We start from the raw sequence: 56,273 nt of genomic DNA on the forward strand, positions 1-56,273 counted from the left end.
TCCTGGTAGCGGCCTGCCTCTTCTCCAAGTATCCGAAAGATACCCGTCTGGACTACATCAAGCGCTTCTATGATGCGGTCTCGACCTTCAAGATCTCCCTGCCGACCCCGATCATGAGCGGCGTGCGCACCCCGACCCGCCAGTTCAGCTCCTGCGTGCTGATCGAGTGTGACGACAGCCTGGATTCCATCAATGCCACCGCCAGCGCCATCGTGCGCTACGTGTCCCAGCGCGCCGGCATCGGCATCAACGCCGGCCGCATCCGTGGTCTGGGCAGCCCCATCCGTGGCGGCGAAGCCTTCCACACCGGCTGCATCCCCTTCTACAAATACTTCCAGACGGCGGTGAAGTGCTGCTCCCAGGGCGGCGTGCGCGGCGGTGCGGCCACCCTGTTCTACCCCCTGTGGCACACCGAGGTGGAGAGCCTGCTGGTACTGAAGAACAACCGCGGCGTGGAAGAGAACCGGGTCCGTCACATGGACTACGGCGTGCAGATCAACAAGCTGATGTACCAGCGCCTCATCAAGGGCGGTGACATCACTCTGTTCTCCCCCTCCGATGCACCCGGCCTCTATGACGCCTTCTTCGCGGACCAGGACAAGTTCGAAGCGCTCTACGTCAAGTACGAGCAGGATCCGGCCATTCGCAAGAAGACCCTGAAGGCGGTGGATCTCTTCTCCCTGATGATGCAGGAGCGCGCAGGTACCGGCCGCATCTACATCCAGAACGTGGATCACTGCAACACCCACAGCCCGTTCGATCCGAGCGTGGCACCGGTGCGCCAGTCCAACCTCTGCCTCGAGATTGCGCTGCCCACCAAGCCGCTCAACAACGTGGATGACGAGGACGGCGAGATTGCCCTGTGCACCCTCTCCGCCTTCAACCTGGGCGCCATCGAGAAGCTGGAAGATCTGGAAGAGATGGCCGAACTGGCCGTGCGCGCTCTGGACGCCCTGCTCGACTATCAGGACTACCCGCTCAAGGCAGCCAAGAAGGGCAGCATGAACCGACGTACTCTGGGGATCGGCGTCATCAACTACGCCTACTACCTGGCGAAAAACGGTGCCCGCTACTCCGATGGTTCCGGTCTGGCCCTGACCCACCGCACCTTCGAGGCGATCCAGTACTACCTGCTGAAAGCCTCCGTGCAACTGGCCCGCGAGTTCGGCCCCTGCCCGGCCTTCAACGAGACCACCTATGCCCAGGGTATCCTGCCCATCGATACCTATAAAAAGGATCTGGACACCCTGTGCAATGAACCCCTGCACCTGGACTGGGAAACCTTGCGCGAAGAGATCAAGACCGTGGGTCTGCGCAACTCCACCCTGACCGCCCTGATGCCGAGCGAGACCTCCAGCCAGATCTCCAACGCCACCAACGGCATCGAGCCGCCCCGCGGCCTGGTGTCGGTGAAAGCTTCCAAGGACGGCATCCTCAAGCAGGTGGTGCCGGAGTACCATCGCCTGAAGGATCAGTACGAACTGCTGTGGAAACAGCCGAGCGTCGACGGTTACCTGCAGCTGGTCGGCATCATGCAGAAGTTCGTGGATCAGGCGATCTCCGCCAACACCAACTACGACCCGGCCCGCTTCGAAGGCAACAAGGTGCCGATGAAGCAGTTGCTCAAAGACTTGCTGACCGCCTACAAATACGGTCTCAAGACCCTCTACTATCACAACACCCGTGATGGTGCCGACGACACCCAGACCGATCTGCAAGATGACGGCTGCGCTGGCGGGGCTTGCAAGATCTAACCGCGAAACGCACTGATAAACCGGGCGGGAGCATCAAGCTCCCGCCCTCCTGTTTTCCCTATTTCACGGCATTCGAACCATGGCTTACTCTACTTTTTGCCAGACCCAAAACGATCAGCTCAAGGAGCCGATGTTCTTCGGCCAGTCGGTCAACGTGGCCCGTTATGATCAGCAAAAGCACGACATCTTCGAGCGGCTGATCGAGAAGCAGCTCTCCTTCTTCTGGCGCCCGGAAGAGGTAGACGTCTCCCACGACCGCATCGACTTCCAGGCTCTGCCGCCCCACGAGCAGCACATCTTCATCTCCAACCTGAAGTACCAGACCCTGCTGGATTCCATTCAGGGCCGCAGCCCCAACGTGGCCCTGCTGCCCCTGGTCTCCATCCCGGAGCTGGAGACCTGGATCGAGACCTGGGCCTTCTCCGAGACCATCCACTCTCGCTCCTACACCCACATCATCCGCAACATCGTCAACAACCCGGGCCAGGTGTTCGACGACATCGTGACCAACGAGCAAATCTTGAAGCGCGCCGGCTCCATCAGCCACTTCTATGACGATCTCATCGAGGCCACCTCCATCTATCACCTGCACGGCGAGGGGACCCACCGGATCGGGGATCGCGAAGTCACCATCAGCCTGCGGGAGCTCAAGAAGAAGCTCTACCTGTGCCTGATGAGCGTCAACGCCCTCGAAGCAATCCGCTTCTACGTGAGCTTCGCCTGCTCCTTCGCCTTCGCCGAGCGCGAGCTGATGGAGGGCAACGCCAAGATCATCAAGATGATCGCCCGCGATGAGGCACTGCATCTGACCGGTACCCAGCACATGCTGAACCTGATGCGCAGCGGCAACGACGACCCCGAGATGGCGGAGATCGCCGTCGAGTGCGAGCAGGCCTGCTTCGAGCTGTTCAAGGAAGCGGCCCTGCAGGAGAAGGAGTGGGCCGAGTACCTGTTCCAGGACGGCTCCATGATCGGCCTGAACAAGGACATCCTCTGCCAGTACGTGGAATACATCACCAACCTGCGCATGGCGGCGGTCGGCCTGCAACCGGCCTTTGCCGGCACCAAGCAGAACCCCATCCCCTGGATCAACACCTGGCTCTCCTCCGACAACGTGCAGGTGGCGCCCCAGGAAGTGGAAGTAAGCTCCTATCTGGTGGGTCAGATAGACAGTGAAGTGCACGCCGACGATCTGGGTGACTTCGAGCTGTGATGCAAGGCGACCTCTGCTGGCAGACCATGATGCGGGAGAGCGACGTCCGTGAGTGACGCCACCGCCACCCTGAACGCGCCCCTGCATACCGCCACCACGGCGCCGGAGGGGCAAGCCCCCCAGGTACAGACCCTGGACGGTGTGCTGCACCCCCATCCCGGCGAAAGCGTGCTGGAGACCCTGGAGCGCCACGGCCATCACGTGGAGTTCCAGTGCCGCAGCGGCTATTGCGGCGCCTGCCGCACCCCGCTGCTGGCGGGCAAGGTGCACTACGCCGCCGTCCCGCTCGCCTTTGTCTCCCAGGGGGAGTGCCTCCCCTGCTGCTGCCAGCCGGTGGGCGCCATCAAGCTCGATATCCGAAAGGGCTGACGGCCCTTATCGCCAGATCTGCCCCGCAAACAAAAAGCCGCCGGATTGCTCCGGCGGCTTTTTTCATGGGAATCTCCCGTCTCTTGAGGGAAATGAGGGGCCATGGCCCCTCTAACATTACAACCCGGGGGCGTTACAACCAGGGGGCGGCAGTCGGCCCGTGGTGCAGACCCAGCTTCCAGACCCGGCCAAAGTGCTTGTAATGACCGGCCGCGACACCGGCTTTCTCCCCCATGCCGTGGTAGAGATCGAGGTGCCCCTTCTTCACCGCGCCCCCCACATCCAGCGCAATCAGCAGGCGCAGCTGGTGCTTGCCGGTCCAGTTGCCTGCTTTGTCCAGCAGCGGCACTTCCGCGAGGATGGGGGTACCCATGGGCAGCAGGGTCTTGTCGGCAGCCACCGCCGCCATGGGCAAGAGCGGAATGCCGGCAGCCCCCACCACGTCATTGGTGGGACGGCGCTCGAAGAAGACATAGGAGGGGTTCTGCTCCACCAGCTCCTTCACGCTCTCTTCCGGCTGACGATTGGCCCACTCCTTGATGGCCTTCATGGACATCTGCTCCTTGGGCACTTCGCCACGGTCGATGAGCACCCGGCCAATGCTGACATAGCCGTGGCCGTTCTTGCCGCTGTAACCAAGGTACTGCAACCGGTCGTCATCGCCGTAGTGAACGAAGCCGGAACCCTGCACGTCCATCAGGAAGTTGTCGATGAGGGACTTGCTGTAGCCCAGCTCCAGTCCCCGGTTGGCCAGCGCCCCCCGGTGGATCTCGGCCCGGCTCGGGCAGCGACCGCCGCAGTTGGGCATGGCATAGATGGGATACTTGTACTGGGCGTCAGGGCGATGGCGCACCTCCAGCACCGGCGAGTAGTAGCCGGTGAAGAGCACGTTGCCCATGCGGTCGGCACCGCCAAGCTGCGCCAGGCTGATGCCGTACTGGGTGATATGGGCGGGATTGCCCCCATTGGCGACCCAGCGTGAGAGCTGACGGTAGAGCTCCCCATAGCGGCTCGCCATGCGGCCGGAGCGTTCCATCACCATCCGGCTCTGGGGACCGAACTTGCTGTAATCGGCGCGGGCGCGGCTGTTGACCCGCTCTACCCGCACCAGATCCCCCGGCAGGGCACCATCCAGATACTGCTTGCCCAGATTCACAGGGATCTCGCAGTTCAGAAAACATCCGGATTCCGCCTTCTTCTGGGGCACCTTGGCCGGTTCAGGGTTGCCCGCACAACCGGCCAGCCCCACCACGGCGGCGGCCAACCAGTACGCATGTCTATTCATATGTCCTCATATAACACCGAGTGTCTTGCACGGCGGGGAAGATGCCAAAATTGCCCGGGGAAAGCAAACGCCTTCACGCCCCTGACGACGGATTTCTCCTGCCGTGATCTTCTGGGTTATAACAAGGTGACAAGGTGTGAGAGGTCATGGATGGAACAGCTCGAAATCTTCCCGCTCCAGAGCCCCTGTGTCGGGGTCTGCGAACTGAACAACAAGGGGTATTGCAAGGGATGCCTGCGAAGCCGCGAGGAGCGTTTCAACTGGCTTGCCATGACCCCTGCCCAGCAGCAGGAGGTGATGCGCCTGTGCCGCAGCCGCAAGGCCAGGGTCGAGGCCGCCCGCCGCAAGGCGCAGGCCGCAGAGGCGGCCGATCCGCCGCCCCCGCCGGGCTGGGATTTTTAAATCCCACGTTGCCCCTCCCCTCAACAAGAAAGGCGGCCCCAGGGCCGCCTTGTCATTAAGAGTGTGTCACGCCGTGACGTCCTCAGGCGGTCGCCAGCTTGGCCTGCTCCTCGCCACGCTTGAGCATGGCGTAGGCCACCCCGGTCACCAGAGAACCGGCCGCGATCGCCAGGATGTACATCATCACATGGCTGATGGCGTTCGGGATGAAGAGTACGAACAGACCACCGTGGGGTGCCACCAGCTCGCAGCCGAACAGCATGGAGAGCGCACCGGTCAGGGCGCCGCCCGCCATGCAGGCCGGGATCACCCGCATGGGATCCTTGGCGGCAAACGGGATGGCCCCCTCGGAGATGAAGCACAGACCCAGCACGAAGGAGGCCTTGCCCGCTTCCTGCTCCGCCTTGATGAACTTTCTGCTGGCCAGGAAGGTCGCGATCCCCATCCCCAGTGCAGGCACCATACCTGCGGCCATGACCGCTGCCATGGGGGCATAGGTCTTGGAGGCGAGCAGGCCGACACCGAAGGCATAGGCCGCCTTGTTGACCGGGCCACCCATGTCGAAGCACATCATGGCGCCGATGATGACACCCAGCAGCACGGCGTTGGCAGAGCCCATGTTGTTGAGGAACTCGGTCATGGCGTTCATGATGCCTGCCACCGGGCCACCTACCACGTAGATCATCACCAGACCGGTGAACAGGCTGGCAAAGAGCGGAATGATGAGGATGGGCTTGAGGGCTTCCAGGGTGACCGGCAGGCGCACCTTGTCGCTCAGGAACTTGGCGCTGTAACCGGCGAGGAAGCCGCCGACGATGCCGCCAAGGAAACCGGCGCCGAGCGAGCTTGCCAGCATACCGGCGATCATGCCGGGCGCCAGACCCGGACGGTCGGCGATGGAGTAGGCGATGTAGCCTGCCAGCACCGGGATCATCAGGGCGAAGGCGGAGCCGCCACCGATCTTCATCAGGGCCGCGGCCAGCGTCCCCTCTTCCTTGAACGCTTCAATGCCGAAGATGAAGGAGAGCGCTATGATAAGGCCCCCCGCTACCACCATGGGCAGCATGAAGGAGACGCCGGTCAGCAGGTGCTTGTAGGGGCCCGCCTTTTCCTCTTTCTTGACCGCGGCCGCGCCGCTGTGGCGATAGACCTTCGCCTCGGTCCAGGCCTTGTCGAGCTCGGCCCGGGTTTTCTTGAGCGCCGCCCCCGTGCTGGTCCGATAGACCGGCTTGCCGTCAAAGCGCGCCATGTCCACTTCGATGTCAGTGGCGAGGAACACCAGATCGGCGGCGGCAATCTCGTCCGCCGCCAAGGCATTCTGGGCACCGACCGATCCCTGGGTTTCGACGCGGATCTGGTGACCCAGCTGCTTGGCCATGGTCTCCAGGGCCTCGGCCGACATGAAGGTGTGGGCCACCCCGGTCGGGCAGGCCGTCACCGCCACGATGCGCTTGGCACCGCTTGCCGGTTTGGCAACCACAGGTGCCGCCTCATGGCGATAGACGCTGGCACCGCTTCGCGCGGTTTCCAGCAGGGCAGCGGGATCCTGGAGCGCCAGATCCATGTCGCCCCGATAGAGCGACTTGCCGTCATAGGCGGCCAGATCCACCGGTGCGCTGGCAACGACCAGCACCAGGTCGGCGGCGGCAATCTGCTCTTTCGAGGGAACCTGACGGGGCTGCACGCTGGAGTCGACGTCGAGGGTGAGCTCCCAGCCAGCCAGTTTGGCCTGCTGTTCTATCCGTTTTGCAGCGAGAAAGCTGGTGGCAATGCCCGCCGGGCAAGCCGTAACCAGAATTGCTTTCATTGGGCATCTCCTGAATTAGCCATCAAATGGGGTTGGGGTTGAGTCGGTGCCAGATCATCCAGACGCTGTACGCGCACCTGCTCGAGTAACGGTTTGAGCACATTGATATCGTTGAAGCCGACCGCGACCTGGCTCACCGCCAGTGCCGAGACGGCGGTGGCCAGACGCAGGGTCTGCTCCGGCGTCCAGTCCAGGCTCATGCCATGGACCAGGCCCGCCACCAGGGAGTCGCCGGCACCCACGGTGCTGACCACCTCCATGCGCGGCGGAATCGCCTGCCAGGTGGCATCCGGTGCAAACCAGATGAGGCCGTCGGCACCATTGGAGATCACCACGTTGGGGATCCCGCTGGCCTGCAGCGCGCGGGCGCACTCGGCCTGCTCGCTCAGGGTCTTCACGGGGCGACCCGCCCACTGGCTCAGCTCTTCCAGGTTGGGTTTGACCAGGGTCGGCGCCGCCTTGATCCCTTCACTCAACGCCGCACCGCTGCAATCGAAGATCACCTGCTTGCCCTTGGCCTTGAGCAGGCGAATGAGGCGCGCGCAGTAATCGGGGGCCACCCCTTTGGGCAGGCTGCCCGCCAGCACGAACCAGTCGGAGTGGGGAGCCAGTCGCTCCAGCGCCGCCTCCAGGGCGCTGACATCACCTTCCTGCACGGCGAGTCCCGGCAGATTGAGATCGGTCACCCGGCCGGATTGTTCGGAGATCTTGACGTTGATCCGGGTGTCGCCCGCCACGCGCACGAAGTGATCGGCAAGAGCACGCTCCTCGAACAGGGAGACGAAGCTCTGCTGGTTGCCCTCGCCGAGCCAGCCGGTCAGGCCTACGTCACGGCCGAGATCTTTCAAGACCATGGCGACGTTGATCCCCTTGCCCGCGGCGCGCAAGTTGGCCTCGCTCACCAGATTGACCTCGCCAGGGTGCATGGCCTCCAGACGGGTGGTGAGATCGAGCGCGGGATTGAGGGTGATGGTGACGATGTCCATCAGTGCGCCCCCTCGCCAAGACCCGCGGCAATGGCTTCGCCAATGCCCTTGAGGGCTGCTTCGGCATCCGCTCCTTCGGCGCGAAACGCCAGACGATGACCGCACTTGACCCCAAGCCCGATCACCTTCATCAGGCTCTTGGCAGAGACGGCTTCACCGCTGCCATCGAGGTTGGCGACGCGGATGTCGGATTCATACTCCTTGGCCACCTTGACCAGCATGGCGCCCGGACGGGCGTGCAGACCGTGGGGGTTGATGATAGTGAAGGTCTCGGACAGCCCGCTCGCCGGACCCGCCTGCAACATGGCAAGACCATCGCTGCCAGAAAGGGTGGCCAGCTGGCTGGCTGCGGCCAGCTTGGCCAGATTCTCGAGTTGCGGTAAATGGCCGCTATCTGCAGCACACAGCAGCAGCAGGGCGCTGACCGGCAATTCACCGACGTTCAGCGGGGTGCTCGGGGTGGCCAGCACCCAACCGGTCTGGGCCGCTTTCGCACGGGCCAGCCAGATGCCCTCCCCCAGGTGAACAGGCTGGCTGGCCAGGAGGGCGCTCACCATGGCGGCGTCTCCCCAGCCTGCGGATTTGGCGCGGGCCGCAGCCCCCAGCAGCAACTGGTCCTGGTCGTCGGCCGGGAAGTCCGCCAGGGTCAGGTATTGCACCTCTTTGGCGGCAGTCGCGCCAGTCAGGATATTGATGATGGTCTCTTCGTCGGTCGCCCCCTTGAGCTGGGCTGCGGCCTGCTCGTCACCCAGCACGTGGGTGAGCTGGCGCAAGATCCCCAGGTGCTCGTCGGACTTGGCGGCGATGCCGATGGCGACGTAGGCAATCTGCCCCTCGTCCCACTCGATGCCGTGGGGGAACTGGGCCACCATGACACCGGTGCTCTTCACCAGATGACGGGTGTCCGTGGTGCCATGGGGAATGGCGATACCGCTGCCAAGATAGGTGGCGTGCTGCGCTTCCCGCGCCAGCATGCCGTCCACGTAACCTGCTTCAACCAGACCGGCGTCGGTCAGTTTGCTTGCCAGCAGGGCGATGGCGTCCGCCTTGGTCGTCACCGATTGTCCCAGCAGGATTTGCTGTCGCGCCAACTTCAACATAGAGATTCTCCATCAGGTCCGGCTTCACCTCGCGGCGTACCGGCTCAACTCAACTCGATTTTCGGGTAACTTGCCTGCTGACAATAGACGGTGATCTCTCGCTTTGGTGAGCCGGAACCCATTTCCAAGTGCAGATAATCATCCGTTACTGACAAGCTGAATCGTTTCACTTACACTCAGACTGAATCGTTTCAGCGTATTGTTCAAGATCCCGCAGAAAGTACGTTTCAATGATATGATCCCGCGCACACTTTTCGGTGCCCCAACCAGGAACCGGCGCGGGCCTTGCAACTCAAACAGAGCCAACATGATGAAACTGGATGAAATCGCCGCGCTGGCCGGTGTCTCTCGCACCACCGCCAGCTATGTGATCAATGGCAAGGCCGATCAATACCGCATCAGCCAGGCCACCCGCGACAAGGTGATGGCCGTGGTCCATGCCCACAACTATCAGCCGGACAGCCGCGCCGCCTCCCTGCGCGGCGGCCAGACCCGCACCCTCGGCTTCATCCTGCCCGACCTCGAAAACGCCAGTTACGCCAAGCTCGCCAAGCGCCTGGAGCAAGGGGCCCGCACCCAGGGATATCAGTTGCTCATCGTTTGCTCGGAGGACGATCCGGACACCGAAAAGGAGCTGGCCCGGATGCTGGTGAGCCGCCATGTGGACGCGCTCCTGGTGGCAAGCTGCCTCCCCCCGGCGGATCCCTTCTACCTGGAGCAGCAGTCCAGGGGCGTGCAGATCCTCGCCATCGACCGTGCCATGGCCACCGAGCATTTCGTCACCGTGGCGAGTGAAAACCAGAAGGCGAGCCTGGACCTCACCGCCTCCCTGCTCACCCCGGCCATCGGTCATATAGCCTTGATCACTGCGCTGCCGGAACTGACGATCAGCCAGGAGCGAAAAGCGGGCTTCGAGCAGGCCATTGCCAGTCACAGTGCGACCCGCCACCTGTGTGAAGGGGCCCACTTCTCGCGTACCGAAGGGTATCGCCTGATCAAGACACTCCATCAGCAACTCGGCCAACTGCCCGAGGCGCTGATCACCACCTCCTACATCCTGATGGAGGGGGTACTCGACTACCTGCTGGAGCAGGAGGCCGACATGAGCCAGCTCGCCATGGCCACCTTCGGGGATGACCGCCTGCTCGATTTCCTCCCCTTTGGCATCAACTCCCTGCCCCAGCAGCACGACGCCCTGGCAAGCCAGGCCCTGGCGCTGGCCCTCAAGGCGGTCAATGGTGACTACCAGAGCGGCTTGCACTATGTGAGCCGCACCCTCAAACGCCGCCGCTGACGCGAAACGGACGTGCCGAAGGCGACCACGGTCGCCTTTGCGTGTTTTTACGCCATCCACTCCAGACAACTGTCATCATTTATTTCCACACAAGCGCCTTTCACAGTAGAACCTTCGCTCACTCCCGCTTGTTTTCGATATTTTAATCGGCTAACGTGGCAACCCTGTTTTACAACCTGCGGCTGTTCGTAACGATGTCTCCACTCCGATATTGCTAGCCTCCGGCTTTTCCCCGGAGGCGTCTCCCGACACAGCCAACTGGCTCTCTCTTGTTTGCAACAGCGCCCTCACTTTCGGATGGATGACATGAATACCAAGACCCTGGGTTGTACCCTGTTGATTGCCGGCACCACCATAGGCGCCGGCATGCTGGCCCTGCCGCTGGCCTCCTCGTCCCTGGGCGGCCCCGCCACCCTGATGCTGATGATCGGCCTCTGGGCCCTGATGGCCTTCACCGCCATGCTGCAGGTGGAAGCCAGCCTCAGCACCGGCAAGTGGTACCTGCACCAGCTGGCGGATCACCTGCTCGGCCCCTGGGGCAAGGGCATCGCCTCCTTCTGCATCCTGATGCTGTTCTACGCCCTGGCCTCCGCCTACATCAGCGGCGGCAGCAGCCTGCTGGCCCAGGCATTGGCCGATGCCGGCCTTCCCCTCGGCCAGGAGCAGGCGGCCTGGGTCTTTACCCTGCTGTTTGGCGGCATGGTGTGCATCGGCACCAGGCAGGTGGATTACCTCAACCGCCTGATGTTCACCGTGAAGCTGGTGATCATGGTGGCGGTGCTGGCACTGCTGCTGCCCCGCGCCCAGGGGCAGCACCTGCTCTCCATGCCCCTCGGGGAAGGCTTGCTGCTGGCGGGCCTGCCGGTCATCTTCACCTCCTTCGGCTTCCACGGCTCCATCCCGAGCGTCATGCTCTACCTCGGGGACAACCCCAGGCAGTTACGCCGGGTCTTCGTGTGGGGCTCCGCCTTGCCACTCGTGCTCTACGTGCTGTGGCAGGTCGCCATTCTGGGGCTGCTGGGCCAGCAATCCCTGATCCAGACCGGCGGAGCCCTGGACAGCCTGCTGGCCAACGTCGGCGGCCTGGTGAGCTGGCCCGCCTTCAACCAGGCGATGCATCTGTTTGCGGATCTCGCACTCGCCACCTCCTTCCTCGGAGTGACCCTGGGACTGTTCGACTTCATGGCCAAGGTGACCCGTCGCAAGGACAACTGGCAGGGCCGCACCCAGACCGGCCTCATCACCTTCGTGCCGCCCCTGCTGTTCGCCCTCTACTTCCCGCAAGGCTTCATCATGGCGCTGGGTTACGCCGCCATTGCGCTGGCGGTGCTGGCGGTGCTGCTGCCGGTGGCCCTGGTGTGGCAGAGCCGCAAGCAGGCCGAGGCAGACCACTACCGCGTCCCGGGCGGCGTACTGGCCCTGGGTCTGGCCGGTGCCATGGGGGTACTGATCGTCGGGGTGCAGGTCAGCGTCAGCATGGGGCTGCTGCCCGCCCTCTGATCTCCCCGACCCGACCCGACAAGCAGAAACGCCGCAAAGAGACACGCCCCGCCAACCCAGTTGGCGGGGCATGTCTCTTTGGCACGGGCTCACTTGGCCGACCCACACCACTCAGCGCGAAATCCATCCAATAATGAACATTTGAGTGCAACCATGTATAGATATGTACATGACTGCGCCCCTGCCCTACACTGCTTAGCAGACAACCCATGATCCCGTGCCCGTCTGGCACGCCAACCCGGGAGGCAACATGGCCGCCACCGCATCTCTTCCCCGGCAACAGCCCGCCGTCGATCCCAGCAAGGCCCTGCCCGTGGTGTTTCGCATCCTGGACAAATGGCAGTGCAGCACGGATGAACAGCTCAGGCTGCTTGGCATTACCTCCCGCTCCACCCTGAACAAGTACAAGGAGGCCAGCGGCGGCATTCGGCTGAGCGCCGATCTCCAGGAGCGGATGAGCTATCTACTCAACATCCACAAGAGCCTGCGGCTGCTGTTCAGCCTGGATGAGAGCATCTATGGCTGGGTGCGCAAACCCAACAGCCACCCCTTCTTCGCCGGGCGCAGCGCCATGGAGGTCATGCAGGGTGGGCGGGTGGCCGATCTCTACGAAGTGGCAACCCGGCTGCACGCCTGGCGCGGGGAGATGGCCTGATGTCCTCCCCGCCCTTGCGCGCCTTCCACAATGCCTGCGCCTATCGCATCATTCCGAGCCGCTTTCCCCCCATCTGCCTCTATGAAGACGTCGCTACCGCCGACGAGCTGGAGGCGGTCTGGGCCGTCGAGGCCCTGACCAACGACAGGCTGAGGGAAGAGGCGGGCGAGCTGATGCGGGTGCCCAGGGAAGATTGGCTGGTGGGGCTGCCCGGCGGCAGCTATGTGATGGCCGCCTTCACCCACCTCAATCCCGAGGGCGGCCGTTTCACCACGGGGGACTTTGGCGGCTACTATTGTGCCCCCTCCCTCGACACCGGCATCAAGGAGACGGTCTACCACAGGGAGCGGATCTTCGGGTACACCCGGGAGCCGGCCCAGAAGGTGCAGATGCGGGTGATCCAGGCGCAGTTCAGCGCCAGCCTCATCGACATCACGGGCCTGGCGTTTCTGCCAGGCCCACTCTATCACGCCACCGATTACGGCCCCGCCCAGGCCTTTGCCCGGGAGCAGAAGGTCGCCGGGGCGGACGGCATCCACTACCGCTCGGTGCGCCACCCCGGTCACGACTGTCACGTGCTCTATCGCCCCCGTCTGGTCAGCCGGGTGGACCACGCCCGTCATCTGGAGTACCACTGGAGCGGCGAGGCCATCACCCATGTGCTGGAGATCCGCCTCTACGGTGAATAGCGTCTACCAGGACAAAAAAAGCCCCGCCAGATTGGCGGGGCTTTTTGTATCAACCGAACAGTGGGGGAGCCTGGCTCCCTGACCGCTTACTGGTTGTGGCTGGCGCGACGGGGACGACGGGCCTGGGCCGGCTTCGCGGCGCCATCAGCCGGACGCTGACCACCCTGGGGCTTGGGCTTGCCACCGTTGCCAGTGCGATTGCCACCGCCGTTACCACCGGCGCCATTGCCGGAGCGACCGGCACCCTGACGCTGGCCTTGACCTTGCGGACGCGGCGCACGGCGCTGCTCGCTCGGATCCCGCGGCTCTTTGCGAAGCGGCGCACCGATGCCACGGGCGATGTTGTCGAGGGTCTCGCGGGAGGCTTCAAAACCGGCCACCTGCTCGCAGGGGATGCTCTGCTTGGTCAGGCGCTCGATGGCCTTGATGAGCTTGCCCTCATCGGCGGCCACTAGGGAGATGGCGTGACCGGCGGCGCCGGCACGGCCGGTACGGCCGATACGGTGCACGTAATCTTCCGCCACGTTCGGCAGCTCGAAGTTGACCACCTGCGGCAGTTTGTCGATGTCCAGACCACGGGCGGCGATGTCGGTCGCCACCAGCACCTTGACGCTACCATCCTTGAAGCCGGCCAGCGCGCGAGTACGGGCACCCTGGCTCTTGTTGCCGTGGATGGCGGCGGCGCTGACGCCGTTCTTGTCGAGGGTCTCGGCAACGCGGTTGGCCATGTGCTTGGTACGGGTGAACACCAGCACCTGCTGCCAGTCGTTGCTGGTGACCAGGTGACTCAGCAGGGCAATCTTGTTGGCCTTGTCGCAGGGGTGCACCAGCTGCTCGATGCGCTCGGCGGTGCTGTTGCGCGGGGTCACTTCGATCACCGCCGGGTTGTCCAGCAGACCGGTGGCCAGCTCACGAATTTCGTCGGCAAAGGTGGCGGAGAAGAGCAGGTTCTGGCGCTTTTTCGGCAGCAGGGCCAAGATGCGGCGGATGTCGCGGATAAAGCCCATGTCGAGCATGCGATCCGCTTCGTCCAGTACCAGGATCTCCACTTCATCGAACTTGACGGCGTTCTGGTTGTAGAGATCCATCAGGCGACCCGGGCAAGCCACCAACACGTCCAGACCACGGCGGGTCGCCATCATCTGGGGGTTGATGCTCACGCCGCCAAATACCACGTGGCTGCGGATCGGCAGGTGTTTGCCGTAGTTGCGCACGCTCTCGCCCACCTGGGCGGCCAGCTCGCGGGTCGGGGTCAGCACCAGGGCACGGATGCGATTCGGGGAGACCTTGCGCTTGCTTTCAGTCAGACGCTGCAGCATCGGCAGGGTAAAACCTGCGGTCTTGCCGGTCCCGGTCTGGGCGGCGGCCATCAGATCACGGCCAGCCAGTACCGCCGGGATCGCTTGTTGCTGAATGGGAGACGGGGTGTCGTAGCCTTGCTCGGCAACGGCACGCAACAAGGGTTCGGCCAGACCGAGGGAAGTAAAACTCATAGTTACCTGCTAGGGATAGGGGCGCCAAAGATCGTGGTGGGGCTCCTCTGCTGAGCCGATGCCATCTCACAGGATCCGGGCCTATAGAGAAAACAACGATTTCCCCGGGGAGCAGAGCAAAGGGGAAAGAATAGAGGCGCAGTCTAACGGAGTTGGCGCACTTAGACGAGGAAAATGTGATGCACCTCCCAGCGCGGCTGGAAATAGCGACAAATGCAGGACAAAATGGCCCGAATCGCCGTATGTATCAAAGCCCCTGCACAGCCTGCCGGGGACGGCGCGATACACGGAACAGGAGGTTTTGATTGAAACGGAAGTTCACCCCCACCGCCCGGCGCATGCTGGGCCTCGTCTTGCCCCTGCTCTTCGCCCAGCCCCTCGTCGCCAGGGAGACCCTGTCGGTGGCCTGGAGCCACTGGCCCCCTTTCAGTCAAATCGCTGCCGACGGCACCCTCGGCGGACTGGACGTGACCCTGACCCGCCAGATCCTGGGCAAGGCAGGCGTTGAGCCCGCCTTTCGCAATCTCCCCTGGGCCCGGGCCCTCTACCTCATGGAGCGCCAGCAGCTGGACGTGGCCATGGGCGCCCTGAAAACCCCCGAGCGGGAGCGGTTCGCCCGCTTCTCCGCCCCCTATCGGCGCGCCAGCTTCGTGCTGCTGAGCCAGCGCCCGCAGGCCGGGGAGCCCGACGGCTGGCAAGGGTTCACCGAGCTGGCAACCCTGTGCCAGGCCAAGGGGCTGCGACTTGGCAAGCTGCGGGGCACCCGCCCCCTGCCGATGAGCGAGGAGTGCCCTGCCCTCGGGCAGGCGAGCGAATACAACAGCGATGACAGGCTGCTCACCCTCTTGCTGGCGCGTCGCCTCGACGGCGTCATCATGGAGTGGCAGTACGCCCGCTACCGGCTCGGCCAGCTCGGGGCGAGCGATGCCATCCAGTGTGAGGTGCTCTTGCACCAGCAGCCGGTGCGCCTGATGTTTGCCAAAGAGGCCGTGAACGATGAGGCGCTCGCCCGCATCGATGCCGCCATCGCCACCCTGCCCTCACCGGATCCCGCCTTTGCGCCGCCCCGCTGCCGCCTTGACGCAACCCGGCTGCCACCGGCACCCTGAGGCAGGCGCCGGCAAAAATCCATGAAAAAGGCGACCCTGGGGTCGCCTTGTGATTTCTGGTGATCACTCACCCTGCCCGCGGCGTGATCAGCGCAGCTGCGGGGTCTGGGTGTGCACGCCCTGGTTCTGGGCGCGGTGGCGCAGCAGGTGATCCATCAGCACCAGGGCCAGCATGGCCTCGGCGATGGGCACGGCACGGATGCCGACGCAGGGGTCGTGACGACCCTTGGTGATCATCTCGGTGGCCTCACCGCTGGTGGTGATGGTCTTGCCCGGCACCGTGATGCTGGAGGTAGGCTTGAGGGCCATGCTCACCACGATCTCCTGACCCGACGAGATGCCCCCCAGGATGCCCCCCGCATGATTGCTGGCAAAGCCGGTCGGAGTCATCTCGTCCCGGTGCTCCGAGCCTTTTTGCTCCACCACCGCGAAGCCGTCACCGATCTCCACCCCTTTCACCGCGTTGATGCCCATCATGGCGTGGGCGATGTCGGCGTCGAGGCGGTCGAACACCGGCTCCCCCAGGCCTACCGGCACGTTGCGCGCCACGACGCACACCTTGGCCCCCACGCTGTTGCCCTCTTTCTTGAGGGCACGCATGTATTCATCCAGCGCCTCCAGCTTGCCCGCATCGGGGAAGAAGAAGGGGTTCTGCTCGATCTGGCTCTCGTCGAACCCTTCCGCCTTGATGGGGCCGAGCTGGGAGAGAAAACCCACGATCTCGATGCCGTGCACCTGTTTCAGGTACTTCTTGGCGATGGCCCCCGCCGCGACCCGCATGGCGGTCTCGCGGGCCGAGGAGCGGCCGCCGCCACGGTAGTCACGCTGGCCGTACTTCTGGTGATAGGTGTAGTCGGCGTGGCCGGGTCGGAACAGATCCTTGATCTCGGAGTAGTCCTTGGAGCGCTGATCGGTGTTCTCGATGAGCAGCCCGATGGAGGTGCCCGTGGTCTTGCCCTCGAACACCCCGGAGAGGATCTTCACCTCGTCCGCCTCGCGGCGCTGGGTGGTGTAGCGGGAGGTGCCGGGCTTGCGCCTGTCCAGATCCCCCTGCAAATCGTCTTCGCTTATCTCCAGCCCCGGCGGGCAGCCGTCGACCACGGCGCCCAGCGCCAGACCGTGGCTCTCGCCGAAAGTGGTGACCCGAAAGAGTTGGCCGAAACTGTTCCCTGCCATGGATGCTCCTTGCTGCTTAGTTCTTGTAAATGGCGAAATGGGCCTGGTACTGCTCGAGCTCTGCGCGGGTCATCACAAAGACGCCGTGGCCGCCGTTTTCGAACTCGACCCAGGTGAAGGGCACCTCGGGGAACTGGGCTTCCAGGTGGATCATGCTGTTGCCCACCTCGACCACCAGCACCCCATCCTCTTTCAGGAAGTCGGCGGCATTGGCCAGCAGGCGCTTGGTGAGCTTGAGGCCGTCGGAGCCAGACGCCAGGGCCAGCTCCGGCTCGTGGCGAAACTCCTCCGGCAGATCCGACATGTCCTCGGAGTCCACGTAGGGCGGGTTGGATACGATGAGATCGTACTTGTCACCGGCCGGCAGATCCCGGAACAGATCGGAGCGGATGGGGATAACCTGCTGCTCCAGCCCGTGATCGTTGATGTTGCGCTCGGCCACGTTGAGGGCATCGACGCTGATGTCGATGGCATCCACTTCCGCATGGGGGAACTCGTGGGCCATGATGATGGCGATGCAGCCGGAGCCGGTGCACAAGTCCATGATCCGGGTCGGTTCGTCTTTCAGGAAGGGGGCGAAGCGGTTGGCCACCATCTCGGCGATGGGGGAGCGCGGAATGAGCACCCGCTCGTCCACGTAGAACTCCCAGCCCGCATACCAGGCCTTGTTGGTCAGGTAGGGCGCCGGAATGCGCTCCTGCACGCGGCGGATGATGAGCTCGGCGATGCGGTGGCGCTCGCTGGTGGTCAGGCGGGAGTGGCGCATGGCGGGATCCACGTCCGGCGGCAGATGTAACGCGGGCAGCACCAGTTGCACGGCCTCATCCCAGGCGTTGTCGGTACCATGTCCGTAGAAGATCCCGGCGTCGTTGAAACGACTCATGGCCCAGCGCAACATGTCCTGGATGGTGTGCATTTCGGCAACCACCTCATCGATAAATATCTTGTCCAAATCCACCTCCAAGTCGAGTAATATCCGGCCCGAGAATTTTATACAGCGAGCAAGACGAGTACCTGATGAAAAAAACGCCCTCACTCACAGACGAGGAAAGCCTGCTGTTTCGTGATGCTGTCAAAGGTACCCGGAAAATTAAGCAAGATACCATAAGGGCCTCCTCAAGCCCGGTCAAGCAGAAACGCGAAGTGCGCGAGAGCCGCGAAAAGCTTGGGGTTGACCACTTTTTCAGCGACGAGTACCAGCCCCATCTCGAGGCGGACGGGCCGACCCGTTACGTGCGCGAAGACGTGTCAAAATTCGAGCTGAAAAAGCTCAAGCGCGGCAGCTACCCGCCGGAGATTTATCTGGATCTGCACGGCATGAACCAGCACCAGGCCAAGCAGGAGCTGGCGGCCCTGCTCACCCTGTGCCGAAAAGAGAACATCCACGTCGCCTCGGTGATGCACGGCATCGGCAAGCACATCCTCAAGCAGCGCATTCCGAGCTGGCTGGCCCAGCACCCCGCTGTGCGCGCCTTTCACCAGGCGCCGCGGGAGTGGGGGGGCGAGAGCGCCATCCTGGTGCTGCTGGACATCGAGGAGTGACCCCCTTCCCCGCCCCGCCTTGCTCCGGGCGAACGCCATAAAAAAACCACCGCCAGCTTGCGGTGGTTTTTTTATGGCGCTCCACAGGGGTCAGCTGGCGGCTTCCATATGGCGCTTGAAGTTATCCAGGATGCTCTGCCACCCCGCCCGCTGCTGTTCGCCGCTGTGCAGGGACTCGGCATCGAACCGCTCCTCCACCCGGGTGCCCCCCTGCTCTGCCACGAACCGCACGCTCACCTCGCGGCCATCGTCCATGACGTAGCCGAGCCCCGTCGGCGCCGTGACCTCGGTGAAGGTCCCCTCGAAATCAAACCCCGTGCTGCCATCCCGCGCCGCCATGTGGTGGCAAAAACGCCCACCCACCCGCAAATCCACCCGGCTTTGGGGGCAGTGCCACTGCGGGGAGGCGGCGTTCCACGCCATGATGCTGGCGGGGGTGTTCCAGCCCTGCCACACATCGGCAATCGGCCTGGCAACCCAGACGCTGACGCTTATCTTCATCTCTCTGCTCCTCTGGCTGTCCTGCACGTTTTGCACTGTGGCACTGTCATGCCACGCCGGGCGCATCGGGCTGCGCCAAAAAGTGGGCCACCAGGGCATTGGCATGGCCGTGACCCATGGCGTGTTCGTCCTTGAGCCAGGCCACCAGGGCCATGTGTTTGCGCTCCTCCCGCCCCGCCAGCAGGGTCAGCCAGTGGACGATGGGCTGGCCGTATTTCTGCTCGATGGCGGGAAAATAGGAGGCAGGCCCCTTCACCTTCGGTTGTTCATCCATGATGGCTTCTCCTCAAGGTGGCCACAGGCTCAGGGTTTGGGGGCGAACTGCTCGAACACCTGCTGTCCGGTCAGGGTCGGGGTGTCGTTCTTGAGGGCATAGAAGTCGGGCTTCTCGTCGATGAAGATCTGCCCGGTGAGTTCGAACCCCTGATCCTGAAACAGGCCGGCGGAGAGGATGTACTCGTCCGTCGGCAACAGATGGTAGAAAAGATGGGTGCCGCAGGTGGGGCAGAATCCGCGCTCCGCCCACTCCGACGAGCGGTAGGCCACCGGGGTCATCCCGGTGAACCGCACGCCCTTGCCCCCGTGCACCGCGAACATGGGCCCCCCTGACCAGCGCCGGCACATGGCGCAGTGACACAGGTTGACCTCCTTGTGATCGCCGCTCGACACGGTGATCCCGCCACACAGACAATGCCCTTCCATGATGCCTCCTGAGAGTTGGGGCGACAGACCGGGCGAACGGGTGCTCGCCTCCTTGCCGCACCAGATGAAGTAGCACGGGATCCGGGGGGCGGCAACTGACCATTCCGGGGCCTCACCGCGGGGCTGAGGCTCCCGGAGCGGGAAAATCCCCCTCTTTATTCATTGTGTGAATGACTCAACAGATTCCATGCATCGGATAAATAATGGTCAGGTTCCCTCCTGCAAGGCGATGCGATTCCCCTCGCAATCCCGACACTCCGCCACCCGGAGGCCCTCCCCGACCCGGGTGACGGGATAGAGACAGGCCCCGCCCGATGCCAGTGCCCGGGCCATGGCCCCCTCGATGTCAGGCACCCGCAGATAGATCCGGGTACCATCCAGGCTCGGCACATAGCTCTCCCCCTTCGCCAGGGCGCCGGAGCAGCCCGCCGTGCCACCTTCTAGGGGAAAGAGCGCCATCTCGTTGCCATCGATCTGCACCCGCTCCAGCACCGTCTCGAAGACCCTCTCATAGAAGCGGATGGCTCTCTCCATATCCTGTACCGGAATTTCAAAATGAATGGCGATGTTCATGGTCATCCTCCCTCGGTGTGAATCCGCACTCTATCAGTGCCAAAAGAGGCGCAGCAAGCCAGCGCGGCGATCAACAAGGGAGGCGCGCGGCCTCCCCGGAGTGCTTGCGCTTGTACTGATTCTCAGGTCACCGGTGCCCAGGGATCCCCCTTGCCCGGCTCGTTGCCCTGGGTCCACCACTTGGCCTGATAGATGATCCCCTTGTGGCTCACCTTGTTGCCCGCGGTGTAGACCTTGCCTGCCTCCCAGGCCGGTACCCCGTCCACCGGCGGCGTGCCGGGGTCGACCGGGGCCGGATCCAGCGTGGCCACCACCCGTACCTTGGGCCAGCTGGCGTGGGAGCCGTAGAAGTTGGTCACGCACTTCTCGTAATCCCCCGGCACCAGGGCCGAATAGGCGGTCTGGTACCCCACCAGATCGCACTCGAAGGAGTAGCCGCCAGGTCTGTCCGGGTAGTATTTCCAGTTGCCGTCCCAGTTGGTGTAGAGCACGTCGGTGGCACCGTTGAGGTTGAGGCTGCCATAGGGGGTCTGCTGCCAGCAGGTGTTCTTCTCGTCCGCCAGCAGCGGGATCCCGTAGTGGGCCGCGAGCCCCTCCCAGTAGCGGATGCGGTTGACCGGCTGGCCCTTGTTCTTGTTCTGCTCGCCGCACTCGATGCCACCGTTGATGATGTTGATGGTGGTGCCAAAGCCGTAGCCGATGCCCGCCGCCAGCTCACGCTGGGAGGGCACCCAGGTCCGGTCGATGACGTGCAGCATGGCGGGTTTGGGGGCCTGGGGCGTCAGGAAGAACCAGATGGCGGAGGCGAGGTTGAGCCAGGAGTCCGCCACCAGTCCGGGGTTGTTGAGGAGCACGGTGGCGTCGCCGTCGAACATGGCCTCGGAGAAGGCGCCGTAGTTGAAGTGGTAGGAGAGCTGCTTGGCGCCGCGACCGAAATAGCCCTGACCGGTGCTGCAGGGCCAGCGCCGGTTCTGCCAGTCACTCTGGCCACACCCCGTGGTGTAGCCGGTCTGCCCCTCAGACCAGCCCATCTCCCGCACGTGCACCAGGGCCTGTTGCCACTCCTCCAGCCCCAGGGGGTTGTCGGAAACATTCTCCTTGGCGATGTGGCCGCCGGTCTCCTGGGCAAAGTGGGCGAAGGCGGTGATGATGGACTTCTTGCAGATGGCGTCCGCATTGCGCCCGTCCGTGTAGTCGCCGCAGAAGGCGGGGAACTTGCCCACGGCCCGCAGGAAGCGCTCGTAGGTGTACTCCGGGGCGGCCATCTGGGTCAGGAACTCCCAGTCCGATTCGGTGAAGACCCGCTCGACCCGCTTGACGTTGTCCGGGTTGCCGGGGGCGCGGGCCACGATGGCCTCCACCACCGTGTTGGGCCGGGTGGCCAGGGCGTGGGACCAGATCCCGTACATGGGGTTGGCGGTCTTGGCCTGGGCCGCACTGGCGAGATCCGCCGCCGCCATCACATAGCCGCCGCTGTTCTGGGGATCGGGCTGGATTGTCATGGCGCTCTGGCCGGGCAGCGCCCAGACGAGGGCAACCAGGCAGGCGGTACGCGTGAGCATGAACATGGGTAACCATCCTTGTCTTGAAAATGTCAGGGCGAGCATAGGCATCCTGACAACTAAATTCACGACAAGAATTAAGAATTTGGCGAAATTGTGAGCCATGCCTCCCTGCACTCAGATGGCGCTCGTTTGCAGGGGGACCCAGCCCCTGGCCTTGTTGGCGCAGCCATCCGACCTGTGCGGACGCTTGCTCAGATCCCCCCTGCGCGCACCGCCCGGATCAGCAGATTGCGCGGGGTCATGGGTTTGGGGCAGAAGGTGCCCACCTCCACCCGGTAGCCCTGCTCCTCAAGGAAGAGGGCGCGATCGAGCAGCAGCCAGATTTCCAGGGGGCGGCGAAACAGGTGGCGCACCAGCTCCATGCGGGCGACATCGCCAAAGCGCCGCTCCCCCTGTGCCAGCAAGGCGGCGTAGTCGAGCCCCGCGGGCAAGCCCATCCCCTTGCGTTCGGCGGCCCAGTGGCAGAAATCCTCGAAGCCCCCGGTCAGCAGACTCTTTTGCAGGTTGGGCACCGACAGGTACTCATCCACCCCGCGCACCTGGCGCTGCAGGCAGTCAAAGGCGAGGCGCCACACCACCTCCCGCTCCCGCAGCCGGGCGATGCGGGCACCGCCGGTCACCGTCTCCTGCAGCGGCAGCTTCAAATCGCTCTTGCCAAGGCGCAGGGCACTGGCCCTGGCGGCCCGGGAGAGGGGCGCGTAGTGCTCTCCCCTGATGAGGTGGTAGCAACACGGGGAGAGGGTCACCCCCTGGGCGCCCCCCTCGGCCACCCGCGTCAGCAGATGGGTGTGCAGATCGCCGCAGGCATGGAGCGCCATGGCGTGATGGTGCGGGGCGATGAGGGCCCCGGACTCGGCGGCAAAGGCATCCGCCTCCACGAACCGCATGTTGGCGCCGTCGCGCGCGGCGAGCCGCCGCCCCTCCTCGCAGAGCGCCCCCTGCCACTCCAGGCTCAGGATCTCGGCGCCACGGTGCAGCGACACCAGGCGTCCCAGATGCCCCTTGCCAGCGCACCACTCCAGATAGGGACCTTGGTGGGGGGGCAGACAGCCGGTGAAGGCCTCTATCTGCCCCTGCTTGCGTCCCGGCATGTACATCGCCATGGCCCTGGCGCACTGGACGGGCTCGGGGGCGAAAGGGGCAAGCTCGCCGAGGGCCTGCAACTCGGCCCCCGCCGGGATCCAGGGGGCGAGCAGGGCGCAGAGCGCATCCATGTCCCCGTCGAGGTGCGCTATCTCGTCAAGGGTCAGGGCTGCCAGGCACTTCGCAAGGGCTGGCTCCTCGCGGGCAAAGGCGATCCCCAGGTGGTGATAGGGCTGGTATTGCCACCAGCGTCGCTCGGCGGTGAGCAAGCAGTCCAGTTGTCGAAAACGGTGGGCCAGCACGGTGAACCTGTCCTTTGGCGCAAAAAGGGAGGCTCATTCTAGCGATCTGCCGTCAAAAAGCACTCGCCTGTGCGCCGCTGGTAGCCTGACAAAAAGCAGGGATTTGTGCTATATTCCGCCCCCTCATTCGCGCAGCCCGCCACGGCGAGCCGCTTTACCCCTATAAACGGAACCCAATCATGACCATCAATGCCATCCTGCAAGCCCGTGCAAACGCCAAATGCGAGCTGTGTGGCGCAGAACATGCGCTGACTGCCTTCCCGGTGCCGCACTCCCCCGCCAGCGACGACGACCACAGCGTGGCCCTCTGCGCCACCTGCCGCGGCCAGCTGGAGCAGCCGGACACCACGGAGGTGAACCACTGGCGCTGCCTGGGTGACAGCATGTGGAGCCAGGTGCCGGCGGTGCAGGTGATGGCCTGGCGCCAGTTGAAGGCCCTCGTCGCCCGGGGCGAGCTCTGGGCCCAGGACATGCTGGACATGATGTACATGGAAGACGAGGTCAAGGCCTGGGCAGACGCCGGCGTGACCAGCGACGATGACGACAGCGTGCCGACCGTCGACTCCAATGGCGCCGTGCTGGTGGAAGGAGACTCCGTCACCCTGATCAAGGATCTGGACGTCAAGGGCGCCGGCTTCACTGCCAAGCGCGGCACCCTGGTCAAGGGCATTCGCCTGACCAACAACCCGCTGCACATCGAGGGCAAGGTCAACGGCATGCAGATCGTGCTGGTGGCCGCCTACCTGAAGAAGGCCTGATTCCGACCCCTTCAAGCCAGAAGCGCCCCCAGGGGCGCTTTTTTGTTGCCTCTGTTTCCTGCCGTTCGGGTGGCACCCGCGAGAAACTGGACTATTCTGCAAACCAGTTCCGCGGTATGCCCCTCCCCTGACTGTCAGTGCGCCAACGGAGAGGGCCTTCCCGGCACGCATGGAAAGACCCCGGGCACCCTGATCTCCATGGCGCCCACGAGACCAAGGAGCCGCCCCATGGCCAGCAAGAAAGAGATCAAGAAGAAGATCGCCGCCCGCCAGGCGAAAATCGCCAAGCACGAAGGCAAGATCAAAAAGCTGAAAAAAGCCCTGAAATAGGGGCTGACAACCATTAAAACCGCCTGATGGCGGTTTTTTCATTACTGCGTTGGCCGCAAGGCGCGTCGAGTGGCCATGACTGCCAACCTCCGGCTAGCACCAATACTTCCTGTTCCAACCACAATCCCTTTTCGATCAGATATATAAGGACCTCTTCCAGTTGCTTGCCATGCTCACTCACCACGGGTACCTCCTCCCATGGGATCTTGCCTCTGCTGATCGGTTGCCCCTCCAGACGGCGGATCAGAGTGCGGGCATAGTGATGAACATAGGCCATCAAGGTGTCGGGTAGCCAAAGAGCCAACGGACGACGAAGGGCATGGGCCAGCTCGTTAGCGATATCCAATCCGCGCTGATCCAAATCGCCAAAATGGGCCCAGGGTACGGCAGCCGGCAACAGCGGGAATACCTGACGTGCCAACTTGGTATTGCGGCCAGGCACATAGAGCAACAACTCCCCCACTTGCAGCGGGTAATCCACGAAAGCTCCCTTGTTCTCCACCGTGACCAGTTGCCGCCCCTGCCACTCAATGCCATGTAACTTGCTCAAGCAGCGCTCCGGTAAGACCAGCTCTCCCAATAGTGCCAGTTGCGCCCTCATGTCGTGGCGCAGTCCGTCCTTGCCGATGAGTGACAGCGGGCTCAGCGTGCGAAGTCGAATCACTTCATCCTGTGTCAGCGTGATGTCGATAGCATCATTATCTGGATCTATCCCGCTCTTGCTGTCCCCATGCCAGAGGGCATGAAAACTGGCCTGGTTTAGATGTGCGGGCAGGTCCACCCCGAGAGCCCGTATCGTGTCACGCCTGTCCGGCATCACTGGTGCAACCTGTGCCAGCTGTGCTGCGAGATAATTCCTTCCAGCATAGGTCAACACATGACGAGCCCCTCGTCCCACTGGCTTGACTCCACCCACAGCCTGCAGGAGATCTCTCAACTCGCGGCCATGCTTGCTATCGAGAGAATATCCCTGGTTATTAGTGTCTGCCAGCAAGCGGGCACAGAGATCCTGCACTCGACGCTCATCAAAAAGTGACATCCTCCCCCCTCATTCATTGCGGTTCCATATGGCCAAGTAGAGGGGATCTTTCTGTCCACAACCGTGACCTGTCTCGCACCAAAGGAAGATCGCTCTTTCAAACCGTCACCCGTCCACAAGCTCGTGGCAGGATGGTCAGCGGTTACGATTGGCAATCCATCGACATCGGTGAAATCAGTATGCTGCGACGCCATTAGTTGACCGGCGAGAAAAAAGACAGCTTATCTGCGATGTGAAGGCATCATCAAAAACTGCCTTCATGCGGTTTTTTTATACATATCCTTGCCTATTGCATTTCCAGCCGCAGACCATGCTGCACCGGATTGCCCTCCCCTGAATCCTCTTCGGGGCCGGGAGAGACGCCGCTGGACGACTCGTCGAAGAGGCTGGCATCATGCCTGCTTTGACGCCAAGGATGTGTTCATGAACCCCAATACCTGGATGCTGTTTGCGCTGGCCTATCTGCTGGCGACCCTGACCCCTGGCCCCAATGTGCTGCTGGTGGTCAAGAACGGTCTGCAACACGGCTGGCGCGCCGCCCTTGTCAGCATCCTCGGCAACCTGGGGTGCCAGGCCATCCTCATCGGTCTGGTCGCCATGGGGGTGGGGGCCCTGCTGCAAACCCTGCCTCCCCTCTTTGTCGCCCTCAAGCTGGCGGGGGGTGGCTACCTGGTGTATCTGGGCTACAAGGCGCTGCGCGCGGCCAATACCGGTGGCCAAGGGCTCTCTCCCTCCACCGCTCGGGGACGCACCAGAACCACCCTCTCCTTGTTGCGAGAAGCCTTTCTGGTCTCTGCCAGCAACCCCAAGACCATCGTCTTCCTCTGCGCCCTGCTGCCCCAGTTCCTCGATCACCAGAGTCCGCTGACGCTGCAGTTCATCACCATGTACCTGACCATCTGCGCCATCGTCAGCCTGGTGCATCTGTGCTATGTCGCCCTGGCCAGGCGCGCCGGTCGCTACTTCAAGCCAGGTCGCGGCGAGCGCCTCGTTGGCCGCATCACCGGCGGGCTCTTCATCACCCTGGGCGGCGCCATCCTGCTCAGTGGTCGTCCCTGATCCCCGCGCCTCACCGCGGCTGACATTATCTGCACCATCGGCGCCGCTTGGGCGCCGCGGATCCCGGCCACCGGGGCTAGAGTTGTAGGCGTGTCTGTATATGAGCCTGCGGTGGAGCGCCATATGTATTCCTACACCCTCACCTTCCGGGAGGAGGCCGACAAGCTGACGGCCCCCGAACACGAGATCCGCCTGCAAAGCCCGGCACAGGCCGGTGATTTCATCATTCTCTCCGATGGCAGTCGCCATCAGGTGATGTTCGTCACCCACCGCGCCCACTACAGCAGCCTCTACCTCGACAAGGGGGTCCGCATTCCCCAGAGCTGACGCAGGCATCGTCTTTCGCTCCCTCCTGCTATGGTGAGAGAGGGCGGCAGCTCGCCAACGCAAGCCCCTTGCCGCCCAGGGAGCGGCAAGCCCGAATGACCCATTGCCAGAGGTATTGATCATGTTCAGACAGACCGCGCTCATCCTGACCCTCACCCTGTTGGGCAGCGCCCAGGTTCACGCCATCAACCACAAATACGCCGAGCAGCTGGAACGCTCCGGCTGCACCCAGGTGACCGAAGCCCAGGGCTGCGATATTCACAAGAGCAAGGCGGAAAACGCCAAGGCAGGATTTGGCACCGCCGCCCCGGCCGCCGACGGCGGATTGAACATGAGCTATGAGCAGAAGCTGGAGCGCTCAGGCTGTACCCAGGTGAGCGAACTCAGCGGCTGTGACATCAACAAGAGCAAGGCCGAGAACGCCGCCGCCGGATTTGGCGCCGCCCCCGCAGCGGCCAGCGCCAGCCCCTACGCCGGCAACTGGGTCGCCACCTTCCCCGAGACGGGCGCCACGGTCGCGAACATCCGCATCGATGACAAGGATCAGGTGTGGGTCAACGACAAGCAGGTCAGTGCCAGGAAATCCGACGGGGCCCTGGTGTTCAAGGAGGGCATGGTCATCTACACCATCCAGGGGGATCGCCGCCTCAAGGGAGAAGATGGCTGGGTCGACAACGACGCGGGCACCAAGGGGCCCATCGCGGCCAAATGACCCCGTCACCACCACGACAAGGGGAGCCGCGGCTCCCCTTGTCGTTTCTGCCTGCAACCGACGCCCCCCTACCCCTTCTTCGGGAAGTCCAGCACGGCCATCACCGGCGAGCAGGACGGGAGCGCCGACCAGGAGGGGGCGTCGAAGATGAAGCGGGCAATGGCGCAGGTCGGCATACGAGTGATACCGGAGGAAAAGCCATGGGCCAGGTCGGTGAAGGCAGGATCATGACCCACCAGCAGCACGCAGGCGAGATCATCTGAAAGCGCCCCCACCACCCCGAGAAGGGCCCCGGCATCGCTCTCGTAGAGGTCCTCGTCGATGGCGATGCGGTTCGTGGAATAACCCAGCTCTGCGGCAAGCAGCCGGGCGGTTGTCAGGGCCCGGCAGGCGGGGCTCGAGAGGATGAGATCGGGCTTCACCCCCAGGTGTGCCAGGCGAGCCCCCATCAGGGGCGCATCGCGCAGCCCGCGCGCCGCCAGAGGACGAGCGCGGTCAGACAAAGATGCGTCCTCCCAGCTCGACTTGCCATGGCGTACCAGGATCAGGGTTCTTCTCATGACGCACTCTCTGGTTGATAAGGGCGACAGGCGGCCCCTCAGACCGCCTCACGTTTGCCAGCATGAAGGGGCAGCAGCACCATGACCACCATGGTCAGCAGCACACCCCCTACCCCCCAGCCTACCTGTTCCCAGTGTACTGTTTCACCGGTCAGCATGCCGGTGAGCAGCACCATCACCGGGATGAGGTAGGTATAGGCTGACACCTGTTCCGGTTGCAGCGCCACGCTTCCCTGCTGGAACAACAAGAAGCTCAGCGCCGTGGCAAAGAGAGCCAGATAGCCAAGTCCCAGCCCCACCGGCAGGGAGACCCGGCTCCAGTCGGTTTCAAGCAATCCGGGCAGCGCCATCGGGGTGAGCAGCACAGTGGCGCAGATGAGGGTCCAGCCGGTCAGGTGGAGGAAGGACTCCCCCGGTAGCAGCGCTTGATCAGGATGGGGTTGAGAGCCATGGCCACGCAGCCGAGCAGGTAGATGCGATTGCCGGGAGTGAGGCTGAGGTTCGCCACCAATCCCAGATCGCCGCGAAAGATGATGAGGGCCGCAGCCACCATGCCCCCCAGCAGGGCCAGCCCCATTCCCCAGCCGATGGCGCGGCGCAAGATCACCATGCCGGCCAGGGCACTGATCAGCGGCACCGTGGTATAGAGCGCGCTGGCATCGAGGGCGCTGGTCTCCTGCAATGCCACGAACATGGCGACGAAGTAGCAGAGGGCCGGCAGCGAGATAAGAGTGTAGCGCCCAAGATCCCGCAGGGAAGGCAGCACCAGCCCCCTCTGATACCCCAGCACCCCGACGAAAATGAGGGAGGCCAGCAGGTAGCGCACCCAGGTGACCACCAGCGGGTCCAGCACCGCGGTGAGGGCGCTGCCGATGGGAAACGAGAGGCTGATGAGCAGGGTGAACAGCAACACCTTGCCGTGGGCCTTTGCAACATGGGGACGTGAAGACATGGGATACACCTGTCAGCAAGGGCGCCCGCAGGCGCCGACGGAAGAGATCAATAACCGTGGTCGGTCGCAGGGCACAGCTTGCCCTCACCCAGGGTTGCCAGCAACTGGCCAAGCAGGCTGGAAGCACCGAAACGAAACCGCTCGGCCACCAGCCACTCCTCGCCAAAGAGTGCGGCCGCCATGGCGAGATACTCCGCCGCCTCCCGTGCGCTTTTCACCCCGCCCGCCGCCTTGAACCCCACCCGATCCTGCGCACCGCACTCGGCGATGGCCGCCAGCATGGTATGGCACGCCGCCGGGGTGGCATTGACCGCCACCTTGCCGGTGGAAGTCTTGATGAAGTCGGCCCCCTCCTCGATGGCAAGCAGGGAGGCCGCACGGATAAGCGCAGGCTCCTGCAGCTCGCCGGATTCGATGATCACCTTGAGCACCCGGGCGCCGCACAACGCCTTGCAGCCGCGCACCAGCGCCCGGGCGGGGGCCTCGTCCCCGGCCATCAAGGCACGCCAGGGGATCACTAGATCGATCTCGTCGGCGCCATCCGCGAGGGCGGCGCGGGTCTCGGCCAACACGGTTGCCAGATCATCGTCGCCGTGGGGGAAGTTGACCACAGTGGCAACCTTGACCTCGGGGGTGCCCTGAGCCGCCAGGGTGAGCCTGGCCAGCCCCACGAAGCGCGGGTAGATGCACACCGCAGCGGTGGTGCCGACAGGGGTCCGGGCCTGATGGCAGAGGGCGATGATGCGCGCATCGTGGTCATCGTCGTTGAGGCTGGTGAGATCCATCAAGCGGATGGCCCGGATGGCCGCCTCTGTGGTAGCGCAGGCAGGTTCAAAAGCAGTCACGTCGTTCATAAATAGCTCCTGTCGGGATAAGAGAGGGGCGCCGCAGCGCCCCGAAACAAAGGGTGAGAGACTCAGGCGAGGGAGAAGAAGACACCGGCGATGGCGGCGCTCATCAGGTTGGAGCAGGTGGCCGCCAGCACGGTACGCAGACCGTAGCGGGCGATGAAGTCGGTGCGCGACGGGCAGAGGGTGCCGAGGCCACCGATCAGGATCCCCATGGAGGCCAGGTTGGCGAAGCCGCACAGAGCGAAGCTGATGATCACCTTGGACTTCTCCTCCAGCACCTGCAGACCGGCAGCGGTGACCGTGCTGGCGTCTTTCAGGTAGGGCGCCAGATCGCTGTAGGCCACGAACTCGTTCACCACCAGCTTCTTGCCGATCATGGCGCCGGCGATGCCGATGTCCGCCAGCGGTACCCCGAGCAGGAAGGCGAGCGGCGAGAAGATCCAGCCCAGGATGAGCTCGAGGGAGAGCGGCATGCCCACCATCTCCCCCACCCCACCCAGCAGGGTGTTGACCAGGGTCACCAGACCAATCATGGCGATCAGCATGGCGCCGATGGCCGCCGCCAGCTTGAGGCCGCTGCTGGCACCCTCGCCTGCCGCTGCCAGCACGTTCTCCGGCTTCTTGCCATCAAACTGGATGCGGTTGTCAAAGACGTAATCCGGCTGGCTGGTTTCGGGGATGATCAGCTTGGCAAACAGGATCCCGCCCGGCGCCGCCATGAAGGAGGCCGCCAGCAGGTACTGCATGTCCACTCCCATCATGGCGTAGCCCGCCAGCACGGTGCCGGAGACCGAGGCCATGCCGCCGCACATGACGGCGAAGAACTCCGAATCGCTCATACTGGGCATGTAGGGTTTGACCACCAGCGGGGCCTCGCTCTGGCCGACGAAGACGTTGGCCACCGCCGACATGGATTCGGTCTGGGAGGTGCCAAGCAGCCGCGCCATGGCGCCACCGATGATGCGGATCACCACCTGCATGATGCCGAGGTAGTAGAGCACGGCGATGAGCGCCGAGAAGAACACCACCAGCGGCAGCACGTTGAGGGCAAACACGAAGCCGATGCCATCCACCGAGAAGTTGACCAGGTTGCCAAACAGGAAGTGGATACCCGCCTTGCCGCTTGCCAGCACGGCCTCGACCCCGTGGGCCATCCCCTCCAGCGCCCGGCGCCCCAGCGGCACATAGAGCACCAGAGCGCCGATGGCGACCTGCAAGGCCAGCGCCAGCCCCACGGTGCGCAGGCGAATCGCCCTGCGGTTGGTCGATGCGAGCACGGCGATGAGGATCAGCGCCGCCATACCGAGAAATCCTGCTGCAAACATATCTGACCTCCTGGTCGTTCCCTGCTTACTGGAAGTGGTGCTGGATGAAGGCGTTGATGAGGCGGATGAAGTCCGCTTCCGCCAGCTTGGCGCACTTGAGGGTCTGCTCGTGGGAGAGTTGCACGTCGCCAAGCCCCTCCGCCATGTTGGTGATGGCGCAGATGGCCAGCACCGGCAGCGAGCAGTGGGCGGCACTGACCACCTCGGGCACCACCGACATCCCCACCACATCGCCCCCGATGATCTGCATCATGCGGATCTCGGCGGCGGTCTCGAAACAGGGGCCGCTGTAGGAGACGAACACCCCCTGATTGACGGCGATCCCCTCCCGCTCGGCCAGCGCCAGCGCCTCGCAGCGCAACCCCTTGTCATAGGCATTGGCCAGGCTGAAGAAGCGCGGGCCGTAGGCCTCGTCATTGGCGCCCGTCATGGGGGTGCCCGGCATGGTGTTGATGTGATCGTTGAAGATGACCAGGGAGCCGACCCCGATGCGCTCCGGGCGCAGCGAGCCGGCCGCGTTGGTTACCAGCAGCAGCTCGCAGCCCAGGCGCTTGAAGGTGCGCACCGGGGTAGTCATCACCTTCATGGTCTCGTGTTCGTAGTAGTGGCCGCGCCCCTTCATGCAGACCACATCTACCCCGTGCAGCTTGCCGAGCACCAGCTCGCCGCTGTGACCGACCACCGTGCTGACCGGGAAGCCATCCAGCTCCTCGTAGGGAATGGTGACCTTCTCCTCCAGCGCATCGGCCAGCACGCCGAGGCCGGAGCCCAGGATCATGGCGGCGCGGGGGGCAAACCCCGGCTTGCGGGCAAGAATGGTGGCGACGGCGTTGAGTACCGGATCTTGTTGCATGAGTTGTACCTCTTGAGGCTGTGAATGAGACATGACGCTCACTCTAGGGGAGGTATTGGACGACAAAAATCGCTAAAATCGGCCTGATTATCCCGATATACAACACAATGACCGGCGTAGTGGGGTAATGACGCACCCGAAATGGCCCAAAAACCGCTGCTTCATGCCATTTCACCGTCAAACGGGTCGCCGGAGGGGGAAAACCGGAGTGATGCGGATCGCGGTTTAAGGCGGGACCTGCCTCCCTGCCCCGCCATTCCCGTGCCCGAACTTTGACGGCGATCTCACACCTCAAGCCTGGAGAGACCATGTTCCCGGACACCCAATGGCGCGATCGCGTCACCCTCAAGATGTTGCGTTACTTCCATGAAGTGGCCAGCCAGGGCCACTTCAGCCGGGCAGCCCTGCGGCTCAATGTCTCCAAATCGCCGCTCAGCGCCCAGATAAAGGAACTCGAATCCCTGCTGGGGGTGACCCTGTTTGAGCGCCACACCCGCCAGGTGAACCTGACCCCCACAGGGCGCCTGTTGCAGGCCGAATGCGATCGCCTGTTCGACGTGCTGGAGAGCGGCCTCAACCGGGTGGTGCAGGCGGGGCGCATGGAGCGCAACCAGATCCGCATCGGGCTGGTCAGCTCCATCTTCTGGGCCGGCTTTGGCGAGGTGATCCGCCAGTGTCACCAGCGCCACCCCGAGTGCGAGATCTCCTTCACCGAGCTCTCCCCCGAGCGCCAGAAGCAGGCGCTGGCCAGCAAGGAGATAGACATCGGCCTCGCCCGCTTCGCCGACACCCTCAACATCCACCCGCTGCAGGCCGAGACCGTCTATCGGGAGTCCATGGTGCTGGTGGTATCGGACGAGCATCCCCTGCGGGATCGCAAGCGGGTCTCCCTCCCTGAACTCGCCGCAGAGCCCTTCGTGCTGATGAGCCGCGCCAACTCCGCCTCCACGGATCTCATCATCAACGCCTGCCTGGTGGAGGGCTTTTACCCCCGCCTGCGTCAGGAGGTGGTGGAGCCCAATACCCTGATGGCCGTGGTGGCCACCAGCCAGCAGGTGGCCCTTGTGCCCGCGAGCTACGCCCGCCAGAAGTGGCCCCACGTGCGCTTCATCCGCCTCGAGCAGGGGATCCCCGCCGATCTCTGCGTGCTCCATGCTCCGCCCCTGGCCGGGCAGCCGACGACCACCGCCATCCACCACTTCATCGACACCATGAGCGAGCAGATGAACCTGCCGGAGCGAGGCTGAAGGAAAAAAGCCCGATGAGGGGATCATCGGGCTCTGCGGCAAGGATCAGGGGCTCACTTCTTCCATGAAGACAAGCCGAAGGGGTTCGGCCAGCAGTTCGTCCGCCTGGCGAGCGAAAGCCTGGAAATACGCGGTCTCACAGTGGGCATCCAGGGCGGCCTGACTCACGAAGGCTTCCCGCATGTAGAAGGTGCCGGGTTCATCCTTCAACTCGAACAGCACGTAATCGAGGTTGCCCGGCTCCTGGCGAGTGGGGTCAATCAAGGTAAGCAGGGCATCGCGAAGGCGCTCTCCCATGCCGTCACGGGCCTTGAGCACCGCGATCGATACCAGTTTGTCTGTCTCTTTTTTCATCCAGTTTTCTCCGTTGTACATCGTCAATACGCCAGAGAGTGCAACCTGGACAGCGATTTATACTGCCGGATGCGCCCCCATCAGACGTTGCCCAGTGTAGGCAGGACGGTGGGGGCCATATAGGGGGGCAGAATGAACACTGTGTTCAACGGGGTGGATAACCACGCCGTGCACGGAGGAACAAACGAGTGGGAGGGATCATGGCGCAAAGGGTGGCAACGGGACCCGCCAGGAGGCGGCACGGCTTGCTGCCCCCTGGTCCAGGCTAAGGGCCTGCAGACCAGCGCTCAACGTCAAGGCAATAGGTGGTGAAAGGGTGTTCGCCCAGGCGCGTTTTCCTCACCCAGATGGCCCGTCTGGCGAGGGATCGATAAGGCGGGCGGGTATCCAGCAAGTGAAAGAGGATCGTCCGATGGCCAAGCTCCCTCGCCCACCCCATCATCTCGTTGAAAATCGCCACGCCGCTTCCCCAGCCGCCCCTGGCGAGCACAATGGCAAGCTCCACCCCCTCGTCATCGGGCTGGATGCCGCACCACCCCGCCAGGGTGCCGTCGAGGAAGATGGCACGCACGCGGCAGCCTGGCCGGGCGTCGACTCCCAGCTTGTGCGCCATCCAGTCGCGCACCCCGGCCACATCGAAAAGCGGGTGAGGGATCAGGTGCTTTCGCAGCGTCTCGTCGTTGAGCAGCGGCAGAAAATCCTCTGCCCTGACAGCAGAAAAGGGGCTGAACACCATGGAGGTCTCTCTCATTGCGCGAAGAGGCGCCCCTAGTAGGGGCTGCCATCCTTGTGTCTGGCTGACCAGGCGCCATCGGCCCCCTGTACCAGGGCCAGATCGTCATCGGGATAGTCGACGGTGTCCCCTGGCAGCCTGTCCCCCACCTCGAGATAGACGGCGTCCACCTCACCGTGGTTGAGCAACTGGTGGGCCAGGCCGCTGCCCCCCTTGAAGCCGATGCACTCCCCCGGCGACATCCGGTACTCCTCCTCCCCGTGGCGCAGGGTGGGATTGCCCGAGAGCACATAGACGAACTCGTCCTGCAGGCCGTGATGGTGCTTGAGCGCCGAGATAGCCCCCGGTGCCAGGGTCGTCAGATTGACCCCGAAATTGGCGAGGCCGAAATGATCCCCCAGCCTGCGTCGGGTGCGGTGCTTGACCAGGGAGGCAAAGGGCTCCGGATAGAGGGACTTTGCCTTGTGCTCGGGGATGGCCGTTGCCTGAATGGCGCGTTTGTCAGTCATGTTCTGATCCTCCCTGTGAATGACGTCTCACTTTATAGCCTGCTCCTTAGCGACAAAACATGGGCAGGGGTTGAAGGGGTGTCTCGCACACCATGTCATGCCCGGTTGCCGCCAGATGGCAAAGACGCCCTGTTTTTCGTTTGGCTATCTTAATGGCACACCGGAAAATGGGAAGCCGCGTTGGCAACCTCACCAATGGAATGAAGAAGGTGGCCCGCGATCACTGGGAAGCACCCTCTTCCAGCGGCCCTGGTATGGAGGGGCTCGGGCACATGCAGAACCGGCGACTAGAGCACCTCAATCCTGACCTTGATAAGCCCGGATCGGGGATTGCCGATGGCGCTGAACGCCGCTTTGGAGAGATCGATGATGCGCCCGCGGGGGAAATTGCCCCTGTCGTTGACCCGCACCACCACGCTCTTGCCGTTGGCGAGGTTGGTGACCCTCACCAGGGCGCCGAAGGGCAGTGTCATGTGGGCGGCGGTGTTGGCGTGGCGCTGGTAAGGCTCCCCGCTGGCGGTACGCTTGTTGTGGTAGCGATCGGCGTAATAGGAGGCGAGCCCCGTCTCGCTATAGCCTCGCCAGTTGCCCGCACTGCCTGCATCAGGCTGGCTGCTGCAGGCGGCCAGCAGCAGGCACAGGGAGGCCAGCAGCCCTTTTTGTCGCGTCGTCATGCGTTGCTTCCTCGATGGGACAGAGCGACCAGCATCGCCAGTCGGGCTTCCGTTAACAGGGGCCTACTCTCTCACATTTCCCATGGAAAACGGGAGGCCCAGGCCTCCCGTTTGTGTGTTCACCCGTCAGCCCCTGTCAGGTGATAACTAGATCTGTACACCTCTCCTGAGTCCGCTAGGATCCTGATCGTGGAGCCGTGTGCAGTACGAAGGGGCTGGTAAACATGCACAATCAGCCCTTCATTTTTCGTCAACTGTTCCAGCGGTAAGGCTGGGTTAAGTGATTGAACGTATGAAAAAAGGCTCCAGAAGCCAGCCACGATGGCTACCGCCACCAGAAACTTGGTCCACCCCTTTTACATGGCACGGACACCGAACACACGCCAGAACCAGGTGGCTTGAATGCGCACCTTCGTCATGCGCCATTGTTTGCGTAATTCAAAAAATTCCATAGTCATACTGTATTTATCCCTGATCCCCCTCCTCCACCTTGTAACCAAGGCGCTCATAAAACTGCACCGCCCTCTGGTTACCCGTAAAACTGGATAAATTCACCCGGCATTGTGTGATTCATAGAGATCATTTCCCCATCACTGGCGATGAACGATTTAAAAATAACAATTACTCTGCTGTCACTCCCTTGTGGCAAGCCAAAGCCACAATAGCTAAGGAGAGGATGGTCAATATCAACAAGTGCTGGGCCAGCCATTCGTCGCTTGGCCTATAACGCAGTAGGCTTTTGTACGTATTTTCATAACTTATCAAGACCTGCTCACCTTCCTGCACCTGCCACGCCTGTTCGAAATAAAAGGGCCACCAAAATCTGTAATAAGGCTGACTCCAGACCGTGACCCGTTTTCCTTTTGCGGCAAGCAACGCTGCTTTGTTATAGATACTACCTCGATAGGCTATTTCCTCTCCCGGGTCCGTCAGGATCCTGATCGCGGAGTTATGTGCAGTACGGAGGGGCTTATAAACCTGCACAAGCACCCCCTCATTTTTCGTCAACTGTTCCAGCGGCAGGATGGGGTTAAGCAATTCAACGTAAAAAAACACGCTCCAGAAGCCGGCCATGATGGCTACCGCCACCAGAAACTTGGTCCACCCCTTTTGCATGGCACGGATGCCGAACACACGCCAGAACCAGGTGGCTTGAATGCGCGCCTTCGTCATGCGCCATTGTTTGCGAAACGCGAAAGTGTCCATAGCCATGCTTTATTCATCCCTGTGTATGTTTCCAGCTGCCATCTGCTGCAAGGACATTACGATCTGCAGAGCCCACCATATTCCACCAGACTCTGCGACATCGTAAGTGGTCACAACACCTCAACATTTACCTTGTGATAACTCCTTCGCGAATATTGCCGATGGAGCCGAAGGCGGATTTAGAGAGATCGATAATTCGCACGCTTTTAAAGGCGCCGCGATCATTGACCTTGACCACTACGCTCTTGCCGTTGGCGAGGTTGGTGACCCGTCGCACCATGGAGCCAAAGGGCAATTCCATATGGGCAGCGCTACTGAGGTTATTGAGATAGATCTCGCTGCTGGCGGTCTTTTTACCGTGATAACGGTCGGCATAATAGCTGGCGTAACCGGTCTCGCTTTAGCCGCGCCAGCTGCCGCCGTGGCTCTCGTCATAACGGCTGCTACAGGCTGCCAGCAGCAGGCAGACAAGCAACAGCCCCCCCTTTGCAGGCCGATTGCACCACTCCTTCTCTCCCGATGCCGCGCATCTACTTCTCCTCGCTCACCTTGCCGGATAGATAGCCCGGCTGATCATATCGCGTCGCAGTAACGGGTAGATTCTCCCCATACCGGCAAGCCACCGCAATGTAGGCGGCCCCTTGCCATCATGGGGCCCAGCCCAGTTGCCAACGCAGTGGTCGCCGCGATTGTTGCAATAAACACAGGCTTTAAATCACCACTGTTACAGCCAAGAGACAATCAAGGTGCCACTTCTCTGCTCGCGTTTGCCAACTCGCGCACACAAACACCCTCCGATCTGCGTCCGCAACCCAGCACAACAAGAGGGATACTTATTAACCAGAACCGGGCAAGCCCGTTCATCCGTAGCCTTATCCCATCACAGGCAGCGTCGCTACTTTGCCATATTTTCCCAATAAAAAGGGAGGCGAATGCCTCCCTTTTCTCTTGCTATTTGCCCATCAGAGTCAGGCGATGAGCTTGTCGTCGGCGAAGCCAAAGCCGCGCAGCCCCACCACATGCACATGTTCGTGCTTGCCCTGCACCTTGCGGATGAGCTTGTAGGTAGTGCCCTTCTCGGGGCTGATGTTCTCCGGCGCCGCGATAAGTAGCTGCATGTCCTGGCGCTCGCACAGCTCGAACAGGGTGGCGATGGATTTGCCATCAAGCCGCGCCGCTTCGTCCAGGAACAACAGGCGGCAGGGAGCGATGTCCTTGCCGCGCAGACGGCGGGACTCCTCCTCCCAGCTGATGAGCACCATGAGCAGGATGGCCTGACCGGTGCCGATCGCCTCGCCGGTGGAGAGGGCGCCGCTCTCGGCACGCAGCCAGCCGTCGGCCCCGCGCTGCACCTCGATCTCCAGCTCCAGGTAGTTGCGATAATCCAGCAGCACGTCCCCCATCACCTGATAGTTGCGCTCCCCCTGCTCCACCTGCGGATTGAGACGCTGGAAGAGCTTGGCCATGGCCTCGGAGAAGCTGAGCTCCTTGTCGGCGAAGAGATCGTTGTGCATGGCGCTCTGATCGGCGAGTGCGGTCAGGAGGCGAGTGTGGGCCTCGCGGATATTGACGTTGAGACGCACTCCGCGCACCAGACCGAAGGCGATGTTCTGCAGGCCCTGGTTCAATACCCGGATGCGGTTCTGCTCCCGGCGGATGATGTTGGTGATCTTGGCCGCCACCTCGTGGGAGGAGAGGGACAGATGGGTTTCCCGCTGCTTGAGCTCATCGGCGAGGCGCGCCAGCTCGATCTCCATCTCCTCGATGGCTTCAACCGGATCGTCCGAGCGGATGATGTCGTTGCGGATGCGATCTTTCAGGTAACGGTAGACCTGCACGTAGAAGGCGACCTTCTGCTCGGCGCTGCGGTTGCCTTCCGACAGACGCAGCGCATCGCGCAGGGCCTCGTCGTGGGCCACCGCCACCCGCAGGGCGCCGAGGGCCTTGTCCGACATGGAGCGCAGCTCGTCGCTGTCAAGATAAGCCAGCTCGCGCTTGTTCAGACGCTTCTCGACGTCGGTCTCCCGTGCCAGACGCACCACCCGCGACCAGCTCGCCTTGTGACCCACCAGGGATTTGCGGGCGCTGTAGTAATCCTTGCCTTCGAGCTTGAGACGACCGCCAAGGGATTCGATTTCGCGCTTGCACACCTGCAACTGGGCCTCGGCGCTGGTGCGGCGGGTCCGGGTGCGGATGAGCAGCTCTTCAACCTCTTTCTTGTGGGCACGGGCCTTCTCTTCCATGTCATCCGACAGGGTCAGCCCCATGGCCGCCAGCTCCTGCTCGAACTCCGCCAGGGTCTGCCCCTTGGCCGAGGCGCTGGAATCGAGCGCCGTGCGCAGTTGCAGCGCCTCGGTGTGGCGCTGGGTGATCTGCTTGTGCTGCTCACCGGCGGTGCGGGCGGCAAGCTCTGCCGCCTTGAGTTTCTCTTTGAGTCGCTCGCTCATCTCGGACGCCTTGCCAAGCAGGTCTTGTGCATCCTGATAGGCAAAGTGCGGCAAACGGGCCACCAGCTGATCGAGGGCGTAGCAACGGCGCTTCTGCTCGGCCAGCAGGTCGCTCACCTCGTCAAAGGCCGCCTGCAGGGCCGCCAGATCCTGGGGATCCTGGCGCAGCACCTGCACCTGGGTCTCGAGTTTTTCCAGCGCCTTGCCGTGTTTGGCGATAAAGGCTTCGGCTGTTTTAAGCGCCTCCACGTCGGCGTGAGCCGCCTCGAGGCGGGCCGCCAGGTCTGCCTCGGCAAACAGGTGGGCAAAGGGCAGCATCCCCTGCACCAGCTGGATATGGCGGGCCAGCTGGGCAGCGGCTGCTTTGGCATCACTCAGCTGCTTGTCGCACTCGGCGATGGTTTCTTGCAGCTTACGCTGCTCGGCCTTTTTGGCCTGCACCTCGGCTTCGGGGTCCGGGCGGAAGGCGATATCCAGATGCTGGCCGATAAAGTCGCGGAAGTGGCCGTAGAGACGGTGGTACTTCTGCTGCTCGAAGGCGGCCTTGGCGTAGCCCTCGATGAGGTTTTCCCGCTCAAGATCGAGCTGCTCGATCCGTTTTTCCCGGGCGGCGCGGCCAAACAGCGGCAGCTCGGGGTAGCGGGAGAAGCGCACCTGACGCTTGCTGGTGCGCACCAGCACGGCGTCCCCCAGCTCATCCGCTTCCACCAGATCCTCGTCAAAGGAGTCTGGGTTGCCCTGGATGAGGTAGATATCTTCCGGGCAATCTTCCAGCTTTTTCAGCCGCTCGATGGCGCCTTCGAGGTCGAGCACCACCAGGGCGCTGCGAGCCGGGCCGTAGAGCGCGGAGTAGTAAGGGGCATCATCGATGGAGATGTCGTCATAGACGTCCGAGAGCAGCACGCCCCCCACCTGCTCGGCGATGCGGGCAAGACGGGGATCCGCCTCGCCGGCACCCAGCTGCAGGTTGCGAATTTGCATCTCCAGCGCCTGTTTCTGGCCCTGAATGCGGTTGCTCTCCTGCTCGAACTCCCGCTCCTTGTCGAGCACGCTCTGCATGCCGGAAGAGAGTTCTTCGGCGGTGGCCAAGGCCAAGCCACTCTGCTCGCGCAGTTGCTCGAGTTTTTCAAAGGATTTGAGCCAGCGCGGGGCCAGCTTGGTCAGTTCCGCGATATCGCGACCCAGCTGAGTGCCCTGATGCTCGAGGCTGGCGCGGCGCTGATTGGCCTCTGCCTGCTGCTCGGAGAGCTCCTCCTGGCGGGTGCGCTGGGCTTCGAGGAAGATCTCCAGCTCGTCCTGGCTAGCAATGTGCTGACCAGACGCCTGGGCCAGCTCGTCTCGCAGCCGCAAGAGCGTCTTCTGGCTTTCGCTCTCTTTCTCGAGGCGAGCCAGCGCGGCGCGCAGACCCTGCCCCTGGGCAATGCGGGCCTTGTCTTCGATGTGGCGCTTGAGCAGCCCCTGCGCGGTGGGCCAGGCAGCCTCGCGCACTGTCTCGGGTGCGATGCTGAGCAGCAGCGCCAGCGCCGCTTCGTGTTCGGCCACCGCCGCCTTGGCCAGCGCCAGCTGCTGCTCGGCCCCCAGCACCCGGCTGGTGAGGCTCTGCTCGGCTGCGCGGAACTGATGCAGGGTGTCGCTCGCCTTCGCAGGCTCGAGCCCCGGCAGTTCGCACTGCTCGCGGGCGTTTTCCAGGGCCTGCACCGCCTGACGGTACTGGATGGCGCGGGTCTGCTGGATATCGAGCGCCTGCTGGTAGTCGGCCAGCTGGGTCTTGAGGCTGTCCACCTCTGCCTGGGCCAGCTCCTTGCGCTCCTCCACTTCCAGCAACTGGCCGTGGATCTCTTCCACCACCGCCTGCTGCTGCTCGAGCTTGTCGTTGAGCTCCGCCAGATCGGCGCGATAGAGGGCAATCTTCTTTTGCAGGGCCACGGCCGCCATCACCTTGGCCAGGTGCTCGGCGGCGGACTCCAGCTCGTCGGTCAGGAGCTTCTCGCGGTTGGTGAGCTGATCCACCTCGTCCGCCAGATAGATGGCGCGCTGTTTCTCCTCGGCCAGCAGACGGCGTTTGCCGGCGAGCTCAGAGCGTGCCTTGAGGGCCAGCTCGGAGAGACGGCTCTTCTCCGCAGCGCCCCGCACATACTCCGCGGCCACATAGTGGGTGGTCTCGGTGATGAGATTCTTAAAGAGATCCCGCTGACCCTGGGTCTCTTTGATGGCTTCCAGGGTGCGGCGGTTCTCGTAGATGGCCGCCTCCATGTCCTGGAACGCCTTGCGTACCCCGGAGTTCTCCGGCAGCAGGTATTCACGCAAGGAGCGGCTGATGGAAGACGAAATACCGCCGTAAAGGGAGGCTTCGATCAGGCGGTAGAACTTGCCGCGATCCTTTTGATCTCGCAGTTTCTTCGGGGTGATGCCGAACTCGAACATGAAGTTGTGATAATCGGTCACCGTATTGAACTTGGCGACCTTGATGGCGCCAAGCTCCGCTGCCGCCCCTTTCAGATCGGCGAAGGCACGTACCCGGCCCTTGCCGTCATCGAGCTTCTCCAGCAGCAGATCCGTGGGCGCCAGGTGCTCGGGCACATCCACCAGGGCGAACGGGGTGATGTTGACCTTGTTGTCACGGTTGGCCACCTGTTCGAGGTGCACACCGACCCAGATCCGCTGCTCGCGGCTGTTCATCACTTCCAGCAGCGAATAGCAGTGGCCGCGCTGCAGCTTGCCGTAGAGCCCCTTGTCGCGGGACGCGCTGGAGGAGCCCGCCTCCGTGGTGTTTCGGAAATGGAGCAGTGACTGGTCGGGAATGAGGGCCGCGATAAAGGCCGCCATGGTAGTGGACTTGCCCGCGCCGTTGCCGCCGGACAGGGTCGTGACCAGCTGGTCGAGATCGAAGGTGCGGGCGAAGAAGCCGTTCCAGTTGACCATGGTCAGGGATTTGAATTTGCCTCTCACGCCACACTCTCCATCAAACCGGCCGACACCATCAGTGCCGGCACATTAACGTTGCAGATCATCTTCCACCTCCAGCTCCAGCTGCTCTTCGTCCAGATCCTCTTCGATATCCTCGAACAGGGAATCGCTGCTCGGCATCTCGTCGTCGTGGAAGATGGCCTCCCCTTCCTGGATCATCCGCAGTTGCACCGCGCGAGGATCCTCGTCGGAGCGCACATCGGCGGCGAAGCGGAACACGGATTCGTTGACCCGGAATTTGTCGCTGTTGCCAAGGGGGGTGATCATCCCGAGGCGCTTGAGGCGACGCATGGAGGTGCGGATCTTCTCGAGGAGCTTCTTCTTGTCCAGATCCGTGCCGCCGGAGCGGCTGTTGACCATGCGCAGCAGTTGCTTCTCGTCCGCCAGACTCAGCACCTCTTCTTGCAGCTCGCCCATGGCGAACACCCCTTCAGAGGCGAGCCTGTCCGGGCTCAGGAACAGGTAGCAGAGCACCTTGCCCACCAGCATATCGAGCTCAGATAACACTGTTGTTCCGATGTCGGCGCTCGGGCGCGGACGCAGGTAGAAGAAGCCTTCCGGCGCCTTGATGAGTTCCACCTGATAGCGGCCGTAGAAGATCTCCAGCTCCTGGTGGTACTCCACCAGGGCAGAGTGCTGCTCGAATTCGTCGGCACTGATGTGGCGACCGGAGCGCAGGGCGGTGTCGATGCGCGGAAACAAGGGGTTGGCGATGGCCTCTGCGAGACGCAGGGGCAAGGGGAATTCAGTATTGATCGATGACATAGGCCTGAACCTTGGATCCAGCTTGGTTGATGGGTTTCCATGCGGGTTGGCGGTGGTGTTCGCGCTCACCGCTGGCATGGCCGAGACGCACGGCCTGATCGATCAGGAGGCGCGCCACGTCGAAGTGGGCATGAGCCGGGTAGTCCAGCAGGTATTCCCGCAGCACGTCGGCAAGATCCAGCCGATCTCCCTGCTCCGGGTAGCGGGCCAGGTAGCGCTCGATGCGCTCCGCCAGCTCCTGGTTGATGTCCACCATCTCCACGTACTCCATCTCGAGGGGCACCTCGCCGGTCACCTCCTCGTCGTGGATGGCGATGGTTTCATCCCGCAGCTCCAGCAAACGGGGCTCTTCGGCCACCCGCAACAACCAGCTGTGCTGCTCGAAGTTGCGGATGGATTCCCGCAGCCGCTGGCTGAAGGCGCGGTTCTTGTCCATGTCGATGGCGTTGCGGATGAACTTGTGAACGTGCCTGTCATAACGGGACCAGAGCTCGATGCACTGCTGGCCCCAGGCGGTGATGACGTCCAGACGCCCCTGCAGGGCGTGGGTCAGCTCCTCGACGTGGAACAGATCATCACGCCCCTGGGCCGCTTCCTGAATGTTGAGCAGCCCCGCCTGCAGGCGGTGGCCGGCGGCGTCTAGGGTGTCCTGCAACTCGCGCAGGGTCTGGCCGGTCTCGTGCAGGAGCTTCTCGCAGCTGTGGATGGCATCGACCCAGTTCTGGGTCAGCAGGGCCGCGATCTCGCTCTTGACCTGGTTTTGCTGCTCGTCCATGGCGCGCTGGGTGAGATCGATGCGCCCGAGCGTCTCTTCCAGGGAGAAGGAGAGACGCGGCAGCACCTCGGCGTCCCACTGCTCCCGGGTGTTGGTCTCGAGCGCCGCCTTGCGGGCGGTGTCGAGCTCGGCCGCCAGGTGCTCGAGCAGGATGGAGAGCTTGATGGAGTCCACCTGGCGCTGATCCATGAAGAAATCGACGATGCTCATGCCAAGGCGCGACAGGCGGTAGAGGCTCTCCCCCGCCACCATGTCGGTGGTGAAACGCGACAGCAGTTGCTGGCGAATGAGATCGTTGATGGCGTTGTTGGCGCGACCGGTGAGGGTCTCGTCCATCTGGCCGAAGGCACTGCTGACATAGCCAAAGGCGTCGTGCAGCGCGGCCTCCGAGAGATCAGACTCGTCCTCGGAGAGCGTCTTGATCGCTATCAGAAAGGCCAGCCTGTCGGTGGGGAGGTTCAGCGCCAACCCCTCCTGTCTGACCCATCCCACCGTCTCTGGCAGGGTACGGGATGTACTCATCATGACGTTATCATCTCGTTGTTATAGTCGGCAGGTCTTCGCCCGCCGTGGTGATATAGGTCGGGGTCGGTGGCGCCCCGGCGGCTGGATCCCGCATCGTATTCACGCCGGTGGGGCTCAACCGGCCGGTTTCTGGGCCATCACATGGATGTAGCGCCCCAGGGAAACAAAGGGCTCCTGGCGGCAATATTGCTGCTCCATGGCCAGCAGGTCCTCGAACTTTTCGACCTGATCCTGCTTGTGGCGCATGTAGTCGTGGATGACGCGCACCCCGGTCTTGCCGATGATCCGCAATCCCCCCCGGCCTATCCAGTCATAGACCTGCTCCGGCAACTGGGGATTGGTGGGAGTCAGGGCTGTCTGGCGTTTCTTGCGAAGGCCCAGGCGCACATAGTCAAAATTGCCCACCACCAGGCTCTGGAACAGGAGGCCGTGACGATTGTAAAAAAGCAGCGACAGTATGCCCCCTGCCTTGACGAAAGGGAACAGACCCAGCAAGGTCTGGCGCGGCTCGGCGAGCCACTCCAGTACCGCGTGACAGAGCACCAGATCGAAGGTGCCGGTCACCTGGTGCTTGAGATCCTGAATGGGGCAATGGATGAGACGAATTCTGTCTTCCAACCCCTTCTGGGCGATCTGCTCCCGGGCCAGATCCAGCATTTCTGCCGACAAATCGCACAGCTCCACCTGATGGCCCATGGCCGCCAGTTTCTGGGCGAAGTAGCCAAAGCCGCCGCCGGCATCCAGGATGCGCAGCGGCCGGTTGCCCAGGCGCGCCAGGCAGGCTTCGATGTCACTCCAGACAATGGTGGTGCGAATGCGCCCCTTGGTGGAGTCGTAAATGTTGCGAGCGAACTTGTCCGCGCGCCCGTCAAAACTCTGATCTTGCTTCAAGACACACTCATCTTCGACCGCCCCGCCATGAGGGCCGCAGGAGGAACCACACAGGATTGGGCCACAGGAAAAAAGAGGGGTATTCTGTCACATCCCGAATTTGCTGAAAACTCAAGGACGTGTCTGTCGTGTTCGAGCTCAACTTCTTTGTCATCAAGAAATGGCTGGGCCATCTGCTGATGCCGCTCCCCTTCTCTCTCTCCTTGTTGGTGCTGGCGCTCGTGCTGCTCTGGTTCACCCGCTTTCAAAAAAGCGGCAGGCTGCTGGCGACCCTCTCCTTGGTGATCATCGCCCTGATGGGGACGCGGCCGGTGAGCTACGAGCTGGCCCGCAGCCTGGAGCAGACCTATCCCCCCTTCGAGGTGAGCCAGCATCCTGACATCCAGGCCATCGTCGTGCTGGGCAACGGTCATGTGAGCGATCCGGCCATCCCAGAGCGCGCCTGGCAAAACAACATCTCCCTGGCGCGCACCCTGGAAGGGGTTCGCCTGGCCCTGGCCTATCCAGAGGCCGAGCTGGTCTTCTCCGGCGCCGTGGCCGGGGATTCCCTGTCGAACGCCGAGGTCAACGCCCGCATGGCGGCAAGCCTTGGCATCCCGCGTGCGCGCATGACGTTGTTTGAAAACAACAAAGACACCCATGACGAGGCGGTCAGCATCGCCGCCCACCTCAACGGCAAGCGGGTGGCGCTGGTGAGTTCGGCCACCCACCTGCCCCGGGCCATGGCCCTCTATCGCAGTCAGGGACTCGATGCAGTGCCTGCTCCCACCGATTACACCGCCAAGCAGAGTCAGGAGCCGCAACCCCTCTACAGCTACCTGCCCAAGGGGCGTTATCTGATGTATTCCGAGGCTGCCATTCACGAGTGGATTGGGGTATGGTGGGCCCGTTTGCGTGGGCAGGTCACCGAGTGAGCAATCGCGCCTTGCATTCCTGATTTGGATCAGGAAAGCGAAAAAAAATTACGTCATTTGCCGCCGGGTCAGCTATCTTGGGCTCGGTTCAATTCATATAATGTTGCGCAATCAAATGCCTAGGAGATATAGAAGATGAGACAGCACCTGGTAATGGGTAACTGGAAACTGAACGGCACCAAGGCTTCTGTAGAAGCCCTGATCAAAGGACTGACCCCGGCCGCTGCCGCTCATCCTTCCGTGCAAGTGGCCGTCTGCCCGCCGGTTATCTTTTTGGGTCTGGTTGAACAGCTGACCGCCGGCAGCAAGATCGCCTACGGTGCCCAGAACGCCGACGTTCACGAGTCCGGCGCCTTCACCGGCGAAAACGCCCCCTCCATGCTCAAAGCCTTCGGCTGCACCTACTCCCTGGTCGGTCACAGCGAGCGTCGTACCCTGCACGCAGAGACCGACGACGTGGTGGCTGCCAAGTACGAAGCCATCCAGAAGGGCGGCCTGATCCCCGTGCTGTGCATCGGTGAAACCCTGGCCCAGTTCGAAGCCGGTACCACCAACCAGGTGGTCGAGACCCAGCTCAAGGCCGTGATCGATCGCTGCGGCATCGCCTCCTTCGAGAACGCCGTCATCGCTTACGAGCCGGTATGGGCCATCGGCACCGGCAAGACCGCCACCCCGGAGATCGCACAATCCGTGCATGCTCACATCCGTCAATACCTGGCCGGTTTTGATGCAGCCGTGGCTGCCAAGGTACAGATCCTGTACGGCGGCTCCGTGACTGGCGCCACCGCTGCCGACCTGTTCGGCCAGCCGGACATCGACGGTGGCCTGGTGGGTGGCGCGTCCCTGAAAGTGGACGACTTCTCCCAGATCATCGCTGGCGCCGCCAAGTAAGCGCCAAGCAAAGAGGGGCCCCGCCCCTCTTTGCATATCGCTTTCCTATGGACCCTCTCGCCATAGGAAAGCCGATATAGTAAAAGCGGCCAGCCGTATTTTTCAGAATCTTGATTTTCGACAACTCAGATCCAGAGGCACTCATGACCAAACAAATCAAACGTATTGGTGTTTTGACCAGTGGTGGTGACGCACCGGGTATGAACGCAGCCATCCGCGCCGTGGTGCGCGCCGGTCTGCATCATGGCCTGGAAGTTTACGGCATCTATGATGGCTACCTCGGTCTGCACCAGGACCGTATCGTCAAGCTCGAGCGTCACAGCGTCTCCGACGTCGTGAACCGTGGCGGTACATTCCTCGGCTCCGCCCGTTTCCCCGCCTTCAAGGATCCGAAAGTCCGTGCCGAAGCGGTCGAAAACCTGAAGAAACACGGCATCGACGCCCTGGTGGTCATCGGCGGTGACGGCTCCTACATGGGTGCCAAGAAGCTGACCGAAGAGGGCTTCCCCTGCATCGGCCTGCCGGGCACCATCGACAACGACATCGCCGGTACCGACTTCACCATCGGCTTTGACACCGCTCTGAACGTGGTGGTTGACGCCATCGACCGCCTGCGCGACACCTGCAGCTCCCACCACCGCATCTCCGTGGTCGAGATCATGGGCCGCCACTGCGGCGATCTGGCCATGTCTGCCGCCGTTGCCGGTGGTGCCGAATACGTGATCGTGCCGGAAGTGGCCTTCGACAAGGAGAAGCTGCTGCAACAGATCAAGGAAGGGGAAGCCAAGGGCAAGAAGCACGCCATCATCACCATCTGCGAGCACGTCACCGACGTCAACGCCCTGGCGAAAGACATCGAGGCCATGACCGGCCGCGAAACCCGCGCCACCATCCTGGGTCACATCCAGCGTGGCGGTTCTCCCACTGCCCGTGACCGTATCATGTCCAGCCGCATGGGTGCCTTCGCCGTCGAGCAACTGCTGGCGGGCCAGGGTGGCCGCTGCGTCGGCATTCAGGGCAACGAGATGGTACACCACGACATCATCGACTGCATCGAGAACCTGAAGCGCCCGTTCAACCAGGAGCTGTACGATCTCTCCACCACCCTGTTCTAAAGGCTGTGGTCTGACAAAAAACCCTCCTCTGGAGGGTTTTTTTATGCGGGCTCCTCACCCCCTACTCCCTCTGCGGGGGCCCGACTTTCCACTGGCCACTGTCGCCATCTCTTACCCCTTGCCCGGCGGCCCTGAGCCTCTGATCCCATGACCTTCTCCTTTACTTCTTTCCCCCGCGTTTCTGCTTGCTCACCTTGTTCGCGACGGGTCTGGATAAAGGCCTTGGTGCCGCCGTGCCACGGCCCTGCGCCAGGCCTCCCCCACCCTTCACCCCATCACACTGGCGCCATATAGCAACCCGGGTGGGCCGACGATATCGCCCGCTTCCCCTGCGCGCGGCCCCAGTGGCTCGCCCCCCCAAGAAAACAGCGAAAAACGGGGCTTCCGGCCACCCAAGGCCCCATGAAGATCGAACCCCCATTTTCCCGCCTTCCCCCTTCCCTTCCATGCTCCTTTGGCGGCCCTTTTGTCGTTTTTCCGTACTCTTTTTGCTCCCAGCCTGTTTGGGATGAGCAGAAAATTGAGCCTTCATTGGATAACCCTGGCTGGCAACAGCCTTGCAGACTGGGGTTAGGACACAAGTCGTGAGAAAACATGACATGGAATGACAAAACCTGGCTGACAGCCACCAACCTCCCTATGGCGACACCAATCGGCGCATCCCGCAGGCCATTTTTCTGCCGAAAAATGGAGATCACCAAAAAGACCCCAATCGAAACCACCAAGAAGAGAGTCATGAAAACAACATAACTCAATGTATTTAAAGACTTTATATGTCTCGTTTTTCACTGAAATCACCATGAAACCCTTCCCTGGGCAAAAAACGCCCTTAAACTTGGAAAAATGCAACCATAACTCACCACCAAACCATTTTTGCCTCATAATTACATTTTTCGTTGTTTTATCGTTCTGTTGTGGTATCTTGGTTCCATCATGAGCCAACCAAGGGAGATAAAATCATGAAAGAATTCGTAGTTACCGCCGTTTTCACCGTGTTTTTCACTCTGGTTGCCGTCTCCATACCGTCGCTGGCACAGCTCTAAGTCGGTCAATCAGCCATCTGCCACCTCTGCACCAGAGGTTGGTTCAAAAAACAGACTGCAACATGGGTTTTTGACGCGCTCTGGCAAAGGATGATGCCAAGCCATCATTGAGTGCGATCTGCGCACACAAAACGACCTCGTCGACATCCATACCATCTTTCAAGGGGAGCCCGGGCTCCCCTTGTCGCATCTCCCCCTGCGGGATTTACTCTTGCCCCCCTGCCCGTCACAATGGCCGCTGGATTTGCCACGCAGGAACCACCATGACTCAGGATGCCTTGCGCCACTGGCGCCGCGACCTTCATCGTCACCCCGAAGCCGCCTGGTGTGAATTTCGCACCACCACCCTCATCGCCCAACACCTCAGTGAACTCGGTTTCTCCATCATGCTGGGGGATCAACTGCTCGCCAGCACCCTCATCATGGGACGGGAAATAGACGTCCAGGCCCAGAAGGCCCGTGCCCTGTACCAGGGGGCGCATCCGGAGTGGCTGACGCGGATCGACGCACTCACCGGCGTGATGGGACTCTGGGAGAGCGGGCGCCCCGGCCCCACCCTGGCGTTTCGCTTCGATATCGATGCGGTGGAGGTCGAAGAGAGCCAGGAGGCGTCACACCTGCCCGGCCAGGGAGGCTGGCACTCCGCCAACCCGGGCTGGATGCACGCCTGTGCCCACGACGGTCACACCGCCATCGGGCTGGTGCTGGCCGAGCGGATCGCGGCCCTCGCTGATCGCCTCACTGGCCGCATCAAGCTCTTCTTCCAGCCGGCTGAAGAGGGCTGCCGAGGCGGCAAGGCGCTCGCGGCAGGGGGGCAGCTCGACGACGTGGACGCCCTGCTGGCACTACACATCGGCATTCACGCGAGCAGCGGTGAGCTGGTGGTCAACCCCACCGAGTTTCTCTGTTCAACCAAATTCGACGTGGAGTTCATGGGGCAAGCCGCCCATGCGGGGCTCGAGCCCAACGTGGGCCACAATGCCCTGGCGGCGGCCTGCATGGCCACCACCGCCATGCTCGGCATTCCCCGCCATCGGGACGGCATGACCCGCATCAACGTGGGGCAGCTCAACGGCGGCAGTGGACGCAACGTCATCCCGGGCCATGCCCGCCTGATGGGGGAGACCCGTGGCGCGACGCCCGCCCTCAACGACTACATGTTCAATCAGGTGCAGCAGATTGTGGAGGGAGCGGCCCTGATGCAGGGCGCGACCTACCACATCCGCAAACAGGGGGAAGCGATCGGCATCGAGAACAGCCCAGCCCTCATCGAGGAAATCGTGCCTCTCGCACAGGGGATCTCCCTTGATACCATCCACACCCGCCGCTTCGGGGCCAGCGAGGATGCAGGTTTCCTCATCGAGCGGGTACAGCAGCACGGCGGCGAAGCCGCCTATCTCATCCTGGGAGCCAACCTCGCGGCCCCCCACCATCATCCGGAGTTCGACTTCGACGAAACCGTGCTGGCCCCCGGAGTGGCCTTGCTGGAGGCCTGGCTGCTCGCCCGCCTCGGCCGCTAGCAGACGCCGAATGCAAACAAGGCAGCCCATGGGCTGCCTTGTTTTTTTACACCCTTGCGGGCATAGGGGACCTACTCTCCCAGCACGATCGCACAGAGATGGGCGAAGTGGTGGATCTCGTGGGTCGCCTCGCACGGACCTGTCTCCCGCCCCGGGTTGTACCAGCAGGTGGCAAGACCCTGGGCGGCGGCACCGGCGATGTCGGTCTTGGGATTGTCCCCCACCATCAACACCCGCGCCGGGCTCGGCTGACCCATCTGCGCCAGGGCATGCTGGAAGATGGCCGCCGCCGGCTTGGTCACCTGCACCTCGTCAGAGATAACGAGAGGCTCAAACCAGCTGTTCCAGCCCAGTTTGTCGAGGCGCCCGCGCTGGGGCAGGCTGAAGCCGTTGGTGATGATCCCCATTCTGACCTTGCTCTTCAGGGCCTGCAGGGTCTCCTCCACCCCCTCCAGCGGCACGCTCAGGGCGATGATCTGCTGCAGGAAGGTCTCGTTCATCGCCATGGGTGCCACGTTGACCTGCTCGGCAAAGAGCGAAAAACGGGTCTGCTGCAGATGGGTGGCGTCAATCTCCCCTGAGTTGTACTGCTGCCAGAGCCGCTGGTTGAGGGCATGGTACTCCGCCATCTTGGGGGGAGTCGGCGCCACGCCGTAGATCTGCAGGGTCCGCTCCAGCGCCCTGGCGACCGGAAAATCGAGCAGGGTTTCGTCCAGATCGAACAGCACCCAGTCATAGCTTGTTTGTTTCACGCTTGTCCTTATTGATTGTGCTTGGCCACGTTGTCATGCGTCGGGCGCACCCATCCCCAGAGGGCTGTCGAGCAGGGTCAGGGTCAGCCTGACACCAAAGCCGGTTACCTCGCTGCCCACCACGCCATTGCCCCCCTTGTTGCGAAAACCACTCAGGTCGAGGTGCAACCAGGGAAGCTCGGCGGGCACGAAGCGCGTGAGAAAACGGGCGGCATCGATGTGATCCGGGGAGGCGCCCGGCGCGCACTGTAACAGATCGGCCCACTCGCTATCGAGGTTGTCATCGTAATCCTCGTCCAGGGGGAAGGGCCAGACTCGCTCCCCGCTCTGCTGGCCCAGCGCTATCAGCGTGGTGAGCCACTCGGGGCGGTTGGTGAAGGCGCCGCTGTAACGGCTGCCGAGCGCCCGTTTGCAGGCGCCGGTCAGGGTGGCGTAGTCGATCAGCAAGTCGGGCTTGTCCCCGGCCGCCAGGGTCAGGGCATCCGCCAGCACCATGCGCCCCTCGGCGTCGGTGTCCACCACTTCGATGGTGGTGCCGTTCAGCGCGGTCACCACCTCACCGGGCCGGAAGGCCTGCGGGCCGATGTGGTTCTCGGCGATGGCGAGCCAGCAGTGCACCTCAACGGGGAGTTTCGCCCGGCTGATGGCCAGCAGCGTGCCAAGGGCCACCGCGCTGCCCCCCATGTCTAGGTGCATGCCATACATGCTGCCACCGACTTTCAGGTTGTAGCCACCGGAGTCGTGGCAGATCCCCTTGCCCACCAGCGCGACGCGGCGCAGCGGGTTGGCCGGACAGTAACTGAGCCTGACGATGGCGGCCTGACCGTCCGCCGAACCACGGGCCACCGCCAGGAAGGCGCCAGCCCCCATCCGTGCCAGGGTCGTCTTATCAAACTCCTGCCACTGCCACCCCTCCTGCTGCGCCAGCTCCCGGGCATAGGCCCGGTAATGACGGGCATTGAGCTCGGACGCTGGCAGCACTGCCAGGTGGCGAGCCAGACCGTTGCCTTCGGTTTCTGCGCTCAGGCGGGCCATGTCCAGTTCGCAAGGGGGGGAAAGTTGCAACTGCTGATAACCCGGTCTTGTCGCCTCACTCCGTTTCTGGGTCGGCAGGGTCACATCCGCGGCGAGCAGGCAGGCGAGCACCACCCTTGCCAGTTGCGCGCGATGCTCATCGTCAAAGCCCTCCAGATGGAGCGCCAGGTGCGTCGCCTTGAGGCCCGCCAGCGAGCCCACCCAGCTGCGCACCTGCTTGTAGAGCCGATGATCCAGGGCCGGGCGGGCATCCATGAAGATCACCCGTTGCAGCCCCTGACTGTCGTCAAGGGAATAGGGGGCCTTCTGACCCAGGGCTATCTGGGTTGCCACGGCGGCAAAGGGAGGCGTCGCCAGCAGGGTATCGCGCGCTGAGTCGGCAATGAGCAGGAGTTTGACGGCAGCCGGCCCTGCCATTACTTCGGCGAGGGAGGTGCTCTGCATCGTGATTTGGGGAGAAGAATAGCTAAAAGGGGTCATCACAGGGTGCGGCCTCATCCATGAACAGAAAGCAGGATGATACCGAACAAATGGCGAGAGGGATCGGAAAAACACACATTATTGTGTGTAAGCAACAAATGCTGGAGGGAATCAGAGAGGTAATGCAGAAGAAAAGCAGTCAGAAGTTGGTTGCGGGGGCCGGATTTGAACCGACGACCTTCGGGTTATGAGCCCGACGAGCTACCGAGCTGCTCCACCCCGCGTCCGAATTGTAGCGAGCGGGGGCCGGATTTGAACCGACGACCTTCGGGTTATGAGCCCGACGAGCTACCGAGCTGCTCCACCCCGCGTCCGAGGTCGCCCATAATAGGCGCCAACGCTGAGATTGCAAGTAAATATCCTAAAAAAAGTTTATTCGGGGATTAAACCATCACATACTGCGCTCTTTTGCAACAAATCGCAGTTTTTTCAGGCAGCTAGCGATCTCTCGCCCCTCAGGCCCCTCCCCGCGCTCCCCCCGACTTGCCCCTCTTTGCCATAAAAAAAGCCCGCACAACAGGGTGCGGGCGGGAGGATGCGCCGGGATCAGGCGAGCTGGTGCAACACGCTGGTCGCCGCAATCTGGGCGATGATGAGGCCGCACAGGGTCACGGAGACCACCACGGGGGCCGTCTCCTGCTGACGGTAGATGGGGCTGAACCAGAGCAGCAGGGCTGCGACCAGCAGGCCAGCCTGGGTCACTACCCCGGGGATCAGCGGGTCGAGCCCTGCGCTGCTCCCCTGCCAACCCACCAGCACCGCCAGCCAGATAAGACTCAGGATGGCGGAGACGAGCCCCGCCAGGGGCAGCAGCAGATTGAAGGCTTGCAGGCGGTGGCGGGCACGCAGCAGCATCAGGTGGGCAAAGGCCGACCCCAGCAGCACCATCTGCAGCAGGCCGCCGAGCCAGCCCTGGATCTGCATCAGACCCAGCCCGTAGAGGGCGAGCGGCATGGTGGGCAACCACAGCAGGGTGGCGGGGATGGCGCGCTTGCCCTCCAGGCGAGACTGAAGCAGGGAGAGCACGATACCGAGCACCAGGGCGGCCCCCCCGCTCCAGATGAGCCAGCCCGCAACCTTGGCCTCCACCGCCAGCATCAGAGAGAGCCCGGTGATCACCCAGACCGAGAAGAGCTGGGTAGTGATCCGCGAGCGCTGGCCCGGGCAGAGATCCCCGCGCCACAGGACGAGCCCCACGGCGATCAGGGCCCCCAGGGCCATCAGACCGGTCAGGGGAAAGAGCCAAAAAGGAAGTTGGACGAACATAGGGTCTCCGGCAGCAGTCCGGGTGCGGGTGCACCCGTCACAGGGTAAGGAAGGACAAGAGGCAGGGAGTATATCCAAACTCCCCCCGTCTTCCCAACGTCGCCGGTCAGCTTTGTCCCCGGGCAAGGGCGACCACCCGGGCAAACATCTGCTTGAGCACAGGGGGAATGTGCTCGCTGCCGAGGCGCTCCGCCTCCTCCACCACCGCCAGGGCCATGCCTGGCTTGCTGCGATGGTGGATCGCCTTGGCGATGATGCGCCCGGCGTTGAGGGTGGAGCGCCCCCCGACCCCCGCCTCGCGCCGGAACACCCCCTCGAACCCGTTCTGGTAGAGGTAGTGCTCTATGTCTGCCGCCGGCAACTGGGTCAGCCGATCCCGCTCGCGCTCCCCCTTGAGCAGGGAGCGGGCGGAGCTCGCATACTTGGCACCCGCCTCGTCACCGTCGGTGAGCAGGTGCCACTCTATGCCAAAGTCCCGGGCCACCTTGATGAGGGGGGCCTGGCCGCACTGGGCGAACTCGATGATGCGCACCCCTTCCGCCCGCAGGCTGTAGCCGCAGATCTGGGCCAGCTCCGAGAGCAGCCAGATCTCGGTCTCCCCTTCCACCAGCAACCAGCAGCGGGCAAACATCGACATGGGCCTGTTGATGCGCACATGGAAGGCAATCTTGCGCAGATCGTCGCTGCTGTAGCGCTCCCCTCCCAACTGATGGCAGAGGATGTCCTGCTGGCGGCGCACCAGACGGCGCACCTGATTGAGAGGCAAGGAGGAGAGCAGGTCCCCCGAGTTGGTGGTGAGCAGCTTCTGGCCGGGCAACTGCTCCAGCAGACCCCAGGCCAGGGCCAGCATGGTGGGATGCAGGCGGCTCTCTGGGTCTTCCAGCATCAATATGGGTCTGGCCCCCTCCTCCAGCTCCCGGTTGCCCCGGGCGTGGAGCAGCATGGCCGCCATACCCGCCATGGCCAGTTGCAGCGCCCGGTTATCCGCATTGCGCAGCAGCACCTGCAGGTTGCCGGGATTGCGCAGGGTCATGGGGCGATTGACGATATCCCGCTGGCTGCGAGGCTTGTGCTTGATGGGCGCCAGGGCGCTGAAGTAGTGCTCCATCAACTGCTGCACCGCCTGCAGCGCCTCCTTGAGTTCTGGCTCGCCGATGCGCTGGGGCTCGTCGGTGAGCTTGCCGGCCAGCTCGTCCAGCCGCTGCTCGCACAGATCCCCCCAGGGCAGCCGCTCGATGCCCTCCCGGGCGGTACGGGCATCCCGCAGCCTGAACACCGGGTTCATGGTGATGAGCAGACGCACCAGCGCCTCGTTGTTGTCGATGGCCAGGCTCTTGCCGATGCCGTCGAGAAAGTCGTGGGTGGTGAGCACGCTGCCATCGTCCTGCAACTCGGCACTGGCACGATAATGCACCCGGTGGAACTTGTCCTTGTGGGGGATCCAGGCCGCACCGAGGCGGGCCAGACGGCGGGAGTGCTGGCACATCTGGGGACGATACTCGCTGAAGGTGAGCACCAGTTGCAGCGTGCGCGAGGGTTCGAGCTCGGGATCTTCGGGCCGGTGAAAATCATCCTGACCAAATTGATAGGGCTCGGCATCCCCCAGCAGGCACCAGAGGGCCCGCAGCAGGCTGGATTTGCCCCAGGCGTTTTCGCCGATGAGCACAGTGGTGTTGTCCAGCCCGAGGGAGAGGCGATTTATTCCGCGAAAACCTTTGACTTCAATGCGTTCCAGAAACATGCGGCCATATCCAGTCCATCCTGATGGCGCAATAGTGGCAAAGTTGCCGGAAAAATCCTATCGGGTTACGGCGTTTTCAGCGGGAACTGTGAGGAACGAGCGGTTCGGGCGGCGTCGGCTGGGTGGCGCGATAGAGGGGGGCATTCCAGTGGTTGAACCAGAGATGGCGAGTACGGGTCTGACGTTTGCGATGATTCAATGGGCATTCCTTTCAATGGACAAGGGACAGAGGGTACACCTCTTTTGCCCAGAGTCTCAGGGTTATCTGTGACAGGAGAATGACAACTGGGCTCGCCACTGGCCCGGGCTCAGGCCGAACGCCTCCCGAAAGCGGTTGCCAAAATGGGCCTGGGAGGAGAAGCCGCACTGGGCGGCGATGCTGGCCAGAGGCTCGCTTCCCGCCAGCAACTGCTTGGCCCGCTTGAGCCGCAGCCCGAGCAGGTAGCGGTGAGGCGGACAGCCCAGGCTCTGCCCGAACATCCGGGCGAAGTGGTATTCGCTCAGACCCGCCTCCCGGGCCAGCTCTCCCAGAGTGACCGACTCGGCCAGGTGAGCCT

Annotated in this window: 54 protein-coding genes, 2 tRNA genes and 1 pseudogene (2 of these 57 running past the window's edge); 19 read left to right on the forward strand and 38 right to left on the reverse strand. The window is 62.9% G+C overall.

The features are described 5' to 3' along the window. The 3 genes from nrdA to yfaE form a co-directional block, all read left to right on the forward strand. A protein-coding gene (nrdA, locus tag OKC41_RS02800; RefSeq protein ID WP_010674815.1) for a class 1a ribonucleoside-diphosphate reductase subunit alpha crosses the window boundary here: on the forward strand, positions 1-1,754 show its 3' portion. Its footprint begins 514 nt before the window's first position; the window shows 1,754 of its 2,268 coding nt (coding positions 515-2,268); its start codon lies off the left edge, out of view; it ends in the stop codon at positions 1,752-1,754. A 79-nt stretch (positions 1,755-1,833) separates the two neighbouring features. Next, positions 1,834-2,967: a class Ia ribonucleoside-diphosphate reductase subunit beta gene (gene nrdB, locus OKC41_RS02805; RefSeq protein ID WP_201893897.1), complete on the forward strand. Its 1,134-nt coding sequence runs from the start codon at positions 1,834-1,836 to the stop codon at positions 2,965-2,967. Positions 2,968-3,036: 69 nt separating this feature from the next. Next, positions 3,037-3,336 (forward strand): class I ribonucleotide reductase maintenance protein YfaE, encoded by a 300-nt coding sequence (gene yfaE / locus OKC41_RS02810; protein ID WP_269472855.1) that lies wholly within the window; start codon positions 3,037-3,039, stop codon positions 3,334-3,336. 133 nt (positions 3,337-3,469) lie between these two features. Here the strand turns inward: yfaE and mltA are convergent, their stop codons facing one another. Next, positions 3,470-4,621, reverse strand: coding sequence for a murein transglycosylase A (mltA, locus tag OKC41_RS02815; protein ID WP_201893896.1), 1,152 nt, complete (start codon positions 4,619-4,621; stop codon positions 3,470-3,472). Positions 4,622-4,771: 150 nt separating this feature from the next. Here mltA and OKC41_RS02820 point away from each other — a divergent pair, with 150 nt between their 5' ends. Next, positions 4,772-5,023: a DUF1289 domain-containing protein gene (locus OKC41_RS02820; RefSeq protein ID WP_039040754.1), complete on the forward strand. Its 252-nt coding sequence runs from the start codon at positions 4,772-4,774 to the stop codon at positions 5,021-5,023. An 82-nt stretch (positions 5,024-5,105) separates the two neighbouring features. On the opposite strand, the gene fruA is transcribed toward OKC41_RS02820, so the two are convergent. Genes fruA through fruB form a run of 3 tightly spaced genes read right to left on the reverse strand, consistent with a single transcriptional unit; the run spans position 5,106 to position 8,916 of the window. Then, positions 5,106-6,830, reverse strand: coding sequence for a PTS fructose transporter subunit IIBC (fruA, locus tag OKC41_RS02825; protein WP_167825664.1), 1,725 nt, complete (start codon positions 6,828-6,830; stop codon positions 5,106-5,108). After that, the gene (pfkB, locus tag OKC41_RS02830) at positions 6,827-7,816 is read right to left on the reverse strand and encodes a 1-phosphofructokinase (protein WP_041215117.1); all 990 of its coding nucleotides are present in this window, start codon (positions 7,814-7,816) and stop codon (positions 6,827-6,829) included. The genes fruA and pfkB overlap by 4 nt, the downstream gene beginning before the upstream one ends. Next, positions 7,816-8,916 (reverse strand): fused PTS fructose transporter subunit IIA/HPr protein, encoded by a 1,101-nt coding sequence (fruB, locus tag OKC41_RS02835; RefSeq protein ID WP_270671736.1) that lies wholly within the window; start codon positions 8,914-8,916, stop codon positions 7,816-7,818. The genes pfkB and fruB overlap by 1 nt, the downstream gene beginning before the upstream one ends. A gap of 307 nt (positions 8,917-9,223) precedes the next feature. Here fruB and cra point away from each other — a divergent pair, with 307 nt between their 5' ends. The 4 genes from cra to OKC41_RS02855 all read left to right on the forward strand — a co-directional run bounded on the left by cra (position 9,224) and on the right by OKC41_RS02855 (position 13,054). Further along, entirely contained in the window at positions 9,224-10,210 is a 987-nt protein-coding gene (cra, locus tag OKC41_RS02840) for a catabolite repressor/activator (protein WP_048207771.1), read from the forward strand. Positions 10,211-10,516: 306 nt separating this feature from the next. Continuing rightward, complete coding sequence (locus OKC41_RS02845; RefSeq protein WP_042863904.1) at positions 10,517-11,710, forward strand: aromatic amino acid transport family protein; 1,194 nt, start codon at positions 10,517-10,519, stop codon at positions 11,708-11,710. A gap of 250 nt (positions 11,711-11,960) precedes the next feature. Next, complete coding sequence (locus tag OKC41_RS02850) at positions 11,961-12,365, forward strand: antitoxin Xre-like helix-turn-helix domain-containing protein (protein ID WP_039040750.1); 405 nt, start codon at positions 11,961-11,963, stop codon at positions 12,363-12,365. Then, positions 12,365-13,054, forward strand: a complete 690-nt coding sequence (locus tag OKC41_RS02855; protein WP_270671737.1) for an RES family NAD+ phosphorylase — start codon at positions 12,365-12,367, stop codon at positions 13,052-13,054. Before OKC41_RS02850 ends, OKC41_RS02855 begins: the two co-directional genes overlap by 1 nt. A gap of 86 nt (positions 13,055-13,140) precedes the next feature. Here OKC41_RS02855 and OKC41_RS02860 read toward each other — a convergent pair whose 3' ends face one another. Next, positions 13,141-14,547 carry a DEAD/DEAH box helicase gene (locus OKC41_RS02860; RefSeq protein ID WP_201893893.1) on the reverse strand — a complete coding sequence of 469 codons (1,407 nt, stop codon included), beginning with the start codon at positions 14,545-14,547 and terminating at the stop codon, positions 13,141-13,143. A 338-nt stretch (positions 14,548-14,885) separates the two neighbouring features. Between OKC41_RS02860 and OKC41_RS02865 the strand changes: the two genes are divergently transcribed. Continuing rightward, positions 14,886-15,656, forward strand: a complete 771-nt coding sequence (locus OKC41_RS02865) for an ABC transporter substrate-binding protein (RefSeq protein WP_201894256.1) — start codon at positions 14,886-14,888, stop codon at positions 15,654-15,656. 87 nt (positions 15,657-15,743) lie between these two features. Here the strand turns inward: OKC41_RS02865 and aroC are convergent, their stop codons facing one another. Both aroC and prmB read right to left on the reverse strand, forming a co-directional pair. Beyond that, positions 15,744-16,832, reverse strand: coding sequence for a chorismate synthase (gene aroC / locus OKC41_RS02870; RefSeq protein ID WP_042017130.1), 1,089 nt, complete (start codon positions 16,830-16,832; stop codon positions 15,744-15,746). Between the two features lie 16 nt (positions 16,833-16,848). Next, a complete protein-coding gene (prmB, locus tag OKC41_RS02875) occupies positions 16,849-17,784 on the reverse strand; it encodes a 50S ribosomal protein L3 N(5)-glutamine methyltransferase (protein WP_039040745.1) in 936 nt (311 codons plus the stop codon). A gap of 65 nt (positions 17,785-17,849) precedes the next feature. Here prmB and smrB point away from each other — a divergent pair, with 65 nt between their 5' ends. Then, positions 17,850-18,374 (forward strand): endonuclease SmrB, encoded by a 525-nt coding sequence (smrB, locus tag OKC41_RS02880; RefSeq protein ID WP_048207774.1) that lies wholly within the window; start codon positions 17,850-17,852, stop codon positions 18,372-18,374. Positions 18,375-18,464: 90 nt separating this feature from the next. Here smrB and OKC41_RS02885 read toward each other — a convergent pair whose 3' ends face one another. The 6 genes from OKC41_RS02885 to OKC41_RS02910 form a co-directional block, all read right to left on the reverse strand. After that, positions 18,465-18,875: an SRPBCC domain-containing protein gene (locus tag OKC41_RS02885; protein WP_041211466.1), complete on the reverse strand. Its 411-nt coding sequence runs from the start codon at positions 18,873-18,875 to the stop codon at positions 18,465-18,467. Between the two features lie 46 nt (positions 18,876-18,921). Further along, positions 18,922-19,149, reverse strand: a complete 228-nt coding sequence (locus OKC41_RS02890; protein ID WP_042863908.1) for a DUF4287 domain-containing protein — start codon at positions 19,147-19,149, stop codon at positions 18,922-18,924. 29 nt (positions 19,150-19,178) lie between these two features. Continuing rightward, positions 19,179-19,577, reverse strand: coding sequence for a GFA family protein (locus OKC41_RS02895; RefSeq protein WP_010674834.1), 399 nt, complete (start codon positions 19,575-19,577; stop codon positions 19,179-19,181). A gap of 207 nt (positions 19,578-19,784) precedes the next feature. Beyond that, positions 19,785-20,150 (reverse strand): VOC family protein, encoded by a 366-nt coding sequence (locus OKC41_RS02900; protein WP_114523285.1) that lies wholly within the window; start codon positions 20,148-20,150, stop codon positions 19,785-19,787. Between the two features lie 122 nt (positions 20,151-20,272). Further along, the gene (locus tag OKC41_RS02905) at positions 20,273-21,718 is read right to left on the reverse strand and encodes a chitinase (protein ID WP_139737403.1); all 1,446 of its coding nucleotides are present in this window, start codon (positions 21,716-21,718) and stop codon (positions 20,273-20,275) included. A gap of 188 nt (positions 21,719-21,906) precedes the next feature. Further along, entirely contained in the window at positions 21,907-23,100 is a 1,194-nt protein-coding gene (locus OKC41_RS02910) for a methyltransferase (RefSeq protein WP_201893892.1), read from the reverse strand. 179 nt (positions 23,101-23,279) lie between these two features. Here OKC41_RS02910 and OKC41_RS02915 point away from each other — a divergent pair, with 179 nt between their 5' ends. Continuing rightward, a complete protein-coding gene (locus OKC41_RS02915) occupies positions 23,280-23,858 on the forward strand; it encodes an alkylphosphonate utilization protein (protein ID WP_039040739.1) in 579 nt (192 codons plus the stop codon). Positions 23,859-24,201: 343 nt separating this feature from the next. Here the strand turns inward: OKC41_RS02915 and OKC41_RS02920 are convergent, their stop codons facing one another. Then, positions 24,202-25,227 carry a Wadjet anti-phage system protein JetD domain-containing protein gene (locus tag OKC41_RS02920; RefSeq protein ID WP_182936272.1) on the reverse strand — a complete coding sequence of 342 codons (1,026 nt, stop codon included), beginning with the start codon at positions 25,225-25,227 and terminating at the stop codon, positions 24,202-24,204. A gap of 423 nt (positions 25,228-25,650) precedes the next feature. Between OKC41_RS02920 and OKC41_RS02925 the strand changes: the two genes are divergently transcribed. The 3 genes from OKC41_RS02925 (at position 25,651) to OKC41_RS02935 (ending at position 27,325) form a co-directional block, all read left to right on the forward strand. Next, positions 25,651-26,286 carry a LysE family translocator gene (locus OKC41_RS02925; protein ID WP_041215106.1) on the forward strand — a complete coding sequence of 212 codons (636 nt, stop codon included), beginning with the start codon at positions 25,651-25,653 and terminating at the stop codon, positions 26,284-26,286. Positions 26,287-26,409: 123 nt separating this feature from the next. After that, positions 26,410-26,613, forward strand: a complete 204-nt coding sequence (locus tag OKC41_RS02930) for a hypothetical protein (RefSeq protein ID WP_039040737.1) — start codon at positions 26,410-26,412, stop codon at positions 26,611-26,613. Positions 26,614-26,734: 121 nt separating this feature from the next. Beyond that, positions 26,735-27,325: a hypothetical protein gene (locus OKC41_RS02935; protein WP_103261136.1), complete on the forward strand. Its 591-nt coding sequence runs from the start codon at positions 26,735-26,737 to the stop codon at positions 27,323-27,325. Positions 27,326-27,393: 68 nt separating this feature from the next. On the opposite strand, the gene OKC41_RS02940 is transcribed toward OKC41_RS02935, so the two are convergent. The 6 genes from OKC41_RS02940 to xapA all read right to left on the reverse strand — a co-directional run bounded on the left by OKC41_RS02940 (position 27,394) and on the right by xapA (position 31,866). Next, positions 27,394-27,885 (reverse strand): histidine phosphatase family protein, encoded by a 492-nt coding sequence (locus tag OKC41_RS02940; protein ID WP_201893891.1) that lies wholly within the window; start codon positions 27,883-27,885, stop codon positions 27,394-27,396. Positions 27,886-27,923: 38 nt separating this feature from the next. Then, complete coding sequence (locus tag OKC41_RS02945; RefSeq protein WP_270671738.1) at positions 27,924-28,250, reverse strand: EamA family transporter; 327 nt, start codon at positions 28,248-28,250, stop codon at positions 27,924-27,926. A gap of 26 nt (positions 28,251-28,276) precedes the next feature. Then, positions 28,277-28,837: a DMT family transporter gene (locus tag OKC41_RS02950; protein ID WP_234922219.1), complete on the reverse strand. Its 561-nt coding sequence runs from the start codon at positions 28,835-28,837 to the stop codon at positions 28,277-28,279. A 47-nt stretch (positions 28,838-28,884) separates the two neighbouring features. After that, on the reverse strand, positions 28,885-29,691 hold the full coding sequence (gene deoC / locus OKC41_RS02955; RefSeq protein ID WP_270671739.1) for a deoxyribose-phosphate aldolase: 807 nt from the start codon (positions 29,689-29,691) through the stop codon (positions 28,885-28,887). Between the two features lie 62 nt (positions 29,692-29,753). After that, positions 29,754-31,013 carry a NupC/NupG family nucleoside CNT transporter gene (locus OKC41_RS02960; RefSeq protein WP_270671740.1) on the reverse strand — a complete coding sequence of 420 codons (1,260 nt, stop codon included), beginning with the start codon at positions 31,011-31,013 and terminating at the stop codon, positions 29,754-29,756. A 25-nt stretch (positions 31,014-31,038) separates the two neighbouring features. Beyond that, complete coding sequence (gene xapA, locus OKC41_RS02965) at positions 31,039-31,866, reverse strand: xanthosine phosphorylase (RefSeq protein ID WP_270671741.1); 828 nt, start codon at positions 31,864-31,866, stop codon at positions 31,039-31,041. Positions 31,867-32,174: 308 nt separating this feature from the next. On the opposite strand from xapA, the gene OKC41_RS02970 reads away from it, so the two are divergent. After that, entirely contained in the window at positions 32,175-33,113 is a 939-nt protein-coding gene (locus tag OKC41_RS02970) for a LysR family transcriptional regulator (protein ID WP_270671742.1), read from the forward strand. 45 nt (positions 33,114-33,158) lie between these two features. Here OKC41_RS02970 and OKC41_RS02975 read toward each other — a convergent pair whose 3' ends face one another. The 10 genes and pseudogenes from OKC41_RS02975 to cmoM form a co-directional block, all read right to left on the reverse strand. Beyond that, entirely contained in the window at positions 33,159-33,467 is a 309-nt protein-coding gene (locus OKC41_RS02975; RefSeq protein ID WP_042879252.1) for a putative quinol monooxygenase, read from the reverse strand. A 265-nt stretch (positions 33,468-33,732) separates the two neighbouring features. Beyond that, positions 33,733-34,218, reverse strand: a complete 486-nt coding sequence (locus OKC41_RS02980; protein WP_103243077.1) for a GNAT family N-acetyltransferase — start codon at positions 34,216-34,218, stop codon at positions 33,733-33,735. A gap of 17 nt (positions 34,219-34,235) precedes the next feature. Then, positions 34,236-34,709 carry a cupin domain-containing protein gene (locus OKC41_RS02985; RefSeq protein WP_039040728.1) on the reverse strand — a complete coding sequence of 158 codons (474 nt, stop codon included), beginning with the start codon at positions 34,707-34,709 and terminating at the stop codon, positions 34,236-34,238. Positions 34,710-34,996: 287 nt separating this feature from the next. Next, on the reverse strand, positions 34,997-35,383 hold the full coding sequence (locus OKC41_RS02990) for a septal ring lytic transglycosylase RlpA family protein (RefSeq protein WP_201969152.1): 387 nt from the start codon (positions 35,381-35,383) through the stop codon (positions 34,997-34,999). 621 nt (positions 35,384-36,004) lie between these two features. Beyond that, the gene (locus OKC41_RS02995) at positions 36,005-36,595 is read right to left on the reverse strand and encodes a hypothetical protein (RefSeq protein ID WP_270671743.1); all 591 of its coding nucleotides are present in this window, start codon (positions 36,593-36,595) and stop codon (positions 36,005-36,007) included. 104 nt (positions 36,596-36,699) lie between these two features. Further along, positions 36,700-37,067 (reverse strand): annotated as a pseudogene (locus OKC41_RS03000) (septal ring lytic transglycosylase RlpA family protein). Positions 37,068-37,557: 490 nt separating this feature from the next. Beyond that, complete coding sequence (gene mukB / locus OKC41_RS03005) at positions 37,558-41,985, reverse strand: chromosome partition protein MukB (RefSeq protein ID WP_201893885.1); 4,428 nt, start codon at positions 41,983-41,985, stop codon at positions 37,558-37,560. 45 nt (positions 41,986-42,030) lie between these two features. After that, positions 42,031-42,768, reverse strand: coding sequence for a chromosome partition protein MukE (mukE, locus tag OKC41_RS03010; protein WP_029314572.1), 738 nt, complete (start codon positions 42,766-42,768; stop codon positions 42,031-42,033). After that, positions 42,749-44,068, reverse strand: a complete 1,320-nt coding sequence (mukF, locus tag OKC41_RS03015) for a chromosome partition protein MukF (protein ID WP_039040724.1) — start codon at positions 44,066-44,068, stop codon at positions 42,749-42,751. The genes mukE and mukF overlap by 20 nt, the downstream gene beginning before the upstream one ends. Before the next feature lie 114 nt (positions 44,069-44,182). Then, entirely contained in the window at positions 44,183-44,959 is a 777-nt protein-coding gene (gene cmoM, locus OKC41_RS03020; protein WP_039040723.1) for a tRNA uridine 5-oxyacetic acid(34) methyltransferase CmoM, read from the reverse strand. A gap of 128 nt (positions 44,960-45,087) precedes the next feature. Here cmoM and elyC point away from each other — a divergent pair, with 128 nt between their 5' ends. The 4 genes from elyC to OKC41_RS03040 all read left to right on the forward strand — a co-directional run bounded on the left by elyC (position 45,088) and on the right by OKC41_RS03040 (position 50,442). Then, positions 45,088-45,873: an envelope biogenesis factor ElyC gene (gene elyC / locus OKC41_RS03025; RefSeq protein WP_201893884.1), complete on the forward strand. Its 786-nt coding sequence runs from the start codon at positions 45,088-45,090 to the stop codon at positions 45,871-45,873. Positions 45,874-46,008: 135 nt separating this feature from the next. Beyond that, entirely contained in the window at positions 46,009-46,764 is a 756-nt protein-coding gene (gene tpiA / locus OKC41_RS03030; protein WP_029314576.1) for a triose-phosphate isomerase, read from the forward strand. A gap of 143 nt (positions 46,765-46,907) precedes the next feature. After that, on the forward strand, positions 46,908-47,879 hold the full coding sequence (gene pfkA, locus OKC41_RS03035) for a 6-phosphofructokinase (protein WP_010674852.1): 972 nt from the start codon (positions 46,908-46,910) through the stop codon (positions 47,877-47,879). Between the two features lie 1,306 nt (positions 47,880-49,185). After that, positions 49,186-50,442 (forward strand): amidohydrolase, encoded by a 1,257-nt coding sequence (locus OKC41_RS03040; protein ID WP_201893883.1) that lies wholly within the window; start codon positions 49,186-49,188, stop codon positions 50,440-50,442. A gap of 71 nt (positions 50,443-50,513) precedes the next feature. Here the strand turns inward: OKC41_RS03040 and yjjG are convergent, their stop codons facing one another. The 8 genes from yjjG to OKC41_RS03080 form a co-directional block, all read right to left on the reverse strand. Then, positions 50,514-51,194, reverse strand: coding sequence for a pyrimidine 5'-nucleotidase (gene yjjG / locus OKC41_RS03045; protein ID WP_041215092.1), 681 nt, complete (start codon positions 51,192-51,194; stop codon positions 50,514-50,516). Between the two features lie 33 nt (positions 51,195-51,227). Continuing rightward, on the reverse strand, positions 51,228-52,712 hold the full coding sequence (locus tag OKC41_RS03050; protein ID WP_201893881.1) for a leucyl aminopeptidase family protein: 1,485 nt from the start codon (positions 52,710-52,712) through the stop codon (positions 51,228-51,230). A gap of 144 nt (positions 52,713-52,856) precedes the next feature. Continuing rightward, positions 52,857-52,933, reverse strand: a tRNA-Met gene (locus OKC41_RS03055). A gap of 13 nt (positions 52,934-52,946) precedes the next feature. Next, a tRNA-Met gene (locus OKC41_RS03060) sits at positions 52,947-53,020 on the reverse strand. A 235-nt stretch (positions 53,021-53,255) separates the two neighbouring features. Further along, a complete protein-coding gene (locus tag OKC41_RS03065; RefSeq protein ID WP_201893862.1) occupies positions 53,256-53,975 on the reverse strand; it encodes a hypothetical protein in 720 nt (239 codons plus the stop codon). 106 nt (positions 53,976-54,081) lie between these two features. Further along, positions 54,082-55,716 carry an ATP-dependent endonuclease gene (locus OKC41_RS03070; RefSeq protein ID WP_039038583.1) on the reverse strand — a complete coding sequence of 545 codons (1,635 nt, stop codon included), beginning with the start codon at positions 55,714-55,716 and terminating at the stop codon, positions 54,082-54,084. 76 nt (positions 55,717-55,792) lie between these two features. Continuing rightward, positions 55,793-55,915 carry a hypothetical protein gene (locus OKC41_RS03075; protein ID WP_256094327.1) on the reverse strand — a complete coding sequence of 41 codons (123 nt, stop codon included), beginning with the start codon at positions 55,913-55,915 and terminating at the stop codon, positions 55,793-55,795. 62 nt (positions 55,916-55,977) lie between these two features. Continuing rightward, on the reverse strand, positions 55,978-56,273 hold the 3' portion of the coding sequence (locus tag OKC41_RS03080; protein ID WP_042878017.1) for a helix-turn-helix domain-containing protein. The gene runs 592 nt beyond the window's last position; the window shows 296 of its 888 coding nt (coding positions 593-888); its start codon lies beyond the right edge, outside the window; its stop codon occupies positions 55,978-55,980.

This window comes from Aeromonas sp. QDB17 (genome assembly GCF_027705305.1).
GTDB classification, from domain to species: domain Bacteria; phylum Pseudomonadota; class Gammaproteobacteria; order Enterobacterales; family Aeromonadaceae; genus Aeromonas; species Aeromonas caviae.

Coding starts and splice junctions, on each gene's coding strand:
- OKC41_RS02855 (WP_270671737.1), top strand. CDS start 12,365: ATGTCCTCCCCGCCCTTGCGCGCCTTCCACAATGCCTGCGCCTATCGC.
- OKC41_RS02905 (WP_139737403.1), bottom strand. CDS start 21,718: ATGTTCATGCTCACGCGTACCGCCTGCCTGGTTGCCCTCGTCTGGGCG.
- OKC41_RS02935 (WP_103261136.1), top strand. CDS start 26,735: ATGTTCAGACAGACCGCGCTCATCCTGACCCTCACCCTGTTGGGCAGC.
- OKC41_RS02990 (WP_201969152.1), bottom strand. CDS start 35,383: ATGACGACGCGACAAAAAGGGCTGCTGGCCTCCCTGTGCCTGCTGCTG.
- OKC41_RS02920 (WP_182936272.1), bottom strand. CDS start 25,227: ATGTCACTTTTTGATGAGCGTCGAGTGCAGGATCTCTGTGCCCGCTTG.
- OKC41_RS03070 (WP_039038583.1), bottom strand. CDS start 55,716: ATGTTTCTGGAACGCATTGAAGTCAAAGGTTTTCGCGGAATAAATCGC.
- OKC41_RS02885 (WP_041211466.1), bottom strand. CDS start 18,875: ATGAAGATAAGCGTCAGCGTCTGGGTTGCCAGGCCGATTGCCGATGTG.
- OKC41_RS02925 (WP_041215106.1), top strand. CDS start 25,651: ATGAACCCCAATACCTGGATGCTGTTTGCGCTGGCCTATCTGCTGGCG.
- OKC41_RS02985 (WP_039040728.1), bottom strand. CDS start 34,709: ATGACTGACAAACGCGCCATTCAGGCAACGGCCATCCCCGAGCACAAG.
- tpiA (WP_029314576.1), top strand. CDS start 46,009: ATGAGACAGCACCTGGTAATGGGTAACTGGAAACTGAACGGCACCAAG.
- OKC41_RS02845 (WP_042863904.1), top strand. CDS start 10,517: ATGAATACCAAGACCCTGGGTTGTACCCTGTTGATTGCCGGCACCACC.
- mukE (WP_029314572.1), bottom strand. CDS start 42,768: ATGTCATCGATCAATACTGAATTCCCCTTGCCCCTGCGTCTCGCAGAG.
- fruA (WP_167825664.1), bottom strand. CDS start 6,830: ATGAAAGCAATTCTGGTTACGGCTTGCCCGGCGGGCATTGCCACCAGC.
- OKC41_RS02895 (WP_010674834.1), bottom strand. CDS start 19,577: ATGGAAGGGCATTGTCTGTGTGGCGGGATCACCGTGTCGAGCGGCGAT.
- OKC41_RS02960 (WP_270671740.1), bottom strand. CDS start 31,013: ATGTTTGCAGCAGGATTTCTCGGTATGGCGGCGCTGATCCTCATCGCC.
- pfkA (WP_010674852.1), top strand. CDS start 46,908: ATGACCAAACAAATCAAACGTATTGGTGTTTTGACCAGTGGTGGTGAC.
- OKC41_RS02970 (WP_270671742.1), top strand. CDS start 32,175: ATGTTCCCGGACACCCAATGGCGCGATCGCGTCACCCTCAAGATGTTG.
- OKC41_RS02950 (WP_234922219.1), bottom strand. CDS start 28,837: ATGTCTTCACGTCCCCATGTTGCAAAGGCCCACGGCAAGGTGTTGCTG.
- OKC41_RS02940 (WP_201893891.1), bottom strand. CDS start 27,885: ATGAGAAGAACCCTGATCCTGGTACGCCATGGCAAGTCGAGCTGGGAG.
- OKC41_RS02980 (WP_103243077.1), bottom strand. CDS start 34,218: ATGAGAGAGACCTCCATGGTGTTCAGCCCCTTTTCTGCTGTCAGGGCA.
- OKC41_RS03040 (WP_201893883.1), top strand. CDS start 49,186: ATGACTCAGGATGCCTTGCGCCACTGGCGCCGCGACCTTCATCGTCAC.
- smrB (WP_048207774.1), top strand. CDS start 17,850: ATGAAAAAAACGCCCTCACTCACAGACGAGGAAAGCCTGCTGTTTCGT.
- mltA (WP_201893896.1), bottom strand. CDS start 4,621: ATGAATAGACATGCGTACTGGTTGGCCGCCGCCGTGGTGGGGCTGGCC.
- OKC41_RS02860 (WP_201893893.1), bottom strand. CDS start 14,547: ATGAGTTTTACTTCCCTCGGTCTGGCCGAACCCTTGTTGCGTGCCGTT.
- fruB (WP_270671736.1), bottom strand. CDS start 8,916: ATGTTGAAGTTGGCGCGACAGCAAATCCTGCTGGGACAATCGGTGACG.
- OKC41_RS02890 (WP_042863908.1), bottom strand. CDS start 19,149: ATGGATGAACAACCGAAGGTGAAGGGGCCTGCCTCCTATTTTCCCGCC.
- OKC41_RS02900 (WP_114523285.1), bottom strand. CDS start 20,150: ATGAACATCGCCATTCATTTTGAAATTCCGGTACAGGATATGGAGAGA.
- pfkB (WP_041215117.1), bottom strand. CDS start 7,816: ATGGACATCGTCACCATCACCCTCAATCCCGCGCTCGATCTCACCACC.
- cra (WP_048207771.1), top strand. CDS start 9,224: ATGATGAAACTGGATGAAATCGCCGCGCTGGCCGGTGTCTCTCGCACC.
- OKC41_RS02995 (WP_270671743.1), bottom strand. CDS start 36,595: ATGGCTATGGACACTTTCGCGTTTCGCAAACAATGGCGCATGACGAAG.
- mukF (WP_039040724.1), bottom strand. CDS start 44,068: ATGATGAGTACATCCCGTACCCTGCCAGAGACGGTGGGATGGGTCAGA.
- OKC41_RS03065 (WP_201893862.1), bottom strand. CDS start 53,975: ATGTTCGTCCAACTTCCTTTTTGGCTCTTTCCCCTGACCGGTCTGATG.
- OKC41_RS02975 (WP_042879252.1), bottom strand. CDS start 33,467: ATGAAAAAAGAGACAGACAAACTGGTATCGATCGCGGTGCTCAAGGCC.
- aroC (WP_042017130.1), bottom strand. CDS start 16,832: ATGGCAGGGAACAGTTTCGGCCAACTCTTTCGGGTCACCACTTTCGGC.
- OKC41_RS02850 (WP_039040750.1), top strand. CDS start 11,961: ATGGCCGCCACCGCATCTCTTCCCCGGCAACAGCCCGCCGTCGATCCC.
- xapA (WP_270671741.1), bottom strand. CDS start 31,866: ATGCAACAAGATCCGGTACTCAACGCCGTCGCCACCATTCTTGCCCGC.
- OKC41_RS02820 (WP_039040754.1), top strand. CDS start 4,772: ATGGAACAGCTCGAAATCTTCCCGCTCCAGAGCCCCTGTGTCGGGGTC.
- OKC41_RS02865 (WP_201894256.1), top strand. CDS start 14,886: ATGCTGGGCCTCGTCTTGCCCCTGCTCTTCGCCCAGCCCCTCGTCGCC.
- deoC (WP_270671739.1), bottom strand. CDS start 29,691: ATGAACGACGTGACTGCTTTTGAACCTGCCTGCGCTACCACAGAGGCG.
- OKC41_RS02915 (WP_039040739.1), top strand. CDS start 23,280: ATGACCATCAATGCCATCCTGCAAGCCCGTGCAAACGCCAAATGCGAG.
- OKC41_RS02930 (WP_039040737.1), top strand. CDS start 26,410: ATGTATTCCTACACCCTCACCTTCCGGGAGGAGGCCGACAAGCTGACG.
- nrdB (WP_201893897.1), top strand. CDS start 1,834: ATGGCTTACTCTACTTTTTGCCAGACCCAAAACGATCAGCTCAAGGAG.